Below are 57,671 nucleotides of genomic sequence, written 5' to 3'. Positions count from 1 at the left end.
TTCGCTTCCGATCCAATAAAGTGAGCTAAATTGTTTTCCATAAACTCATGAGCTAATTTATACACTTTTTTCCCGTGTTCTCCCGTTATGCTTTGAGCAGATAATTGGACTAAAGCACCTTGTCTTACTAATTCATATAATTGATTTGGTTCTGACATCATTTGTTGGTTTCGTTCTGGATGAACGATAATTGGTTTATATCCTTGTATTTGCATATCAAAGATTAACTGTCTCGTATAATGAGGAATATCATTGGGTGGTAATTCTAATAACAAGTAACTGCTTATTTCATTTATAAACAGAACATTCTCGTTTATGTTGGTAAGTAACTCTTCATCTATAGGAGCGATTTGTCCAGGTAAAACCGTTAACGGAATGTTTTCCTCACTCAGACGTTGATTAATTATATTCACCTGATTAACTGTTTCCAATTTAAAACGATGGAAATCACCACTTGTATGGGTAGGTGTTGCAATAATTGTATCAACCCCTTGTTTGACCGCTTCTCTTGCTATCGCAATGCTTTCTTCACTGTGTTTCGCACCATTATCAAAACCGTGTAATATCTGACAATTGATATCGATCATTTCATCCCTCCTCCATCTTTTTTAGTTAAATGATTACTCCACCTACAAGAATTCATAATTATCAAATTTTTCCGTTTTTTTCCTTATTCTTATTTATAGCAAAATTAAAGAACAATTAACATACAACAAAAGTAACAGTAAGCGCTTTATTACATATTTTTTACAATAAATTAAAATTTTAACCCGTTTTAACGGGTGACTCCTATATATTGTCGTTTACTAAAAGCAGTTTATGACTGCTAGAGGTGTATTTATTATGAGAGCAACACGAAAATAGCTTTTTCATAAATTTTTGTTCTAATATGATATCAAGTATAAAAAGATATACTTTATCCAATTAGCTACTCTTGTGCTTTACGTACATAACTAACTCTGAATACAAAAAAACGCTCAGGTAGTTTTAGTCACCAGGCGTTTGACCTCATATATAGGGAGTTTTAAAGATTATAAGGTTAAATCAAACCTAATATCTTCTTTTTCTTAATTCTAGTTGGTTGATCTGCTATTACTGTCTCACCTTTTATCAGCAATAGAGCGTTTTCCGTAAACAAATAGACTGTACCATTTCCATATTTCTTTCTAACTTCCCTTACAGCTTGTTGGAACGAATAATTGTTATGGTCATGTGCTTCGGAACCAAGAAAATGCGCTAGATTAGCATTGATTAGTTGATGAACAAATTTTTGCACCTTTTTGCCATTTTTGCCTATGATACTACCAGCTCCAATTTGAACGAGTGCACCATTTTTCACTAACTCATATAATGGATTCGGGTCATCGATAAATTGTTCGTGTAATTCAGGATGAACAATAATAGGTCTATACCCTTGAATTTGCAAATCAAAGATTAACTGATTTGTATATTGCGGGATATGGTTGATAGGCAATTCTATCATTAGATAGCCACTATTTTCATTTAATTCTAGTAAATGATCTTGCTTAAAGCTATCTAGTAGTTCACCATAGATCCGGATGTTCTGACCCGGCAATACGGTTAACGGAATTCCTTCTGATTGCAATCGATCATTAAGATCTTTTACATATTTTAATATTTCATGTTTGAAATTATGATATTTTCCATCCATATGATGAGGAGTAGCAATCACTGTATCGATTCCTTGATTGATAGCTTCTTTTGCCATTGCCACACTTTCTTCCATATGTCTCGAACCATCATCAGCACCAGGTAAAATGTTACAGTGTACATCAATCAAATTACTCACTCCAATTATACATTATCCCAATTAAGTTAGGACTTTTAGTATTTTTTTATCCTATATATAGGATATCATGTATGAATTGTTGAATGATAAGAACCTTTGTCGATTTTCGTTAAATCGAACACTTTTTTAGTTAAATCGTACGACACCGAAGTTCGACACTGGGTCATATTGCAGGGGCGGGGTATAGTTCATATGTTTAGCGTGGGCATATTGGGTGGGGACACGGGTATAAATGTTGAGTGAAAGTTAGTATGGATTGGATTAGTGGTTATATAGATGAGTTAAATGTAGATATGCTTGGGTTGAGTGGGCATATAAGATATTTGGACGGGCAAAAGGACTGTGGGAAATTAGATATGACTTGGGCGACGGGCATAAGGACAGTGGGAATGTAGATATACTTTAGTTGGGTCGGCATATATCAAGGGAGATTACTTTTAAGTGTCATCGCTGTGCTCTGACGGCAACTAGTTGTGGATTGGGCTGTAATATGCTGGTGGCTGCGTGGGCATATAGGTGAGCTGAATGTAGATATGTTTGGATTGAGAGAGCATATAAGTTATTTGAACAGGCATAAGAACTGTGGGAAAGTAGATATACTTTGGTTGGATGGGCATATCGTGGAGTGTTACTAATTAACAGGCATTCAAAAAGACCTTACATCCTCCAATGAGGATGTAAGGTCTTTTTATTTTATGAGCCGTAGTAATAATAACTACCTTTTTTGTCTTCTTTGTCGTTGAGTACAACGCCTAGTAGTTTTGCTTTGGCTGGTTTTAATAGATCACGCGCTTTTTGTGCTGATTCGTATTCTGTTTGTTTACTACGAACTACCATCATCGCACCATCACAAATGTTTGCTAATATTTGTGCGTCTGTAACAGCTAGTACTGGTGGTGTATCAAAGATAATTAAATCGTAATAAGCTGATGCGTCACTGATTAGTTTTTCCATTGATTTTGAACCTAATAGTTCCGATGGATTCGGTGGGATTGGTCCACAAGATAACAAGTCCAAATCCTTTACATCACTTTTCACTACCGATTCATCAAGGATTGTTTCACCAACAAGGACACTACTTAGTCCTCTGCGGTTATCCATTCTAAACGTATAATGAAGTGTTGGCTTTCTCATATCCGCATCAATAAGTAAAACTTTCTTACCTGTTTGAGCAAAAACAATCGCTAAGTTCGCTACTGTTGATGATTTCCCCTCTGATGGTCCCGAAGAGGTAACAAGCATTGTTTTTAATTCGCCGTCTACAGAAGAGAATTGCAAGTTCGTTCGAATTGTACGGTATTGCTCAGAAATAGGAGAACGAGGATTAAGCTTTGTAATCAAGTGCCTCATGGTATTATTTCTAGCTTGTTTTCTTCTTTTCGCCAATGAACTCGCCCCTTTCTCTTCGGTTGGTAGTTGTATTAAAACGACTCGTTGCAATCTCGTCATCACTTATGTGTGAGATAACTCCAATTACAGGCAACTCTAGTTTATTTTCAATATCGGTTTCTGTTTTAATCGTGTTGTCCATGTATTCCAGTAAGAATGCTAAACCAACACCAACCATTCCACCGAGTACAACTGCAATTGCGATGTTAAGTAGTGGCTTCGGGTTAACCGGTTGTGGATTTTCTGATACTTGTGCTTCTGAAAGGATATTAACATTATTAACATTCATTAAATCAGGTACTTCTTCCTGGAACACTCTTACAGTCGTATTGGCAATATCCACTGCCATGGTTGGGTCTGTATCTGTTGCTGTTATTGTAACAACTTGTGAATTCTGTGCACTCGCTACCGATATTCTTCCACTTAAAGCTCCAGCAGACATTGGTAAATCTAATTCTTCAATTACACCGTCTAAGATTCTTGGACTTGTGATAATTTGATTATACGTATTAATGATTTCAACGTTTGATCGGATTTGATTAATATCAACGTTTTCCAATTCACTTGCATTTTGACTAACGATGAATTGTGAACTAGATTGATAGGTTGGTGTTAATACAAAGTAACTAATGATTGCACTTATTCCTGCAGCTCCAATAATTAGTAGGATAATAAGTAGGATTCGCTTTTTTAAGACCTCAAATATTTCTTTCAAGGATATCGTTTCTTCCATCATCTTCCCTCCGATAGTTTATCTTTATTTCTCATGCCACATTACATAGCAATAGTATTTAACTTTAGTTTTCTATTAAATTTTGTTTCATAAGTAGAATATGAAGACGTTACTCGCACATCATAATCGAAATTATATCACAATTATATAGCATGTGGGACAAGAATAGAGGAGTTTTTATTGGGAATAGTTGTTATTTTTTACTGATACCGCTTTCATTGTTGAGAAGTTAGGTTCTTAATAAAGAATTATTTTTCTATTAAGATACTTTACAGGTTTAATTTTAGGTTTTTGGAAGTGAATATCATAGATTTGAATGGGCATATATCTCACTATAGAACAAACAAGAGCCAGCATCTTGCTGACTCTGAATGAATATTATTATTCTTCCCATTCTATTTCTACTGCCCATTTGGCGGCTAGTTTATCAATCTCTTCTTCGTATTGTGATGTAAGCTGTTCAGATTCTGTGAATAGTGCATCTACTTCTTCTAGATTTCCTTCTAGCCAAGCATATTGCGCAGCTATATATTTTTCGATTGATTTAACATCAAGATCATGTAGTTCTTTCAGTTCTGTTTCTTTAATTTTTTCTCCATAGGCTTTTGACTCAGAGTGGATTTTTTCTAGTTCAGGAATTAATGTTTCTTGTGTAAATAGTATTAATTCCTCTTCTGTACCGCTTTCTGTTAGTGCAGCCTCTTGATTCACTATCTCGTTATATCTTATGCCATAATCATAGGTTTCATCTAAATAAGTCAGCATGGCATCAGAATTACCAGATAAATTTTGGAACAAAAAGTACCCACCAATTAATAAAGGGATAATGCCAAGCAATGAATATAAAAGTTTCTTCGTCATCTTCTTCCTCGTCTCTTATAAAATACAAATCTGTTTTTTATTATAAGTTACGGAGAGAGTTTTGACTATCCTTTTTATTGTAAAACAAAAGACGCCTAGATGGCGTCTTCAAGCATATCTTTTATTCCATTTCTTCTGCATAGCGTTCTGCTAAAAACTCGCTGCCTTCTTCGGTTAATTGCCCCTCATTCGATATATACTGCGCGAAGTTACTTTGGTCCCACTGCCCGGTTACATCGATATAATTGGCCATCTCGATTTGATCAGTAACAGCTTTTATATTAGCGTTTAATCGGAATAATGCATTGTCATTATATGATGGGGTTGCTATTGCTCCGCTCACATAGATTGGTACATCTGGCAGTTCGGTGTTTATTTCATTGAGAAACTGATAGAGGTCATCAAAATAGGTTGAGTAAGACATTGTTCCGTCCGTTAATGCAGGCATAGCGTTTTGACCATAAACCACAAATATTTGTGTTGGGTTTTCTTCGACTACATCTTCTTGCAATCTAGCTAGTCCACTATTTCCTGCATTCTCTGGCTGATTGACGTTAACATCGGTACCAGCAACACCTTGATTAATAGCAGTGATGTTTAATTTTTCTTCTAATAAAGTAACGAATGAATTTGTACTTGCTCCATAGTTATGACCAATGACAACTAACTTTTCGTCGGATGCTTCTGTTTCAGGTTGTTTGATTTCCGCATCCCCACTCAAGTATAGACTCGTTAGTTCGGACTCTCCGGAATATACGAGTTCAATCTCATGCCAGCCTTCGCTATCAGTGAAGATTTCGATTTCACTTTTTGTTCCATCATTTCTAAGTTCTTTTGAGGTTACTAGTTCTTGATCAACATAAATTGAAACTGTTCCTTCTATATTTCGTTGTTTAAGTGTCGCATAACTGCTGTTTGTTGAAATCTTGGCGGTTCTGCCGTATGCTGGTTCGCCTGTACTTTGGAGGGTACCTTGCATGACTGTTCCCCAGTCTTCCACCTCCACTTGATCCCAGTTGCCATGGCTTAATAACCAGGCATCATCTGTAGCGGTAACTTCCATTTCAGCAGATGTCTGGCCGTTTGATGAAGTGTCAGTTGTCGAGTCATTCTGTTCAGCCGATGTTGCTGTGCTGCTAGTGTCAGGGGTTTGATTTTCCCAATGGATTTCACCAAGAATAATAATAGCGATCAATGTTATAAGAGATAAAAGTAAAATAATAGCTTGCTTCATATGTATCACCATTCGTTTTTTATTTAATTAACAATAATATGGTATCACAATTTGACGCGTAATGTGACAATAAACTATTTTTATTAGTTAAATAGGATGTGAAGGGGCATATATTGTACTTGGGCGAGCATTTCCGATGGTGGGGTGTAGATATAGTAGGTTGGTGTGGGCATTTCTGCTGAAGGGAAGTAGATATTTGTTTGATGTATGGGCATAACATAGGATTGGTTAATGGTCAGTCACTGTGGCTCCTGACGGCAACTAGTTAGGGACAGGTCGGCTGGGTTGAGCGGGCATTTAATTAGGCTGGATGAGCATAAGGTGAGGGTAAACGGGCATATCCGGTGATGCGGTGTAGATATGTTTGGTTGCTATGGGCATATCCTTGGACTGAAAGCAGATATACACTTGATGAATGAGCATATCAAGTAAAAGAGCAGACTGCCAAGGGCAATCTGCTCTTTGTTATTATAGGTTTTTATTTAATGTTGATTCTAGTTCTTTAAGGTTGTTTAATACGTCTGTGTTACTGTCTAGGCAATTGTCTAGGGTTGCGGTTACTTGTTGGATGGATGCACTTGATTCTTCGCTGAATGCTGCTAGTTCTTCGGTTGATTCACTGATTGTTTTCACAGACTGGTTGATGGACTGTGTTAATTGATCGCTAGCAACGGATAGGTCGTTTAGTTTAATAATTGCTGTGTTAATTTGCTTGAATGAATTGTTTGTCTCTTCAGTCATTTCGTAGCTTTCGGCCATGCGTTCTGCTACTTGTATCATTTTATTTCTTGTTTGATCTGATTGTTTTGAGAAGGCATTCAATTGTTCGGAAATTTTCTCTGCTGAATCGGTTGATAATTCTGCTAGTTTACGAATTTCATCGGCTACTACAGCGAATCCTTTACCGTGTTCGCCAGCTCTTGCCGCTTCGATACTAGCATTCAAAGATAGCAAGCTTGTTTGATTGGCAATCTCTTTAATTGTATTACTGAATTGATGTGTTTCATTTAAGTTTTCAATTAACTGGCTTATCTCTTGAGACATGCCGTCAATTTCACCTTTAAAGTCTTCAATCGTATGTGTTAGGGACGAGATTTGTTGTTGGCCAGTTTCAGATAGTTCTTTTGAATTAACTGATTCTTCTGTTAGGCTCTTCATGGTAGTTCCCATTTCATCCAGTTTAGAACTCATGACCGAGACAGATTCGTTAATGTTTTGTGTTGAATTACTTTGAGAACTTGATCCGGTAGCAATTTCTTGGAATGCTGCATTCATTTCTTTAAATGCAATATTACTTTGTTCACTATTACTAGTGATGTGTTGTGTCTTTTCACTAACTGTTGCAATTAAATCTTGTAATTCTTTTTGTTGCTTTTCTTGATCAATAGCTAATTGTTCTGCCTCTTCTCGTGAGGTGTTAATTTGCTTTATCATGTTGCTGGATATCTTAAGTAAAGCAAAAGCAACAATCGATATAAGTGCATAATAAATAATGTACGTTACTCCAGATCCTTCTTCTAAACCTAATATACTGGCTTGGAAAGAGACCATGTAACAAACTAACAAGAAACCATAAAGATTAACAAATATAGATAATTTCATATCCATGTAGATAAGCGCCAAGATAACTAAGTAGATAATGGAAATAAAATTTGTTGTAGCAGGCGACGTAAAAACCGAATAGCTTGTAGATAATGCAGATCCAATTATCGCTATGTATTTTATATAAAAAATCCATTTCCTAGTTAAGTGAAGAATTATAAATGGTAACCAAATAGCTAATGTAATACTTAATATAATCAATGAAGGCAAAGTGAAAGCGGCAGCTGCAGTAATAATGGTAATTATTAACAAGGAAACAATTGTTAGAGCAAGGTTAACTGCACTGTTTCTTTTAACCATATCTAATTCTTGAAAATTTAATTGTGCGTCTATCTCTTTTCTTCTGTTAAACATGTTTTTCATCTCCTGTCTGAGTCTTAAATAATATATATTAAAAATACTACATTATTCGACAAAAAGATATAAAATTTTTACAATATATTGAATATTTATACCTAAAGTATGGTTGTTTCGTTATCACTTTTAGGTCTATGTGCTTAGGTTGGTGTGTTTTGTTGTACTGTGGGGTTATGATTAGTTAATATTCAGTCGCTGTTGCTCCTGATGGCAACTAGGTTGGGAGTGTTCGACTATGGAGTGAGCATATTTTGAGGTTGGGAGGGCATATAGAGCTAGGGAACGGGCATATCCGCTGATTGGGTGTAAATATCCTGGTTTGATGTGGGAATATTTTTGGTACGGATGTAGATATATGCTTGGTGAGTGGGCGTTTCTTGCAGTTTGTTAATGGTCTGTCGCCGGCTTCTGACGGCAACTAGTTAAAGACCGGCCGACTGTGGTGTGAGCATATATTAAGGTTGAGCGGGCATATTTTTGAGATGAGCGGGCAAATCCTCATGCTGAAAGTAGATATCCTCATTTGGAGTGAGCATATCGACTGGACGGAAGTAGATTTATTCAATACGAATGGGCATATCCGTTTCTAGCAGTGATATAAAAATTCAGGGGACGCGAATACTAAAACAATTTATAGAAGGAACTAAGAACAAAATGTCGAATAATAACTTCAGAAAGGAGTAGATAAATGATAATAAAACAGCGCACGAAACCGGTAATGATTGATGTGGATGAGGGATTATTAAGGCGTTTGCCTCTTAATCACCGCAAAAGGAAGAAAGTTGCAGATGACCTTGCTATTCGGCAGGTTGGCTTTCAGGGGGAGGAAGCGATCGATTATTATTTAGATAAGTTACCCAAGCAGCATCTTCATATTTTTAACGACATTCGCATTAAAAACCGCAAATACCACTTTCAAATGGATACCCTCTTGTTAACTCCATCCTTCGCTCTCATCATTGAAATCAAAAGCCTTGTTGGAACACTTATTTTTGATACAAACACGAAGCAGTTCATTCGTGTGTATCATGGTGTAGAGGAAGGATTTCAAGATCCGATTATGCAGGTAGAAGAGCAACGCGAACAGCTGATTGATTGGTTATGTAATTATCAACTTGATTCATTGCCTATCGAGTATGTGGTTGGCATTAGTAATCCGGCCACAATTATCAAAGCAAATCCTGGCAGTGAGCACATTTACGATTTTGTTCTACATTTCGATTATTTGAAACAGAAATATCTAGAGTTAAAAAAGAAATACCCCGAACCTCAGTTAGATAATCAACAAATAAAACTCCTCGGTCAACAACTGATTCAATCACATACTCCATTGATTGAAGATATCCATACGTTGTACGGAATTAGTGAACACGACATACAACGAGGCGTATTCTGTCCGGTTTGCAAAAACCGTGCAATGAATAAGATCTACCGGAAGTGGCGTTGTCCAAGTTGTCGCTTTGAATCTACCACTGCCTACCAGCAGGCAATTATTGATTATCTTCTGTTAATAAGCCCTACCATTACAAACCAACAGTGCAGAGAATTCCTATTATTAAATGACCGGCGCGCGGCAACACGTTTGTTAACTTCATCGGGTTTACCTTTTACCGGGGCGAACAAGGGTAGAGTTTATTATCGGAAGGATTGAAAGTAGATATATTTTGGTGGAATGAGCATAACAGAGGCTAGGGAGTAGATATCATAGGGTTGAGTGAGCATATCAATCGAGAGAAAGTAGATAATCCCACCTCGAACGGGCATATCCTGACCTGACACCAAGACAGTAAAGCAGATCGGCATCGCGATCTGCTTATTCATTCGTTTTTCTTCTATTAAATAAGTATAATCCTGTTCCAGTAATGACAATGAGTAAACCTATGAGAAGGAAGCTATACATGTTGGTTGCGGTTGATGGGAGGATGTCACCATCACCTAATGTATCTGTCGGGTCAATTGGTGTTTGCGGTGTTGTTACTTCCTCTGAATCAACAACTATCTCTTCTGCTACAAACTTAATTTCTACTTGGAACGCTAGGCCTTGGTATTCGTTGCCTAGTTCCTCAGGGAATTTTACGACAAATTCTAGCTCCTCTTCGTGGTTGACCTCAAGTGCGCGCTTATCAAATCCAGTAAATTCACTTAGTTTTCCATCAAATAGTAATCCTTTTGAATCTCTAACTTCCAATAAAAATGCATTAAATAGTATCTTAGACCCATCTGTAAAATCCACGATTGCATTATAAGTAAAGTCTGATGTTCCTCTATTCTGAATCGTTAATACCCTTTTTATCCCATCTCCGGGTTTCATGTTCTCGGCGTCGAATAAAACTTTATCTGGAAACGTGCCAATATCTATCGGATTTGTACTAGCAAAAGATATCACAGCTCCAGAAGATATGGATAGAAGCGTAAAGGTTATCAAGCTAGCAATTATTTTCCTCACCATGATTATCACCTTCATTGGACGATTTCCATCACCCATTGGATTTGGTTGAACTCAGTTTTTCGTCTAAAGGTTCTTTCGCTCCATCTTTTTCATCAATTTGTGAAATAGCTCTCCAAATCGTGAATCCGGCATATAACAATAGTAAGACCCCGGGTAGTATGAGCAAAAGTGCACTTCCCTGTTTTGATTGAGCAAAATTCACTACATATCCCGCATAAGGAATTGTAAATCCTGTATATTCTGCTACGACATTATCTGCAAGGACTGGATTAACATCAGGTGTATTGTTATTGTCACCTTTTGTTTGATACATGATATGGTCACCACTATTGGTAACATCAACTACTCTGTGTGTCACTAACTTTTCTTCTTCGTCTATGAAAGTAATCACATCATCTTTTTCAAACCTAGTCATGTCACCACCCGGTTTAACTGCTATAATTGACCCAGTTTTAACACCTGGCTCCATTGACCCTGATAATACAGTCTTTAATTGATAACCTAATACTTCTGGTTCTCCACCGGAAGCTTTTGAGGAAATAACAATAAAGACCATACAAATTAGTGTTACAAATAGCGTGAAGGTAATAAAGTGACTAGCCCATTTTCTTATTTTTTTCAATTTCATTGACCTTCACCATCCCCTGTTTCATTTGAGTCCTCGTTTAATGGTGTTTCTACTGCTTTCTTTTGAACTTCTTCTTCCTTAGTCTGATTATCTGTTAAATCAGGTTGTTCCACATTTTCTTTTTGTGTTTCCTCTATTTTTGGTTCATCTTGTTTATTTTCAGGTTCTTCATTGTTTTGTTCTGGCGTTTTTTCCGGCTCCACTACAGAATCTTCTTTTTTGTCTGGTACGCTGTCTTCTTTTGTTTCTTTTGGTTCAGGTGTCGTTACACTTTCTTTTATTTCAGCTGGTTTTTCAGGTTGTTTTTTTTCTTTTTCTTTAGTTTCTACCTTCAAGCATTTCACCATGACCTTTTCGCTCCAGATTTCTTGTCTTGATTCATAATCATCGTTATATCCAGGTACTTGATAAGCTTTAAACATGTAAGACCCTTCTTTATCTGCATCATAAGTTAATGAAGTAACTTCTCCTGCCTTGATAAGGACAAGGCTTCCTTCTGCAATTTTCACTCCATTTTGTTTTGGATTGCCGTTTTCCACATAATAGATTTCATAGTCGGTAGAGTCGATCATCGTAAACCCATTATTTTTCAGTTCTACACTTATTTCTGTTTGCGGACATGATTTCACATTTTGGGTAGGTATTCCAGTAAATTCTAAATCACTTCCATCCCACCATGTTCCAACCTGTACAGTCGTACCTACTTTATTTGTTTCATTAAAATATGCTCCAGTGCTTGAAGTTAGTACAGCTGCAGAGACTAAGGTTATATACCAAATAGCAACAATTTGAGCTACAATAATTAGATTCTTATACTTTTTTCTATACCTCATTAATCGCGAACTTCTCATACCAATTCCCCCTGCTTAGGTACTTATATTAATTATGTTCGTGAAAATATAACTAGATTTATATCCCCACGAAAATAATTAATGATGGAAAGGTGAGACGCGCTCACCTTTCCTGTTATCAAATGGTTATCTCCATTCTCCTTCTTCTTGTTCACCTGTAAATTCCCAAGTAAGTTCTAAAGAATCACCTTGGAAAATGTTTTGATCTTGACCATTATCTACAAATTCAATTACCACATCTAAGTAATCTACTCCACCAACAGGAATACCATCTTGCTCATAATCCCAAACCAAGAAATCTTCTAGTTCTACTGCAAGATTATCTGGAGTCATGTTTGAAAGTTCAGCTAATGTTTTTTGATAAACTACTGTATATTCATCATTATCAAAAATATGTTCTGGATGACCTTCATTTTTAATGAATTTTACGACAATATGTTCACCAAAGTCTTCACCAGCATTGTCACCTTGTGCATCAGTAACAGTATATGACGTATCAAGAAGTACACTTGCAATATCTAATGAACCATTGTTTTGCAGTTCGAATTCACGATGCATTTTATCTCCCGGCTTTAAGTTATCAACATTAAAAATTTCTACTGGGTCTAATCCTAAATCCAATGTACCCGCTGCAAATGTATTTGTTGACGCCTCTGTATCACTAAAATATGCAAACGTTCCTCCCCCGACTAGAGATAATCCTAGCGCTGCTGATGCGATTCCTAAACCTAGCTTCTTTTTAATTCCCATCCTATTTCCTCCTCTAATATATAAAACTTTTTATATTTTGAAATCCTCTAACGAGGGATTTGCAAACGATTTAATAGTGGTTAGTTCTTTTAACAATCGTTCGTTTTAACGAACTCACAACTGGAGTATAAGATATTTTAAATCAATTGAAAAACCGCAAATTCGTCCGTTTATTCTTAATAAAGAACAATTATTGTTCGTTTTTACGTTTTTCCTTCGATTTTCTTTGAATATCGTTTTTTATAAAATTCATCAAGTTCTATATAATGAACAAATAGAACGTTTTTAAAAAGGAGAATGAAGATGCTGGGAGAACGTTTGAAAAATGAACGTAAACGGAAAGGTTTGTCATTAACGAAGCTTGCTAGTATGTCTGGAATTTCAAAGTCTTACTTGAGTTATATTGAACGTGGTTTACAGAAAAACCCTTCTTTAGATGTACTTGCAAAAATTGCTGTTAGCCTTGACACAACCATTGAGTATTTACTTGATGGTCAGGTTGGTGGGGTGTCCACACAAAAAGCAGCCTTGATTGATGATGAATGGGTAGCATTGTTAACACGGGCAATCAATGAAGGGATGAGTAAAAAAGACTTTTCACAAATCAGAGACTACATTCTATTTAACAATTGGAATAATAAAGGACTGGGGAGATAAACATGGCATATTCAAAATTTACTGATCCAGAATGGATATTACTTTTACTTAAAGCAAAAGAAATGGGGATTCCTATAGAGGAAGTGCGTGAATTTTTACAAGCAAATTGTTGTGGGTCTTAAGTGGACAGGCATTTAACGCGCATATTTTTTTGGTGAATGAGCATATCGTATGAGCGAACGGGCATATCTTACGAACAAATGAGCATATCGCATGAGCGAACGGGAATATGCCTAATTTGAACAGGCATTCCTAATGTATGAAAAAGCATATATACAGATCGAACGGGCATATCCAACTACATAAAAAAAAGCAGACCACTAAGGTGATCTGCTTTTTGCCATTAACTAAACTTGCCTTCGTAGATAGATTCTTTTAAAGGTCTGCGCTCAGATGGTTGTTCGCGCTTTTGGATATCTTCTGGTAGTGTCTCTTTTTCGCCTTGATATCCAATTGCAATTACTGCGTGTAAGGCATATTCTTCTGGAATGTTTAGTGCCTCGCGTGCTTTATCTTTATGAAATCCACCCATTGCGTGTGTGATTAATCCATTTTGTGCTGCTTGAAGGGAAAGGTAACCCCAAGCTGTTCCTGTATCAAAAGCGTGTGGACCTTTTGCTTCTGAAATAAGCAGGATATACGCTGGTGCTGTTTCGCACCATGTCCGATTACCATCCATGATAAACGAATGGAACCTTTCGCGATCCTCTTTCGTGCGCGCTATCACAAATCTCCATGGCTGAACATTCATTGACGATGGTGCCCAACGTGCCGCTTCTAGTGTACTAAAAAGAAGTTCCTCAGACACTTCTTTATCCAAAAAGGACCTAGGGGACCAGCGATTAATAAAGATGGGATCAATATCATAATCGGCTTTACGAAACTTTTCTACGCTCTGACTCACTTCTTTTGAACTCAAATGTATTCCTCCTATTTCGTTAACTTAAGTACGTATTATTATCTTATTCCCACCACAAAAATTCAAAAAATCTGCCTGCTTCGTGATGCGTAGTAACACATGATAGATACCTGTCATAAACTTTGGTGAGGTGTTCTTTATGCTAAAAAGTCTAGCTTTTATGATTCAATTCTTTTTTATCTTCCTAATCGGATTTATCACTTTTACTATTTTCTTAGTCTTTGTCGCCCCACTCCTTTCCATGACGGGTTTTTTACTTATATTAGCAGGACTCTTGATTGGTTTTATTGTCGAAGCAATAATTAAATCAAAATAATACATTAATTTACAAAAAATTCGACATTTATTAAGTGAAATCATGCTATAATATAGGAAAATTTATCTAATTTATTATAAAAAAGGGGATTCGGAATGAAAAAAAGGCTAATGACACTTACTGCAAGTGCACTACTTGTTTCCGCTTATGCGGCAACTCCAGCAGATGCCGCTACATATAAGGTGCAAAAAGGCGATTCACTTTGGAAAATTGCACAAAAGTACGATACAAGTGTTGATCAGTTAAGAAGTATTAATAAGCTTTCTAACGCTTATATTTTTCCAAATCAAATATTAAAAGTCGATCAGGTTTCTACTGCTCCGACCGTGAAACCAGCGCAAGTAACGCAGACCACAACTGCGAAGACATACAAAGTGAAGTCTGGAGACTCTTTAAGTAAAATTGCAGCGAATCATAAAATCTCGCTAACCAACTTAATGGAGTGGAACAAGCTATCAACAACACTCATTTATCCAGGTGATGTACTGACTGTTACTAAAGCTGCTGCAAGCACAACGACGAAGCGACCGACAGCAGCGACAACCAAGCCGGCCGTAACAGCTAAACCGGCCACGAACAAAACGGAAGCAGCACCAACAACAACTTCTAGCTATAAAGTAAAAAATGGTGATTCCCTTTGGAAAATTAGTTCGAACTTAGGTGTTTCCATTACCGATTTAAAAAAGTGGAATAGTTTATCATCCGATTTGATTCAAATTGGACAAGTTCTTCAGGTGAAAGCATCTGTAACAGAGAAACCCGTTGAAAACGTAACAGATGATATAACGAAACTAGTAAATGAAGCTACTAAACTACTAGGTACTCCCTATTTATTTGGCGGTTCATCAATTGATACTGGATTTGATTGTAGTGGGTTTGTTCATTACGTGTTTAATAAAGCAGGTAAAAGCATTGGAAGATATTCAAGCGATGGATACTATAACCGGTCCTTTTATGTAACCAATCCGGAAGTTGGTGATCTCGTATTCTTCGAGAACACGTACCGTAAAGGTATTTCTCACTTGGGTATTTTCATCGGAAATAATAGCTTCATTCATGCAGCTAACGGGGGCGTACAAATAACAAGCCTTGATAATTCGTATTGGAAAAAGCACTTTGAAGGATTTAAACGATTTTATTAATAAATAATGGCGCATTGATTTTTTCACAAAAGTCACTGCGTTTTTTTATATCTAGCTAGTATTCTCTGAAAAGAAGTTAGTTTGGATTCTGAGCAATCAGTTTCTTAATTTTAAAGAATTGCTTCCTACTTCGTTAAATAAAAAATCAGTATTATTTTCTACTACACCTAATCTTATCTCTATTTTGTCAAGCCTAGTTTCTATTCGATCGAGCCGAGTTTCTACTTGTTCGAAGCGTCGATCTACCTGCTCGAATCGGCGTTCTACCTGGTCGAAACCTGCTTTCATCGTATCACTTAACTCTTTAATAGCTTGCATTACTTGGTTTGTATCCATTATTGTCACCTCCTTTGTCGTATTATAACATTTTCCATCCGACATTTGTGACAAAAAAATACCTGTGACTCTTTTGTCGAGTAACAGGTATCCTTATGACTTTTATACATAAAACCATTTGTTTCTAAGTGCCGTTAGTACAACATTGGTACGATCACGGACTTCGAGCTTCTTTAGTATGGAACTAATATAGTTTTTGACTGTTTTATCTGTAATAAATAAGTGATTACCTATCTTCTCATTACTATACCCTTCCATAAGAAGCTCCATCACTTCCCACTCCCGGTTAGTAAAGACACCCACTGGGCGATTAGGCTCTTTCTCATTCATTTTCACGTAATCACCAAGTAGTACTGGCGACAATTCATCATTTATATAAATTTTGTCACTTAATATTGTCTTTACTGCTGCGATTAGTTCATCTTTTTCCATTCCATTAAAGAAATATCCGTGTAACCCTTGCTTAAATAGATCAACTAAACTCGGGTTATTTAAACTAGAAGTCCAGACAACAACTTTTTTATTATGTCTTTTATAATAATCAATTGTAGCCTGGCGATCTATCTTGGTATCAAGGTCAATAATTGCTAAGTCTGCAATTTTTCCATCATTAAAAATAGCCTTTTCTTCATTCGGCCCAAAAGTTTTAATTTCAAAGTCTGCTAATTCCTGCTGCATTACTCCGACAATTCCATCTCTTAACAATGAAGGTGCTTTAATAAATACGATTTTTTTCATCATGCACATCCCCACTTCCATATAAAATATTTCATATAATTTTTCCTGTTTATATAACTACATTGTGATTTACTCGTCGTTTATACAGTTTCAAATTTCGACAAAAAACGACTATTCTTTCAATCAAAGAATAGCCGCAAAATATTTTTCGCCGGGAAAAAAATATATGATGGTAACCAGGCTATCTTAGTTCTAAAGAACCTTAGACCCTAGGGCTTTGCGTCCTACTCTTTCGTAGTAGTTTGCCTTTTTCAATTGTAATTTCTTATATATAGATAATAACATCTAGTGATTATAAATCAAGGGATTTTAGTCAATTTAACTACATTTACCAATAATCGCCGCTATTATGTCAGTTCTATTAAGAAGCATTACAAGTCGATAACAACTGCTATATTTCGACATAAGCATGCTATACTCGTTGCAGATAGAGAAATTACCATCAAGAAAAAAACAACGAGGAGAGTGAGCGAATTGAATAAAATGAATAAAACTTTATTAACTGTAGTAGCTACTCTAGCCATTTCAACCGGATTTTCAAATAAAGCGGCAGCAGCATCTCATACTGTACAATCAGGTGATTCCCTTTGGGCAATCTCCCAAAAATACAATACAACTGTTGCAAACTTAAAGTCTATTAACAACCTTTCATCCAACACGGTTTATATCAATCAAGTATTAGAAACTAGTAGAAATGAATCTTCTTCTAGTTCCACTTATACAGTAAAATCTGGTGATTCATTGTGGGCAATTGCTACAAAACACGGTATAACGGTTGATACTTTGAAAAGTTTAAACAGTAAATCTAGCAACACAATCTATGTAGGAGAAAAACTAGTCGTTTCAGGTTCAGAATCTAATTCTAGTAGTAAACCAGAAAATACTACTTCCTACAAAGTTAGTTCAGGTGATACATTATCTCATATTGCAAAAAGATATGGTGTTTCCATATCAAATATAAAATCGTGGAATAATCTATCCTCTGATGTGATTTATGTTGGACAAACGATTAAACTAACAGCACCAACAAAAACTGCTGAGCCTGAAAAAGTAGAACAAACAGAGAGTTTAGCAGATAAAGTAGTAGCGGAAGCAAAAAAACACGTTGGTACACCATACAAATGGGCGGGTACAGCACCAGGTGGATTTGATTGTAGTGGATTCATTTATTATGTACACAAAACAGCTGGCATGGATATTAGTAGAACAAGTACAGATGGCTATTATAGCCAATCTACACAAGTATCAAGCCCTAAAGTCGGCGATCTCGTATTCTTTAGCGGAACGTATAAAGCCGGTATCTCCCACATGGGAATCTATATCGGAGACAATAAATTCGTCCATGCAAGCTCAAGTGGCGTACAAATCACAAGCATGAGCAACAGCTATTGGAGCAGCCACTTCACAAACTACCGCACATGGAAATAATATAATGAAACCCAGACTGCTTTTGGCAGTCTGGGTTTTTAGTGTTTATAGATTGTCAGATATGCCCGTTGCGGTGGGGTTTATCTACTTTCGGGCGTGGGTTACGCTCGTTCAATCGAGGGTTATCTACTTCCAGAGTGCGGTTATCTACTTTCCCTGAGCTTATATGCCCGCTTAATTCTAATATATGCCCACTCACCCCCATCAACCCGGTCCTAACTAGTTGCCTGCAGGAGCGTTAGCGAACTGCTCATTAACTAGATTACCAACTTCTCATTCCTTCTTTGGTCTATGCAATGACCATCTTATTTAATTCCTAGTATTTCTTTAGCCTTAGCTACGTCCCCATCTATATGGTAACTTGCACGTTCTTTAATATCTTCATCTACTGATTTATGTCTAATCTCTACTCCTTTTTGTAAGACAAACGTATGTAATTTATATAGCGAGGGTATATCATCCCATAGATTTACTGAAGAGCCATCATTAAAAAAGATTCGATATTCAAATTTGGCTACAGCATATCTCTTTCTTCTTACTTCTAGTTCATCTTCTAAATAAGCTTTTGTTGAAATGTATGTAACCTGATCCCAGGTCTTTACATCCCTTTTCCAAATTCTTTGTTGCACGATATGTTCTTCATCAGCCGCATTAAAATAAACACTAGTAAACAAAAAACCAAACATAAGAGTTACTATTAGAATAGGCAAGACTTTCTTACCAAAAGAAGTAAGTTTCCAAAATATAAGAATTAATATAAATAAAATAGTGCCAACTCCAAAATACTTTGTATAGGATACTAGTTCACTAGAAAATGTAAGATAAGATTGTGATTGAAAAACTACCATATATAATCCTTTTACAATTGGTACAAAAGTAAAAAACAAGATGAATAATAGTATAAAAATAAATGCGATTTTCTTCATAATATTTGCTCCTCCATATGTATTTAATCAATTTCATAATACCAATTTTGCAGATGACTGACTAAGGTAATTATGAAGTTGACTATTGAATGAATTTAAGGAGACCGTCATAAGACAGTCTCCTTTTTCTTAACTTTGTGGAGGAAAATAGCTTGAATTATTCCAACCAGAAATATAATCCATTTGGTTGATAGGAACTATTTGACCATTTCGTATTTCAAAAACTCTCCACACATTTCCTTCTTTGTTTATTGGAACGTTGTAAGTAGTTAGCAGTGTATTTCCACTATAAACTCGGACTGTTGCCTCCGAGTTAGAGAGGTTGTAATTATCACTTAATTCATGTCGATCCGAATAATTGTGTACACCATATGTGTACGTTCCATTATTAATTCGCTTTACAACTGTCACTGTTTCTGGTCCGTATGATGATGTATCATCAATATCTAAGTTTACATCATTTTCCGAATCTTTGAATATTTTATCGCTATAGTAAACATGGAAACGACTACCATCAGCTGTTGGACCAGTAAGATGAGAGTCAATATCCCTTGGGCTTTCTCCCCAACTTAACACAACGCGAATTTCATCTCCGATTATACCTTCTGGAGAAACAGCTGCATCCTGATGGCCACGGGTTTGGTCTCCTATTGATAAAATATTAGTAGAAGTTGTAATATAACCTTCTCCACTTATTTCTATTGTATAATTCCCACCGGGAAGTTCAACAGAATATTCACCTTGTTCATTTGTTGTTAAATCTTTCAGAATTTCACCTGATGTATTATTTCTACCTTCACGAACTGCAAGCGTAATTCCTGTTATTGGTTCACCCGTTAATGCGTTGGAAATAGTACCTGAAGCAGTACCTATACCTGCATATTCATCACCAACTAGTTGTAATTTCGAATCATATGTTGTCGTATTCGTGGCCGTTACAGTTACATTTGAAGTATCTGTAATGTAACCTGGATTTGTCACCTTTATTTTATAGGTATCTGGGACTAAACTTGTCTCATAAGTACCATCTTCTTGTGTCTTAATGTCTGATACTAAACGACTTCCATTATAGACTTTTACTGAAGCCCCTTGTATCGATTCCGTACTTACAGCATCAATTACCTTTCCGACTAGCGTACCTTTCTCTCTGTTATCGACAATATTTACAGTAATTGTATCCTTAACTACTTTATCATGAACATTATAACTAATTGTTATTGTTTCTCTATCCCCGTCTTGAGCACTTTCAGCTGCAACAACATATACTTGCCCACTGTCCTCGTCCTTTTCTACTTTAATAATATTGGAATCGGAGATACTATATAAAGTATTACCTTTATTCTCCACATTTTCAACATTATTAAGTCCATCTTTAGACGTGACAGTAAATGATTTCGCTTCTCCTGGAGCTAATTCTAGATTAGAAGGATTAGCGCTAATAGAACGAACGCAATTACCAAACTCACCTTTACCTAGATTAACCTCATAGATTAAATCGTTTGATTTCCAATCTATAATAGGAGCTTCTAACAGAAACTTTGAATAGAAATCCGTTTGAATCGTTGAACATTGAAACATTCCTGAAGGTCCTGCAACAGAGGTCTTCGCATCTGCAGAAATACCACCTTCACCTGAGACACCTGCAAGGTCAATGCCAGCTTCTTCAGCCAAAACAGACAGCTTTACGCCTAATGAAGCTTTACCACTACCCGTTAGATCTGATACATTAAAAATCGGCTGAATTTTATCGGCAGGGTAAGTGTTTACTCCATCACCATCAGCATACTTAATACCTATATCCTGTCTCATACCAGCCATTACTTCTACTGAAACTTTTCCTTCTAACCTTGGTACTAAATCTATAGGTAAGTGAACCATCAAGCCTGGAACTTGTGTCGGTATCCGAAAACTACCTATTCTTTTTGGTTTAAACATATTCAAGTTATCAGAATTCCATTCACCTGCGAACTCACCTTTTAATGTTTGGCTCCCATCAAAATGAAAATCCCAAGAATCAACTAAATCTATTTCAGCAGCCCAATCAATCTCACCGCTAAAGTTACCTGTTAGTTCTAGTGAACCCTTAAAGTTAACCGGAGAATCGTCTGGAAATAGACCTCCTAAATTAACTTTTACCACGTCTTCCACTGATTGGATGCTAGAGAGACTCGATATCCGCATCATAGGTTCAACTATTTCCTCACTCGACTCTACTGTGACACCATCTGCTGGGACAAAGTATTCAGGAGTTAGTTTCACTGTTGTATCGCCTATTATGGCACTGAACACCTCTTCTAGCTTCGGTTCCTTTGTTATGACAACAGTGTTCCCGCCTTCTTCAGTTACACTAACCACTTTTAAAGAAAGACCAGTTGGATACTCTTCTATTTCCGAAAGTAAGAATATATCATCCTTTTTTAAAGGAATCTCACCTGAAAAAGTCAACATAGACATATCATCAGCAACTTCATCCAATTGCCCAGCTACTTCTTCAGTTAAATGAATTGTACTTGGCTGAAGAATTGCTTTATTATCACCGTTGATAAGTGTTTTTCCTAAACTTATTTGTCCTACGCTATTTGTTAGTTGAATATCATTAACATCTACCGCAATTAGTTCAGATGATAAGCCGTTTCCTGTAACGATATATTCTTCACCCTGTTTTAGTCTTACAACAAAATAACCTTCACTATCTGTTTCCACTTCTTGTACATCGTTTAGACTATTTGTAATCCTCAATGTCTCGTTAGTTAAAAGGTTATGATCATCATCATAAACAACACCAGTAACAGGAATTTCTTCCTCTTGATCCGGTTCGTCTATAGGCGTATCCTCAGCAATAGCTATTTCCGCTTCCACAGTAGTAGACAGAAGATACTCTTTATTATTAATTTCCAACCTATGTGTTTCAGTTATACTTTCTTTAATTGTTTCCTTATTCTCTTCAGCATTCACAACCGAAAAAGCAGGTAACAACAGAGATAAAAGTAATAAAACAACTACTTCTTTAGTCATGCGTTTTTTTCTGAGCATCTTTACTACAACAAATAAAGTAAGTGTTGAAACGAGTAACAGAACAATATACCCTAATATTTTTGTACTATCTCCCGTTTTTGGAGTCTCACTAGTTTCACTTACTGTATCATCTACATTACTTGATCCACCTGAACTAGCATCTTCTTCCACTTTAGCTTCCACAACTGGGGTTACAGCAGTTTCTTTTTCAACTTTTGCAGTAAACTCCAAATTCACTTGCTTGGCTTTTTCCATATTTTCAACATGCCAGGACACTTTATTACCATTGATATTTGCATCTTCACTGGTAACTTCTAAACCCTCAGGTATTGTGCTTGTTACAATGACATTATTTGCCTCATTTTCTGACGTATTTGAAATTGTAAGTGTGTACGTTATTTCGTCCTGTTCTTTATACTCTTGTTTGTCCGTTGTAATATCTACTTTTAAGTGTGATTCTTCATTCGCAAATACTACGTCATTTGATTGTAAAAAAACTCCGAAAATTAAAATAAATAGAACTACTAGTCTACTAGTTTTCATTTACATATTTTTCCCCTTTGGTAATCAATCTTGCATGAACAACAATTCGTTCATCAATATCCCTATTTGTACATGTTGCTAATGTTAGAAAGCGGTCCTCTTCACTAACCTCTGTTTGATTGGATATAATTGATTTATTTTTTATATCATTTAGATATTCTGCAAAACTATTAGTCTTTTCTAAATCAGTTTTCAACCAATCTCCATCTCTTGAGGTGTAAACAGAGAATATTTCCCATTCATATGTATCTGTCGGATTGTCAAAACTAATTAATGTGTGGTCTTGATAGTATTCTTGCTCCAGATATTTCTCCAAGTCACCGAACATACTATTATCTTTCATATTGTGTCCGTACACGATGGTGTGTTTATCTAATCCATCATTTGTATTTTGAGAATCCATAAAAATTGAACCTGCAAAATCTTGTTCCCTTGAAAAATTATGCGTCAGATAGAATTCGTTATCTTCACCTTTTACAACCGGATAACTAACTTTGGTATTATTGATGCGGAGCCACCCAACATAATCTTCATTAATCTGAGTCAAGTTCTTATGATTTCGATTAACTTCGCTAACACTAGATGTTTGATAAATTTCTTTCAATTCATCATATTTATTCTGCGATTGTTGATATTGATTTATTTGGACATAAATAGAATATCCAGAGTACACCACACCAGTAACACTAAATATCAAAACGATAATTAGAATACACTTCTTTATAAACCCATCTCCTCTCTTAATATTAGAAACAAAAAATACAACATATGTAATAAAAACGACGGACATAAAAATAAAATATGTACGAAGACATGGATTTTATAATCTTACTACTATTTACAACTTTTGGAAATAGGTATAACTGGTTAAATTTGTATAGGAAATATATGGTATTAAAGTTCTACATATGTAAAAAAATGGTTCATTATAACTGTATAACCATAAACTTTAAGTCTATGAATCATCCATATTCAAATGAAATTTTAGCGCTTGAAAGCTTACAACATATGCCCTCCCGGACCGAGTATATCTACCCCCAGCCACAACTTATGCTCCTTCATTCCAGGGATATCTACTTCCATGGCGTGGTTATCTACTTTCGCTCACCTCAAATGCCTGCACCACCCCAATATATGCCCACTCACCCCCATCAACCCGGTCCTAACTAGTTGCATGCAGGAGCGACAGCGTACTGCACATTAACTACGAACTAAAAGCAAGATATGCCCACCCGAACCGAATAAATCTACTTCCCACCACGGGTTATGCTCGCTCATTCCAGGGATATCTACTTCCGCTCACCCTATATGCCCGCACTACCCCAATATATGCCCACTCGCCCCATCAACCCGCTCCTAACAATTGCCTGCAGTGAGAGACAGCGTACTGCACATTAACTACCAGCACACAAAAACAGTCAAAGCCCCGATCTACTGGGGCTTTGACTGTTTATCATTACTCTGCTTCTTCTAGCAGTTCTTCTTCTGGCTTGATTCTATTTCTTCTTTTTCTTACCACGACTGTACTTGCAGCAGCTAGAGCCGCTAGGACACCTACAATCGTTCCTGCGAATAGTGGTTTGTTTTCATATAGTTTAACAAGTCCACTCTTCTCTGCAATTTCAAACGGAAGTGCTTTTTTCACTTCATTTCCTGCCTCATCATAGGCAGTCACTTCTACCTGATAACTATCCACATCAGATAAGTTTAGCTTTATGACTTGTTCGCCATCTTCCTCAACAATTTCTCCTTCGAACTCTTCGCCATTGACAGTAATCGTTTGGATTTTATCATCTAGATTAGATAAGCGAATCAGTAACTCAATTGGATCAAAGTATTCCCCATTCTCCTCGGCACCTTCAAAAACTATTTCAGGTGGCGTTTTGTCGATAATAAACTCGACGGTTAATTGCTGAATATTTCCTGCTTTATCTTTCACTTCAAAAAATAGTACATGCTTTCCTTCTTCTTCAATCGGATCTCCTAAATTATATGCTTCGCCATTTAAGGTTAATGCAATGATGTCATATGCTGACATATCCTCAATGAAAAGTTCAGGAATGATTGTTTCATTCAAGTATTTATCTGAAATAGCTTCTTTAAATTGAATAACTGGTGCTGTTTTGTCGACTGTGAATACAATCGTTCGCTCACTGACATTACTTGCTAAGTCTGTAATGACAGCTTTTAATACGTAAGACTGTTCCCTGTCAAGCTCCATTCCATTTTCGAATGGCTTGCCATTTAATGTTACAGACGTTTTGTCTTTGTCTAAATACTTATCTGAATACGTAACAGAAGGTTTAATATTTTCGTTAAAAAATCCTTCTAGCACTCCAGAAATACTTAGTTTAGGTTTTGTTGTATCAAGTGTGAAACCAACCTCTAACGTTGTTTGGTTACCCGCTTTATCTGTTGCTAATACCTTATAGTTATACACCATTTCTTTTGATGCCATCGGAACATTACCAGCAAGATTGGATCCGCCATTTAAATATACCGATTCAATCGTATCCTCATCCGGCTTATCTAAACGGAATTGCGGTGTGAACACATGGTTGATATAGGCACCGTCTGTTAAAGGACTATTTTCTCCACCAATCATAGGTGTTATCACAGGTGCAGTTTTATCAATCGTGAAGCCAATTTGTTGTTGGAAGCTGTTGCCTGCTTTATCGACTGCTTCCACAACTATTTCATAGTCACCCTCTTGACTAAAGTTGTGGCGAAGTGATGCGATTGAATTTTGATAACGATTCGTTGTAACTGAGAATCCACCAACATTGTAGCTAGCACCATCTTTGGTTACACGTATCGTGTTCACATCGAAATTAACATCTTTAATCGTAACTGTGACCGGTTTATCCACATTATAATAGGCATCATTGTCGACACCACTTATATCAATCGTTGGATTTACTGTGTCAATTACAAAAGTTTTCTGCTGAGACTTACTCACATTGCCAGCTGCATCCTTTGCACTCATTTTCGCAGTGTAGGACCCGTCTTGATTAAAGTTGTACCGAAGATTGGAAACCTTAGCAGCGTATCTCCAGTTCGAGCTTTTGCTTCCTTCGACAACATCGGTAAAACTTTGGCCATCTTTTGTGACACTGAATTGCGCACTATTTTCTTGATAATTTAGTTCATCAATGCCAAAGTTAACTTGCTTACTTGCTGGATAAAAAGCGCCATCATCCACATTATCAATGCTTAGAACTGGAGCTGTTTTATCAATCGTAAACGTGACAGCAATCGACTCTGCTTTGTTTCCTGCTTTATCTGTAGCGTCGAGTTGGATTCGGTATGTTCCTTCTCTAGCCTTATCAAACGTGTTCACGAGCGATGCTTTCGTTGCGCTGAAATCTAGTTGTTTCGCTAACTTGTACGTTTCCATTTTACCTGTAGCGTGATTTAGCTTTGTCACGCGTAATGTTGTCCGATTTTTATCAATGTTTTGATCCGTTACTGTGATCGATGCGTTTTTGCTTGTGTTGTAATGTTCTCCATCTGATACACCGGTTATAGACAATCCTGGCTTAATCGTATCAATGGTGAAAATGTCTGTTTTCGTTGTCGCTTTATTCCCAGCAGCATCTTCTGCATTCACAACGACTTTATACTTTCCATCTGTCGCAAATGGGAAATCTAGCGATGATACGCTTGATTCATTTTTCCACTTTTTAAAGGCATCATTGTTATAAGAAACAAATTCACCTTTTGTATTTTCTTTATAGACGTTAATCGTTACATTATTGTTGCTGTAATTGTGTTCCGTTACTTTTACCGTCTCTGTTTCTGCTTGTTTGTTGTAATCATCAATATCTGTCAGATTTATTTCCGGCTTGATGTTATCTACAGTAAAAGATAATGTGTCTTTATCCGTTCTACCAGATTGATCAACAGCCGTTACTTCTAAACTGTAGTCGCCATCTTTAGCAAAAAATCCGTCCTTGATAACAAATTTGTACGTATCCTCCGTCTCTTGCTTCCACGATCCAATATCACTTTCTTTAAACTTAGTTTCTTTTCCATCAAGATTTGTACGTGTAACAGAAACGCTTTTATCTTTTGCATTCAGTTCTTTTAGTGAAATTGGAATAAGTTTTTCTACACCTTGCTTATCGATAAATTCACTTGTCACAAATGATGCTATTTTCTTACTCACTTCCACATTTGGATTTGTTTTATCAATCGTAAACGTCATCTCATCTTTTGTATCATTACCTGCTTTATCTATAGAGTTAACGGTTATATGATAATCACCTTGTTCTTCAAATGTATGGCGCAGTGATGCTTTACCGTTTTCAGTGGCCAATTCACCAACCTGATAACTCTCACCATTTTTAGTAACTTCTACAGTATTGTTCGCAAAATTCACGTCCTCAATTTCTATCGCAACCGTTTTGCTATCATCGTAATGAATACCGTCTTCCACGCCCGTGATAGCTATACTAGGTTGTGTTGTATCAATCGTAAATTGTCTTTCTGTGACAGCTGCCTTGTTTCCTGCTGCATCTTCGGCTAGAAGACGAATCGTGTACAAGCCATCATTATCAAAATCATAGGTAAGGGTCGCTTGATTATTCGCATTTTTCCAAGTCTTACCGACCTTCTCTTCGACTTCATCCGTATAATCATTGCCGTTCTTCGTCACATTAAATGTAACATTATTTTCTGTGAAGTTGGTTTCATCAACAGATACGGTTACTTCTTTACTGACCGGGTTAAATGACTGATCATCGACACCCGAAATATCCAACACTGGTGTTGTTTTATCAATGGTAAACGCCACTACTTTGTTTTGAGCATTGTTGCTAGCCATATCGGTTGCGCTCAATTCTACTTTAAACGTTCCTTCTTCCGCGAACGAATGGCTCCATGTTGCTTGCTCATCTACAACTTCGAACTGAGTTTCGATATCGTATGGCTCATATTGATTTGTTTCATGATTGTATTTATCCACTTTTACAACGGTACTATTTTTATCTATATTCTTATCGTTTACCTTTATTTCAGCTTGTTTCGTTTGGTTATAGTGTTCGTTGTTTGTAACACCGTCTATGCTAAGCTGAGGCTTAACTTTATCAATCGTGAATATATCCGATTTTTGTTCTGCTAGATTACCAGCTTTGTCAATGGCATCTACAACTATCTTGTATTTTCCATCTTCTTCAAACGGAAAATCTAATTTAGAAATTTCCTGTTTATTTTCCCATTCCTTAAACGCATCACTCTCATATACGACAAACTTTCCGTCATCATCTTGCTTTAGTACATTAATCGTTACCTTGTTAGAAGCAAAATTGCTTTCCTCAACCTCAACAGTCTCGACTAATGCTTCGTTATTAAAGGAATCAATATCCGATAGGCGAATAATTGGTTTAATATTATCAACAATAAACGTTACGGATTTTGAACTAGTTCTTCCTGATTCATCTTCTGCTTCCACGTTAATTGTATATTCACCATTCTCTTCAAACAGGTTTTCTTTAATAGAAAATTTCCGCGTGTTGTCTTTGCCTTCCACTTGCGACCAGGTACCTACTTGTTCACCTGTAAGGGTAATCTCATCGCCCTCACTATTAACGTGGGTTACTGTTACAGATTCAGACGCCAAATTGCGTTCGTTAACAGTAATTGGAAATAGCACTGCTGCTGTTTGTTCGTTGATATACTTGCTTGTCAAATGATCATTTGCTGCAACCTTGCTATCAAAATTTATTGTAGGATCGGTTGAATCGACAACAAACGTTTTGGTAACTGTTTTGGCGTCATCCGAGTAACCAAACGTGTTTATGGTTGCGACATACTTTCCTTCGCCAAACGTATGTGTCAATTTATTGAATAAGAAATCTCTGTTTATATCATCATTTGTTAAATAAGCTTCCATCTCACCTGTATCTTCATTTAATTTTTTTACAGAGAAGGTAGAGTCTTGGCTAATGAATTTAAAATTCCAATATTCAAAGTAAATTTTCACATCATGATTGTAATAGTCGCTCACTTCAGCACCATTAGTCAGGTCTATCATATTGATCAGTAAGCTATCATGAAACATGGTAACTTCCTTTGTCAGCTCCGCACTATTACTTAATGTATCTTTCCCCTGTAACTTGATCGTATAAATTCCGTCTGTATCTAAAGAAACATTAGCCGTTGCGACGCCATCTTCAAAATCAAGATCTACATCGACTTCCTTTGTTCCTTCAAAATCTTCTCGTGTAATTTCTAGTGTTGTATCTTGGTCGTCTAGTTTACTATCCTCCGCTTTAATAACAATATCAATTGGTTGATCATATTTTTCCTTTAGTTGATTTCCATCTTTATCGGTGATTGTTAATTCCGGTGCTGTACGGTCAATTGAAAACGTGAACGTCTCTAGCTGGTGCGTTTCTCCACCATGTGCATCAGTCAGCGAAACGGTTACTTGATACGTACCATCTTGTGAAAATGTATGGTTTAATTTCGCTTGATTTCCTTCGACTTGTAATTCACCTATATTTTCGTAGTCTGAACCGTCTTTCGTTACTTCTATTTGTGCACGTTCAATTGGTACTGTGTTATTTAGTTCAAAAAGGAATGCATTTGTATTTACACTTTTGTTGTTTTCAACCTGCTTACCATCCGATGAAACCGTTAATTCGGGTTCTTCGTTATGCACATAAAATGTAATATCCTTTGCAGCCTGATTGCCTGCGATATCACCCGCTGAAACGTTAACCTGGTATGCTCCATCATCTGTGAATGTGTAATCGGTCGTATAACTATTCCCGTTTTTATCCCAATCCGTCGGAGGGTCAACAGGCTCTCCGTTTTTCGTTATTACAATATTTTTTTCGATTAATTTTTTGTCAACAACTTCGATATTCATTGTTGGATTACTTGGCTTCCCGCCGGAATTAGCATGATACATCACACCATCTTCCACCCCGGAAATCGTCACACTTGGTGAAACGGTATCCTTAATAATTTCAAATTCAATTGGATTTTGTTGTGTAGAAATGCCCCACTCATTTGTTTCCAATATAGACAAATCAATCGCTAAAGTTCCGTCATTTTCTAAGTTGTTAACTACAACTTGATAACTACCAGAAAATGTACCGTCCTCTGCTTTGATGGGAGTTATGTTGGCAGCTACACTTTTCTGTTCTTCTCCAAACTTCGCTTCTATCTCAAATGGTTGACTAGGAATTGGCTCTGGTTGTGGATCCTCTCGGGGTGGGTCTGGTTGTGTTGGTGTTTCTTCCGAATTTTCAGCTAGCGTCTCCGTTGGCTCTGGATCTGGTTCTGGTTCAACCTCTTCTTGTGGCGGTTCTTGTGCCATCTCTTTATAATACGTGCTAAGATCTACGGTTAGTGTCACTTGCTCCTCTGTTGTTACCCATTCTTTATCAAATGGGTACGCTTTACTTAAATCCCATGTGTCTTCGTTGTATTTGATCTTCATGTCGATTTCACTTGATGAAAATACATGATTAGTGAAAATTATTGCAAATAAAAGCGTCAGTACAAATACAGGAAGCCACAAAAACTTTTTCTTTTCTTTATACATTTGTATCAATCGTTTCTCCTCCTGAGTCAATTTCATAATTACCTTATAGCCATCTACATCGGTGTGAATGGCATTAAAATAGTATTATGAAATTGATAATTCTATTAAATTTTTCGGTCAGAATGAACAATCATGATATCTTCTTCAATCATAAATGCCAGTTCTGACTCTGTGAGTAACGTTGTTTCATCATCACTTGATAGCAATGTTGTTTCTTCTAACTCCTGTTCATTCGTAAGCAAACTCGTTTCTTCAAGCAATTCCGTCTCATGAGAGCTCGCAATTTCTGGATGGGCATTTTCTTTTTTAAGTCTTATTTCACTTGTTGTTCGCTTACCGGTTCTAGCTGTTCGTCCATTAAATGGGTAGTTTTGCTTTTTCGCTCGGTGAAGTCGTATGCCAGTTAAATCCTCAACAACTTGAATGATTTCTAATTTTAAAAATAACCAAATTACGATAGGAAGGGTAATAAACACACCAGCCAAGCCACCATAAAACATGATTTGATATCCCATTTACATACCCCTCTATTTTAAATAATCGATAAGTCCTCTAAACGTCTCGTGAATTTAGTAAATCCTGCATCTTCTGTTGCACCTTCAACTGCTTTTACTTGATCGTAAATCTGTTTCGCTTTTTGATAATTACGCTGTGCTTCTTGTTTGTTCTGTTCTATGTCTAACAAAAGGTTACCCAGCTTAACATAAGCCTCGATACTCTTTGGATATTCTTCCATCGTAAGAGAATACTGTTCTATCGCTTGTTGTGTGTCCCCCATCTCTCCATAAATCGTTCCAATTGTAACCATCACATCTTTTTCCTCTGCAACATCTGCATCAAGCAAATTACGATAATGTACAATGGCCTGATCAAAGTCATCTCTAGCTGTCAATTCATCCTTAGAATTAATACCGCGACTATAATAGGCTTGTGCCATTTTTCGTTCGAAATTGAGCGCATAACGCAATTGCAATGCCTCGTCATCCAAAATCGTTATTAATTCATTGGCTTTCTCAATCAAGGCAATAGCCCTTGTGTTTGCATCTTGAATTTGACTTTTATAAGACAAATAGATATTGGCTAAGGAATTATAGTTATCCACTTTCTTAACGTCGTTGGCTAACCCATCATTGTATTCCTCAAATTCTAGTAAATTTTCTGCAAATTCACTGTAGTTGATATTCAAACTACTCATTGTTGTAGCCAGTGACTTATAATAGCGTGCATCTGGCATTTCCTCTTCATCAATTTTTCTAAAATAAGTCAATGCAGCATTATAATCTTTTTTTATATCAAAATAAGTCATCGCTACCTTAAATAACACTTGATCGTTGCTATCAATGTTGCCGTATCCATCATTCAAGTAATTTTCTACTTTTGCTAAACCAATATCGGTTTCGTCTCTATTTATGTATAAATCTAGTAAGTTAATATAGGCATCTGCGCGCTTACTATCTACTTCCATCGCGCGTTCTAATAACTCGATTGTTTCGGTTTCATCGCCATCAATAAGCGCACTGCTTGCTTGGTTAATTAAACGCATATAATCTTCAAATTGCTCTGTTTTCATCCCGTTATAACCCATGACAGAAGTGGTCGTAAAACAAATAAATAAAATGGCTGGTACCAGAAATAAGCTAAAGCGTTTTAGTAAATGTTTTTTATAACCCTGCGTCAACTTCTCGACATTCTCCAAATCATAGGAGAGCTCTTCGCAACTTTGATAGCGGTTATCCGGTTCAATCTGTGTGCATAGGTTAATGATGTGTTCTAACCCTTCAGGCAAGGAAGCATCCCAATAGCGAATCGGCTTAATTTCAAAAGGGGGCTCACTTAAGCTCTTTCCAGTAACAAGGTGATACAACGTCACACCTAAACTATAAATATCTGTTCGTGCATCTGTTTGTTTTCCTGCGATTTGCTCCGGGGCTGCATAGGTTTTTGTACCAAGGTTAGTCGTGTCAGTCGAATGATCTATTTTAAATTCTCGGGAAGTTCCAAAGTCTATCAATTTAATCTTGCCATCTGGCGTCAGCATAATATTGTCCGGCTTCATATCTCGGTATATGATTGGATGTGGCTCGCGCCCGTGTAAATAGTCCAATACATCGCTTAATTGCTTCGCCCATTCAATGACTTGTTTTGCTGGTACTCTTGTTTCTCTACTTAACTTTTCCTTTAATGATTCCCCTTCGATATAATCCATGACAACATAGATATCGCCTTCTGATTCGATAATGTCATAAATCTTAGGTAACGCCCCGTGATCTAGTTTTTTAAGCATATTCGCTTCGACTACTAAACTATTAATAAGCAGTTCATTGTCACTGTTATCCCGCTTGCGAATATCTTTAATGACTAACGACTTATTTAATCTATTATCCATTGCTAGATAGACGATACTCATTCCGCCACGGCCAATTTCTTTTAGTACTTCATACCTTCCATCAATCACAGCACCATTATTCAACACGACAAAAACCTCCTTTCTACACCACCTTAGTTAAAATAACGGAAATATCGTCTAACTCGTCTCGTTGTTTGGCGAGATCAACTAATTGCGTCACATGTTCTTTCATTAATCTATTGTTAGAGTAAACGTCGGGTTTTATTATTCGGATAATCTCTTCTTCCGTAACTTCGTGATAAAAACCATCCGTACATAGTAAAAAGGAGGTACCACGCTTTACCTGTCCTTTCGTAATAACCACATCGATTGTATCAACAGCACCAATACACTGAAGTAGGACATGACGTTTGGGATGATGTCTTGCTTGTTCAACGGTAATCGTGCCACGTGCAACTTCTCTAGCAACTAATGACTGATCCTTCGTTATCTGCTGTATGTTATCTCCAATTGCGTAAGCTCGACTATCGCCGATTTGCACAACATAGTATTCTAATTCTAAAAGCAGCAATGCTGTAATCGTTGTGCCTAATTTAGCCTGAGCTTCTTTCCCGTAGCTGATGATTTTTTGATTCAAAAAACGTACGTGATCTTCAAGTTTTCTTTCCAATTCATCTTCCACTTCATCTGCATCCATTATTTCAGGCAAGTCTTGCTCAAACCAATCCGACATCCCCCTAATAACAGTTGCGCTCGCTAATTCTCCTTGTGCTAACCCACCCATGCCATCGCACACAACAAACAATCCAATCTTGCCTTTTTTAGTGTTTGCCGTTTTTATCATCAACGCATCTTGATTGGTATTTTTATTAACGCCAGTGCTCGTATGATATGTCGTTATAAAGTCCATCATCACCCCTCCTTTCACTAAAGCTCGGCTTAGTACGGCATACCGGGCCGATACTCAATCTAAAGTCATACTAGAACTAACTCTTAAATAGCTCTACTATTCTTCCTTTCCAACTAGTCTCAAATTCTTCCGGCAATGCTTTAACTAGTGTTACCGTTATGTTGTCTGTTGCGCCGGATTCATTTGCTATATTGACTAATTGCTCCGAAAATAACTGCAAATTTTGCTTACTTCCTTCTGAAAGCATAGCTAACGAAAGAATTGTTCTATCTAAAAGCAGTTCATAGAATCCATCACTACACAAAATAAATAAATTATTCGCGTGATAGGAGCCTTCTTTTACAAATGGAGTAATTGGATTTTCAATTCCGATACATTGCATTAGTATGTTTCTTTTTGGATGGTTTCTGGCCTCTTCTCGAGATAACACCCCTTGCTTTACTTTCATTTCAATCCACGTGTGATCTTCTGTTAATTGGGAAAGAATCAATTCACCTTCTAAGTTAACTGTTTCATCCTGGTCATAGAGCAATTTTCCTGTATATTCAGTGGTTGTTGCCCCCAAACGTTCCAATTGATAAATCCTGCAGTCACCAACATGGACAATCAAAAATCTGCCCTTATATAAAAATAAAATGGAAACAGTTGTACCAAGCTTTTTTCCATATTGCTTACCATAATTAATTAACTTTTGATTCGTCTCATGTAATAAACGCTCCATGGCCTCCGCTATGAATAAAAATGGCTGGTTTGATGTAAGAAAAAACGAATGATTTTCCACAACCCACCGGTCGATTGCATTAATAACCGTTTTACTTGCCACGTCGCCACCCTGATACCCACCCATGCCGTCAGCTACAATCGCTAGGATAAATTCGTTACCTAAAGGGTCAACGAGTATTTTCAGAAAAGAGTTATCTTCATTACACTGTTTTACTGAACCAATATGTGTAGATAAACCATACTCCCACGTTAGTCGTGTTTGTTTCATATGCACTACCCTTTGTTGAACGTATATTCCGTTTTACTTATTTTGATTACATCCTGGTCTTCGAGATCATAGAGCTTATAAGCAACCATTGCTTTCCCATTAAGCTTACTGCCATTTTTTGATCCTAGGTCCTTGATTGTAAATCTGCCATTCGTTTGGTTAATCTCTAGATGGGTTCGAGATACGCCTACCGTTTCCTCGACATACTGGACTGCAGATGGATTACGTCCGATAACAAATGGAAATTGGGTTAAATACTTTTTTTCTTCGCTTCCATTACGGCTAATTTCTATATAAGCATCGTTCATACTTGGTTCGTTTTCTTCACCTAGTAAAACCGTTGCATCTGGCTGACTAAATAACGACGTCTGATTTCGTAGATTCTCAAAATAGTTTTTGCTATCAACTGTGGCTGACACTTGTTGGTGCGCATTAACCTGCTGATGTTCATCTACATGCTTTGGCGTTATCCCTCCGTGAACTGGTTTAGGTTGTTGTTTTTTCCGTTTCACTGGTTGCTTGTTTGCCTTTACTTTTGAACCTGCGGATCGTTGCACTTTGTTTGGTACTTTCTTATAAACAAATGCGAAGTAAGAAGAAACTGTTAAACTAAGCAGTGAAATCCCAATCGATAGATACAACATTGTTTGACTCGGAATCAGGATATAGAGCACCCAAACAACTGATATGATAAGTAAAGCAACACATAAGACAACGACCTTAAAACTACCGAATGTTTTTCTATTATGTGTTTGTTTTGTCGGCTTGCGTGGTGTCGATAGTCTCTTATCATATGTATTTTTTTGCTGCTCGATTTTACCGGGACCTCTTCCCACAGGTTTTTGCACTGGTTTACTTTTTGGTTTATCTTCAACAACAGGCTTACTAATAGGAATAATTTGCTTCGAATTTGAGACAGCTTGTTCCGTTCCTTTATTTGTCTGATCTTGAAGAGCTCGCAACTTTTTCTTCATATCTGCCAGGTTAAAGCTAGGATCATTCAAATACTTAGTTAGCTGTTGCACCCCGTCACCAGTTAACTCCTCTACATATCCTACTAACTTAAACAATAAATCTCTTAGCTCCACTTTTAAGTCATGTTTTTGTGGAATTTTTGCTAGAGGTAAATAGGTTAAATGTATATCTTGAAAGTTATTTCCGATAAAAATAAACTCTTCATGTAAGAGAAAATGATGTTCATGTAACATGTATTCTTTACTTGCTTCCATTGCTGAAACTATTTGATAAAGGAGTTGATAGAATTGCTTTATAGAAAGTTCCTTCTCTTTTAGTGCTTGGGACAGCATTTTTTTAGAGGTTATTTCATAATAAAACTTTACATTAAAATCAATTTCCTCAACTACGATTGGTAATAGTTTGTCAACCTCATTTGATTTCACCATATTCACTTGTAGTTTGGCTAAATCATCGCTATGTAACCCTGTATCGCCAATCCCACTAATGATCATGAAGGTACCATTTTGTTGTTCATAATCGTAGTTCAAATCATAGATATTCGTGCTCATGAAATGTCCCCCTCTCTTCATTGTTCTTTTTCGAATATAACCAAACCAAATATGAATTTCCTCCACGGTAAAATTGTCAACGATTATTGATCGGAGAGGTGTTGATATAACTTGCCGATATACTCATTAAATACGGAAATTGAAGTAATCTCACTCCCAGATAAAACCTCTTTCCATTGCGGAACTAGAGGTAGAAAAGCATCGATTTTTAGCCCGAAATTGGCTAGTTTAACATCTAATTTCCCTGTATATCGATTGAGTACAAAAGAAACCCTATTGCTAAACCTTCCATCGTTAAGGATTCCGTGCAGTTCTTCTAACAAATACCTCGTTTTGTGAAAGCTTTGTATGTCATTATTTAGTAGCCAAACGATGTAATCACTTTTCTTAAGTGCTGTTATCACTGAACTGTTTACCGTGCTATCTAAATCAATAATGATATAATTGTAGTTTCCAGAGTTTACTAATTTTTTAATTAATAAGTCTATCTCATCTTCTGTTAAATCAGCCATTTCTTGCCCACTCAGTAATACATTGAAAAAGTCGATGTTTGTACTTCTATCTGTAGCTTTCATTTCATTTAATTTAGAAGTAAGTTGTTCTGATTTATTCTTCAAGAGATTTAATAACGGGGACGATGGTAATTCTTGCTCCATATTGAACAATAAAGGCGTAGAATTTATCAACTCTAAATTCAAGTAGAAAACACGTTTGTTTTGTGCAGCAATCTGTTTTGCTAGGTTAATAGCAACAGTCGTTTTACCAGCACCACCTGATGCTGAATAAATAGAGATAAGCTGTGTATTGCCCTTTTTAACCACCTTTTCAAACGTTTGATCACTTTGTTCATAATGGATACTTAGCACCTGTGAAAGTAAGCTACTAATGGGCTGATATTTAAAAAGGTCTTGCTTTGTATATTCATCATCTTTGTTTTCTTTTAATGTAATTACCGAATCAGCCGGAAAACGATCAACATTTTCTGGTAGTAATTTCGTATTGGTTAGCAATACATCGATATGTTTTTCTCCTGATAAAAACTGTTCAAGACGATCTTTATGTGAAAATAATTTAACATCAAACTTTGAAATAAACTCGGAATTTCTTATGTAGTGTGCAAGAGATTCAATATAACTCGTGTCAGGATCGGCAATTATTAAACTAACCTTTTTCATAGGAACCTCCCAGAAAGTTTTAAAACTTATATACATAAACAATTTCATAATACCAATTTTGTCGTCACCTACAACAATATATAGTTGGATAAAACCATTTCCAAACTATATATTTCGCAGATGACTGAAGAAAGTAATTATGAAATTGACTCACATAAACAATTTTTTTGAATGTGTAAAAAAACGGACACAAAAATTAGTTCGTTTCGTATACATGGCTATCATAAAGTTACCTCTTTTTACAGTCTTTGGAAATAGGCACAAATGGTTAAATATGTATATATCTTAGTGGGTTAATAGTTCTATAATGAGAACAAAATGGTACTTTATAACCGGTATTCGCAAGCTGCTTCTTTGTATCTTTTACCCAAGTAAATTTGTCTATCCTCCTGAAACCCTACATTTTCCAGTGAAAACCCGGGTTTGTAGTATTTAATTTCATCTAGGTTATATTAACTATTTTTTACCATAATTAGAATTAAATTGCTTGAGATTAAAATGTGTTTTTATTTTATACACTATTGTAGATTATTAAGCCAAATCGGTAGCTGCATGATGACATGAAAAAAAGCAGGTTAGCGATTGAGTTCCGCCCCCCGAAAGTTAGTTTTCTACTCTAACTTTCGAGAGGCGGAACCTTGCTAGCCTGCTTTTTATATGAAAATTCTGAGATATGCTCTTATACAACGGATATATCTACTTTCAACCAAGATTTATGCTCTTTTAGTCGGGGGATATCTACTTTCATTAAGCGGTTATCTACTTCCAGACACCATATATGCCCACTCAAGCACGATATTTGCTTTTCCCCCATGAACCCGGTCTTAACTAGTTGCCAACAGGAGCGACAGCGAACTGCTTTTCACCCTATGAACTCAATGCACATGCTCGACTTCATATCCTTCTTCTTCTAAGATCGACCTAATATGTGGCTCTTGTGTTAAATGTAAGCTACCTACGATCACAAAAAATGTCCGGTCATCTTCTTCCAAAAAGTCTACAACTTTATCTGCCATCTTATAATTTCGGTTATCATTAAGTTCTTCCATATAGACTTTAGCTTCTGGACTCTCTTCCGGTGCACCTTCTTCTTCCATGAGTACCTCCACTAATTTATCCGGATCTCCTTGTTTATAAATCGAAATTAGCTCGCCAATATCTTCACCAAACTCTTCTGTTTCTACAAGTGACTCTTGCAAAAGTTCCGCTTGAAATGCCGGAGACCTATCCGCCATAATTCGTAATTGGTCTTCGACAGTCTCTAGCCCAATCACTTCTTTACCATCCTCAGCCGCTCGGTTTAAAAAATATTGGTCAACGCCCTCTATATAGCCGAGTTGCTGTATCATTAATTGTTGTATCGTTGAAGATAGAATCCACGGTTTATACGTTTCCACCATCTCAATTGGAACTTCAAATTCCTCTAAGGTAGCTGTTAAATCTGTATATAATTCCTCTGAAACGTGGTCCTCGATTGTCGATCCATCTAGATATGTACCTAATTCCATATTTAACTTTTGCATCTCCATCTGATCAACATTATTTAAATCTATTTCTGGTACAACTACATCTGATTCAGCATATGCCTGCTCAATTTTCTCATGGAGTGGATAAAACTCTTCTGTCCCAATATGAATCGTTCCCTGTAAATAAATAGTGGTATCCTCATCGGCTACTTTCCAGAGAAATCCGCCTGGTCCATCTTTACTTCCAACCGCAGCGACTTCCCTTGTTTGGATTACTTCAATTCCTTGTTCAGATAAACTTTCTAATAAAGCAACCTGTTCGTCATCTTGTTGGAAGGCATTACCCGACACATTAATCTCTTGAATGCTATCGAGATCTTCAAGCACTGTAAAATCAGATATTTTATTATCCTGGAGGGAAAGCACTTCTAATTCATCCATAGTCCCAAGTCCATCTAGTTCTTTAATTCCTAACCTCGATAAATTCAACTCGGTAATCCCATCAAGATCCTCCTGCGTAATATCACCTTCCGCTTGATCCAGCTCAGCTCTGATAGCCGCTTCTAGATTTGGATCAGAAAAAGTTACTGGTTCCCCTGATTGGCATGCAACCATAATAAATGTACTAACAATTAACATCATACTTACTTTTAATCGATTCATTACTTTGACTCCTTCAAAGATTAATTCATATATTAAATTTTTCCAATTACAGTATAAATATACCATATGAAAGACCATAAGCACGACCGATAGTTTGGTTTGATTATATAAAAACTTAGAAAAAATTCCGATAATTACTCATATACCACTACTAATGTGCATACCTTTAAAACATTGAAATTTGTTAATAGCTAGACAATCAATCCACAGCATAGGTTAAAAATCCACCCGTAAAACGGATATTTTACGGGTGGATTGCCTGTTGCAAGAGTCGATATCTACTTTCAATAACTGCTTATGCTATTTATTTCTATGATATCTACTTTGGTCTACTCTATATGCTTATTAAACCTTTTTATATGACCGTTCAGCTGAATTTATCCTCTTAGATCAATTTTTTCCAATAAATAGTATATTATTTTCTTAGAGTCAGTAACGATGTGAGCATCGGTTGTCATCCCTACTTTTATATTAGCTTCTTCTCCTTTATGACTAAACAGCTTTTTTTGGTCCATTGTGGCTTCAACCAAATAATAACTCCTACCTGATTCTGGATCTATCGTTGCGTCGGAACTGATTTTTGTGATTTCTCCCTTAACAAGTCCATACTCTTGGTAAGGCAATGAGTTAATTCTAAAATTAACTATATCACCCACTCTTGTATTTGCTATATCCCGGTTTAAAACAGATAACTGAACTTTAAACGTTGACGCACTACTATCTGGAACAATGGTTAATACTTCTGTACCAGCTTCTAAAAAATCACCCGCTGACACGTTCGTTCGTACATGAACCACACCGTCCACGGGCGCTACCATTATACTATCTTGTATTTGTTCCTCTAAAACGGTAAGTTTCTGATTTAGCTTGTCAACTCTTTGATCGAGGCCATCGATATCATTACTAACTTGAACTAACATGTCTGATTTAAAATTTTCCAATGTTGCCGAGTAATTCTCTTCTTGGCTATCCATCATTTCCGAGTAATCGGATGTTCCATCAAGCGCTGTTGTGATTTCATTTAATTTTTCCTTTTCCTGTTCTATTTCATTATTTACTTTTAGTATTTCTTGATTTATATATTGTTCTAGTTCATATTCCGCTTGTTCATACAACCGCTTTGATTCCTCTATTTGTTCTTGTTTAATGACAGAATTACTGCTTTCCGTATCGATTGTCTGTTCTACTTCTTGCTCTGTTTCCTGATTTATTCCCTGTTCTAGACTTTCGTCTAATTCGGGTTCCTTAGCAACAGGCAATTCTTCTTCTTTTTCTTCTTCTATTTGCTTTTGCTCCTTTAATGAATTGTATGCTTTTTCACTCTGCTCGACATCTTCTTCCATCTGTTCTATTGTTAATTCAATAGTAGCAAACCGGCTAAAATAAGGATTTCCCTTGTTATCAAATAGATTCTCCTTGTTCTCTATCGCTCTTTTAAGTCTATCTAACTGTTCTAATTTATTTTCTGAGTTTTCTTTTTTAGACTGGAAATTCTTCCGTTGGTTACTTTGTTCTTCTATATTTTGATTTATTTCTATAGTTGAGTCTTCAAATTCTTGTTGGTATAAAGAGAGGCTAGTTTGATAGGATACATATCGTTCATACACCTCATTATCATCCTGTACTTGCTCGTCAAAAAGACTTTCACCGGATTCGATGCTTTGTTTCAGTGTATTTAATTGACTTTTTTTATTTTTCACTTGTGTCAATTCTTCTTCAAGTAGTTGCTTTTGTAGTTCTTGGTCACTTTGATCTAATGTAAAAAGAATATCGTCTTTATTAACTTGTTGGCCCTCAGTAAATTCAATACTTTCCACCTTGCTTGGTACTTCTGTACGAATCGAACTAATCGTCTCATTTGTCCTCACTACACCATTCGCTTTAACTACCTCATCCATTTCGCCAAAGTATGTCCATACGATTGAGATAACAACAACTATTATTAGTAGATAAATAAATAAGGGCATAATTGGATTTGGCTTTGCTTCTAATAGTTCCCTACTATCACTCATATCCTTTAAATTTTTTAATTCTTCCCTCATTGGTCATCACCACTATTTTCATTAGGTGGAAGTTGATCCTTCCACAGATTATAGTATTTACCTTTTTGACGCATTAGCTCATCATGGGATCCTGTCTCTACTATTCCACCGTTTTCCATTACTAATATCGTGTCACATTTCATGATTGTGCTCAGTCGATGAGCAATTACAAACGTAGTAATATCACCGCTTATTTCTTGGATAGTTTCTGAAATAGCCTTTTCTGTAGATGAGTCCAAATTACTCGTTGCTTCATCCATAATCAGAATATCAGGATCTTTTAAAATTGCGCGAGCAATGGCTAACCGTTGACGTTGACCGCCTGATAAGTTCGAAGCATCTTCTTCTAGTAACGTTTCATATCGTAATGGAAGCTGATTAATGAATGTATGCGCTCGTGCATGCTGACACGCATGTACAATTTCTTCAAATTCTATGTTGTCTTCTACACCTAATGTTAAATTCTCACGAATCGTCCCACTGAAGAAGAACGTATCCTGAGGTATATAGGCAATCTTTTCTCGTAATACAGCTCTATTAATATCCTGAATATTATAATCCTTAATAAGAATTTCACCCTTTTCCAACGGATAAAAATTCATGAGCAACTTAGATAATGTTGTTTTACCGGAACCACTTTCACCAACGAGCGCTACTTTCTCACCTTGCTTAATTTTCAAGTTAATATCTCTTAATACCCAATCTCTAGTTCCATAACGAAAATCAAGATCCTTGACCACTATATTTCCTCTTAATGATTCAGGGTTAATTTTACTATCTTCTCTTGGGTCTTTTTCAGGGTCTAAATCTAAAATATCACCTAAACGGTCTGCAGCAACGACAGCCGTTAACATGGTTGGTTGTAGATTAATCAAGTTGCGAATTGGATCAAGGAAGTAAGCGAGTAGCGCGTTATATGTAATTAATTGACCAACTGACATATTTCCTTTTAAAACTTCTGTTGCTCCAATCCAAAGGATAACGACTCCACCGATTAGCTCAACAAAGGTTTTAATCGAACCTTGGACGTTACTCATTGTCCCATGTTTAAATACGGTTTTAACAAACTTTATAAAACGCATTTCTGTTTCTATGTTTGTTTTTCTCTCGGCATTATAGGCTTTTACTGTTTCAATTCCATTTATCGATTCAACCAAATAAGATGTAAGCTGCGCATTTTCTTCCATTTCGGTCCTGTTAATTCGGTCATAAGGTTTTTGATAGAGCCAAACAATTAGAGCATAAATTGGAACCAAGATAACAGTAATACCAAATAAATAGGCATTCTGTGCGTAAAGAATAGCTCCTCCAACAAAAACCATTAAAACATCAATTAATACGGTTAAAGTTGCACTTGAAATTGCTTCCCTGACTTTCGAAGCATCTCCAAACCTTGCAACAATTTCTCCCACCTTTCTCGTTCCAAAGAAATGCATAGGTAAGGACAAAACATGATGATAGTAACCAAGCATAAGACTTATATCAAGCTTTTGACCTAAGTAAAGCAATAATTGTGACCTGAACATATTAAGTATTACTTGAAATGTATATAGAATGATAATGCCAATTGAGATTATATGTAGGGTTTTGTTTAAACTGTGGGGTAAAATATCATCTAATAAAAATTGGAAGTAAAAAGCCCCTAATATCCCAAATAGTGTATATAAAAGTGAAGCAAGAAATATGTGGATAATCAGTTTTTTTTGTGGTTTTAACAAGCCAAAGAAACGTTGAAATAGCCCTTTTGTTTCATCACCCTTTTCAAACTGTGGTGTTGGGACCATTAACACTAATACACCTGTCCAAATGTCAAAAAAATCTTCCGGAGTATATTTCACTAACCCTTCAGCCGGGTCCGCAATGACTATTTCATCTTTTCGAACCCTGTGAATGACCACGTAATGTAGTAACGATCCTTCCACAATAACATGAGCAATCGCAGGTAGTGGAAATTCTTCAAAAAAGGCTTGTTTGTCTCCTTTAACTCCTTTGGCAGTGAATCCCAGCTTTTCCGCTGCTTTAATAAGTCCATACACATTTGTTCCCTGTTTATCGGTTCCTGCGACCTCACGTACTTTTGATATAGGTATTTTTAGCCCATGCTGCTTTGAAATCGTTGCTAGACAAGCTGCGCCACAATCCTTTATGTCATGTTGTTTAATACAATAATAGCGTTTAAAAACACTCGATAATTTTGATATCATTATGTACACTTCCGATAATCATATTATTGTCTATCTTTTTGTTTTAGTGAGACAAGGTCACAGTTCCTTTGCCTCTTCTATTCTATTTATTCTATTTTCTAATGACGGGTGGGTTCCTAGGAGCTCATCTAGATTATTTACGGATTTTACGGAATCATTTAGTTCCGTTACTTTAATTAACGCCGCAAGATACACATCCTTATCTACCCCAATGTCTAGTGCATACTTATCCGCTTGATATTCTTGTATTTTAGATAACTTTAAAAATATAAAACCTAAATAAGCAATCAAACTACCTAACATTCCGATTACACCCACTGGTATTGGGATCTTAAATCCAAATAAAGCTTCCATTTCATCCAAAATATAACCAATTCCTGTAAATAAGGGGATGGCAAAAAAAAGTAATATTGCCTTTATTAATAAGTGTTTTTTCTTAAGGTGACCTAATTCATGTGCTAGAATTGAGCATGTTTCTTCCGTAGAGAGATTTTCTAATAAATAATCAGATATGAAAATCCTTTTTGTAAAAACACCTATAATCATCGCATTTGCAAACTTGCTGCGCTTGGAAGAAAATTGATACACTTTAACATTTCTGATATTCTGCTTGTTTATAAAAGCTACAATTGCTTTCTTCTTCTCCTCAGATTCTATCTGTTTAGCTCTCAGGGAGAAATGCATTAAATAGGGGTATGTAATTAGTAACAGCACGATTACTAAAACAAGTAATGTATATAATACAAATTCATTTGATTCCATATTCGTAATGTAATATGTTCTGAGAACAATTATTAAAATACTAGGAATCATCATAACTATAAGCATTTTCATAAAGAATAATATATCTTCCATTAGAGATGTTTCTGTTTTTCTAATAGCTTGGTAGACCTTATGATAAAATGCTTGAGTAGTAATTAAAACAACGACAACATAAACAAACGGAATGGTTGCTAGAAAATAAATAGAAATTTCCCCAACCTTTATTGCTATAAAAGAAATGATTGCAGAAGAAATTACTGTAAATATATAATGGCCATATTTAAGTTTGTGAAAACGATAGAGAGATTTTTCAACACTTAAACCTCTGTTATGTTTTTTTAATGTATACATTCTTAACATTGCAGCTGTTCCTAAGTTTATTAAAAAAATTACAAGGATAATAAAAATTAAATTATTGTTCGACATCGGTGCACCTCATTTGAATTTCAAGCGATTATAATCAATGCTTTTCAAAAACTCAAAGTGATAACCAAGAGTTATCTCTGGTTATCACTTTGAATCAGTATCTTAAGTATCTTACCACCAACCAACAGCTAAATAAGTGGCTGCTCCACCAGCTGCGCCAGCTAACGCTCCTATTCCTGCACCAGGCAATGCTCCTACTCCACCAGCAAATGAACCAGTTACGGCTCCACCGGCTGCTCCACCAACGGCACCACCAGCAGTTGACTTACCAAAATCAGCCCAACTCCAAGCACCCCCATCAATTAATAGCAGCTCAGTTGCAGATAACGTCTGAAATTGCGGACTTTCTACAGCAGATAGCAATTTAAAATTCCTCCTCTTTTTTTATTCTTTAGTTAAAATCTATATAAATAGGTAACTAAAGCAAGGTTACTAAGTCGTAGATGACTGAATAAGGTGATTATGAAATTCTCTCATTTAGAATTATTCTTTTTCTTGAGAAACATAACTACAAAACCGGCTACAATAGCGCCTGTAAAAAAAGAAATAATAATAACATCTGTCATGCCATCCACCTCTTTTTATATTGATAAACTATCATAATCTATTAGGACTAATTCCAATATATACATCAATAACAGGTCCTTGACTAGAACTCTCTTCCACATCATTTACATTTACGTTATATGGTGCAGTGATTTGTAATAAATCATTTTGTTGAATATATGTATTAAGTTCATTGTACGTAGATTCAAGCATTTCAGGTGAATCTGTATGTCTTTTAAAAATAGCATTTACTAAACGAAACTCTTGTTTAAACGTATAGTCCTCTGGAAGATCTAACTCCCTATCGACAGCAACTAGAAATTCCATATCAAAAATTTGCTTGTTCTGTTGCGTTTCAATTCCGAATGTAGCTGAGATTAGCGGTCCAAGCTTACGTACGCCTTGTGCGTCCAAGTACTGTGACATCTTATAGACTTCCTGTTGAATCTCTTTTTGCTCCATTTTCTTTCTTAGAGATACCAACTTATTAAATGTTAAACTTTTTTCAATTTCAACACTCATATCACTCATCCCCTAAAGAAAGCTCGTTTTTTTATATTGGCTTCGTCTGTACTGTCACTTTACTATAGAAAAATACATGTTTCACCGTATATTACTTGCGGATAACCGCAATATAATGAACACTTCCGACGTCTTCCTATGTGGCTCCAATCACTTCATGAATGGGGAACTTCTGAATAAGTCAGCTCCCCATTTTTACTGCATTCACATGCAAAGGTGGGTTTTTAAGTTCAAAATGCACCAGAACCGCCACCGCCACCACTATTTCCGCCAAATATACTGATTAGCCAATCCCACATAAACCACCGCTCCTTATTATATTTCTTCTTCTTCATCCTATAACAAGCCAAAAAGATTGTAACCGAACATTTATTGCGGAATTGCACCAATAGCAAATTACATTTGTCACTAGAGGAACTCTAACTGCACATAAACAACTATTCAGTTAACTTTTATACAACTATTTCTGGTAATAATCCTAACTCCTTTCCTTTTATCATTGCTTCAGACCTAGAGTTCACCTGCAACTTTTTGAATATTTTAGTCAAATGTCGCTCTACATTTCTACGGCTCATGTAAAGTTCATCGGCAATCTCGTCATTACTATTCGACTTAGCAACACGAATTAAGATAGCCTCTTCTGTCTGCGACAATGAAACGCTATTTCCATTACGCAATTTCACTTGATTTTCTGTCCTCCGCAGTTGATATAGTAGCTCTACCGGAACTACAGCCTGTCCATCAATTGCACACCATATCGCTCGAATTAGTTGTTTCTTTGAGCATTCTTTACTAATAAAACCCGAAACTCCAATTTCAACTAAATGATTAAAATGTGATGATATATCATGCCCCGTAAAAATTATCACTTTAGCATCCTCATCAATAGATAGTAAATGATCTGTTAGTTCGACTCCATTTTTCCCCGGCATATTTAAGTCAAATATGTATACATCATACTTATTCTTTTTAATTAACTCATTTGCTTCCTTACTACACACAATAAAATCGACCCTAAACTCTTCGACAGACGATAGTAAACTTTTTGTTCCTTCTCCCACAACTTCATGGTCATCTACAATTAATATTTTAATCATAGGCAACTACCTTCCTGTCTTTAACTACCGGAATATTTATGTTCACTTCCAACCCCTTGTTCGGTTCAGATACCAATTCAACTTCCCCCTCCAAACTATATACTCTTCCTTTTATACCAACTAGTCCCATTGTATCACTTGTCTTATTTTCTAATTTCATTCCTATACCATTATCTTTATATATTAACTCTATTTGATGGTTAGGATAGGTGAGCACCATGGTAACCCGTGTTGCTTGTGAGTGTTTGTTTGCATTCGTTAGTAATTCTTGAGTAATTCTATATAATGCTAGTTTGATATCTTTATCCATTTCCTCTGAATTAAGTCGTTTATCTATATTAAAATCAATTCTCATATTCGAGCTTAAATGAATTTTGTTTATCAAATCTATTATGGCTCGATTTAATTTCATTTCCATCAAAAATGGCGGAAATAATTTATAGCTTGTTTCTCTGATTAGATAGTTGATGTCTAAAATATCCTCTTCCAATTCTATTAACCCCGCTTCTATCTTACTCCTATCATCTAGTAAACGTACCTCTCCTATTTTTCGTTTTAACATGACGATATCCTGTAGGTATGTATCATGAATATCACTTGCTAATTTCCGTCTCTCCTGTTCAGACCAACTATATAATAATCGAGGTAACCAACGAGCTGGTTTATTTGATTTGATATTTTTTAATTCTTCAAGTAGATCTTCAACCTTTAGAATGTTTTCAATTGAAATACTTGAGTAATAAGCAATCGCTGTTAACCAATCTGAAATTTCTCTGTTTAATGAAAAGTGCTTTTCCTTATTAGCGATTAACACTAGAAAGTACTGTGACTTTTCGCCAATCACAATAGTAAAGCAATGTTCGTATTGATAAATTTTTCCAATAGTCATAGATTGATTAGTAATTATTGCACACATATCGTGGTATCTATCACCTTCTTGTTTAGGATCCAAACAGACTATATGATTTTTTTTAGAAACTTTGACCGGAATCACATTCCTTATATGTAGCATCTCTTCTAACTCTCTTGTTAATGCTTTAACAATTCCATCCGTACTTTTTTGCTCTTTTATTGATTTACTAAATCTATATAAACTTTCCTGGTAATAAATCTTTTCCACGAACAAGTTAGCCTTTAAAGCACTATCCAAAAAATCTTTTATATAAAGAAATAGAACACAAACAAATAATATAAAAGAAAAAAATTCAATTATGGAGATGACCGTCGCTTCTGATGTGTACAAAAGATGCACTGTTGTCACCATCGCAGCTGGCAACAAAGCTATGGTTAGATAATAGGAAAGTTGTTGAATATATAGCTTCATTTCAAATAGTTTATCTGTTATTAATACATACACTAGAACGGTTGGTATAAAAAATATAAAAAGTATAGCTATTTCTGGACGGAGAAGCCTTTGGCCCATGATTAACACTGGGATGCTATAAAAAAGAATAATTGGCGCTATAGAAATTATAAATGTATAAAACATCCATTTAAACGTTCTAACTAATACGTCTCGTTTTAAAAAAACAAAGCCTTTTACTAATAAAACGAGTATTGAAATTACAACAAGCGTAAATGTGCCTAATAAAACCCTTAATTGGTCGATAGGCACATTAATAAACGAATGTACGCAAATGAATAAAAACACTAAAAAACAGATACAATATAAGGTTATTATTGTATTTTTTGAAAACCAATTTTTATTATTTTCCTTTAAAAAACTATACATAAAGTGCAAAAATAACACCGGTGTTATTAATAAAGTGTAATTAAATACTATTTCACCTATACTATGTAGTTTTGTTGCTAAGATCGCACTTATGTAACATATACTTAGAGACATCATTAAGCAGATTAGAATCAAAGAACTTCGATTACTGCTTCGCCTTTTCCATAATAGAAAACTTAACAAAAAATTCATTAAAAAATACACAATAGGAAAAATTAAAAAAAATACGTATTGGATTGTTAATTCTGAGGTGTATTCGACCCGGTTAGTTTGGTACTCACCGTTTTTAACTATCGTAATCGTTTCAGCATTTTCAACTCTGTTATCGTCTGAAACTGTGGGGTGTTGTTCTGGAGGTGTTTGATTGATTAAAACAATTTGATCATTTATTTTTATTTCACTTTCCGCCCCCCATCCCAATTGATCTTGGTCCGAAACATAATAATTACCTTGACTGCTTTCATTTAGATAAATACCAATGTACGGATGAATATTTTGATGGATTAAATAAATGGAAAAGATGAAGATGGCTATAATTACTAATAAACTTTTTTTATTATAAATCCTCATAATCCCTCCTTATTAATTAGAAATTATGCTTTATTGTCATATATATCAGTTTTTTTGAAAAACAATGCTAAGACTATAACCGTGATTGGTAATAACTACTGGCAGCCACTATAAAAAGTGATTCTATAATCCGTCTATCCAGAGCCCTACTATTCTTATCGATTAAAACCACTTATTACTTCTCTAGTATAGTAGTTATAGACCCATTTCAACTACATTTACGACAAAATTTATCAAATTACTACAATAAATTCTATTACTCATTCCTATAATCCTTTCTCTTTTTCCTACAACTACCACTAACACATAAGCATGATTTTAAGTTAATTCGGCATAACTAACCGTATAGGAGGTGTACACGCATGGCTCAAGACGTATTATGTGAAGTTAGTAACTGTAAGTACTGGGCAAATGGAAACAAATGTAAAGCGGACGCGATTTATGTTGTTAGCCATCACGGCAAAAAAGCCAGAAGCCAGGAAGAAACAGACTGCCAAACATTCGAGTCAAAGATCTAAGCATGTACCTTCTTTAATGAGTCTGGCCCTCACCATAGGGGTCAGGCTTAATCTATTGTCTTTTTCACTCCGGTTTGAGCCCAAGCAAACCCTCAGTACTCAGCAAAACTTTTTCTTACTAAGTGTTAACTTTGTCACAGTTTTCTCTATTATTCCTATGCTAAAATGAACAAAAATCACAATATATTGATAAATTCAATAAAAAATATTCAATATATTGATTTTTAGATAATTTTAAGTAGGAGTGATTTACATGAATAAAAGCACACTGGCAACGCCTGAACAGGACATACTGTTAGCTTCATTAACAGAAATTGTTGAATCTAGTAATCAAGATTTAATTCAGGAAAATGCCAATGTCGATGGCCAGTCACCAATGGGACAAATGTCCAAATTTGGTTCCGAGGCTGCTAAATATTATGCTAAACAGAAAATGCTAAGTAAGGAAGTAACACAGGCCATAAATGAGAATTATATCCACCCCCACGACCTAGACTACATGCCAACAGGAACAACCACCTGTTGTCAAATACCTTTAGGCAAGCTATTAAAAGGCGGGTTTAATACGGGGCATGGTTACATGAGAGAGCCCAATGATATTTTAAGTGCAATGGCCCTTGCTTCTATTATTTTTCAATCCAATCAAAACATGCAACATGGTGGCCAAAGCTATCCGATGTTTGACTATGATTTGGCACCTTATGTACAAAAGACATATAACAAGCACCATAAGCGTCTGATGAGTTATCCACTCTCGTTGACAGAAAACGAAATAGAACAACTAGCGTGGAAAGAGACTGACCGTGATGTATATCAGGCTTGTGAAGCATTTATACATAATTGTAATTCGATGCACTCGCGTGGTGGGGCACAGGTGCCATTTGTGTCGATCAACTATGGTACCGATGTATCAAAAGAAGGTAAACTAATCACAAAAAATATATTACTTGCTACAAAGGCAGGGCTTGGAAATGGAGAAACTCCTATTTTTCCAATTCAAGTATTTAAAGTGAAAAAGGGAATCAATGTTCAACCGGAAGAGGAAAATTATGATTTATACGAGTTAGCACTAGAAACAACAGCAAAAAGACTTTTTCCGAATTTCAGCTTTATAGATGCACCATTTAATAAGCAGTATTATGACGGAAGACCTGAATCGGAAGTTGCTTATATGGGTTGTCGGACAAGAGTCATGGGAAATATACACGGCGAGGAAAATAGTATAAGCCGAGGCAATTTATCTTTCACTTCAATTAATTTAGTTAAAATCGGACTAACAACCAACACGTTTCATGCATTTTTAAACAAGCTAGATGTATATCTAGAGCTTGTTATTAAACAACTGTTGGAGCGCTACCAGTTCCAACAAACGAAACAAGCACAACACTTTTCTTTTTTATATGGACAACATGTTTGGAAAGGTAGCGAGTCGTTGGAACCCGATGATATGCTCGATTCTGTCCTAAAACAAGGTACACTAAGCATTGGGTTTATCGGATTAGCAGAAGCATTAGTTGCACTAATTGGACAACACCATGGCGAATCAGAATCGGCTTACAAACAAGGATACGAAATCGTGCAGTTCATGCGTGAAAGAGCAGACCAAGCGAGCGTTCGGTATAACTTAAACTTTTCCTTAATCGCCACACCAGCTGAAGGGTTATCAGGAAGATTCACCAAACACGACAAAAAGGAATTCGGTGCAATCCCTGGTGTAACAGATCGTAGTTTTTATACAAATTCCTTTCATATACCTGTCTATTACTCTATTAAGGCAATTGAGAAAATCCGCAAAGAAGGCGCGTTCCATTCTTTATGTAATGGCGGCCACATCTCTTACATTGAATGTGACGGCGATGTTACCAAAAATATAGCCGCAATTGATACATTAGTGAAAGCTATGGCCGCAAGTGATTTTGGCTATGGTTCGATTAACCATCCTGTTGACCGCTGCACATGCTGTGGTTATACCGGTATCATCAATAACCAATGCCCTAGCTGCGACAATGACTCCGAGGAAAAGATTGAGCGGATAAGAAGAATTACCGGATATTTGGTTGGTGACATGGGGAAATGGAATTCCGCTAAACGTGCAGAAGGACAAGAACGTGTGAAACACCAATGAAAGTAATGAATATTATCCATGATTCCGTTGTAGATGGTGTGGGACTTCGTACAGTAGTCTTTTTTGCTGGTTGTCCTCACTTCTGTAAAGGATGCCATAATCCAAAAAGCTGGAACATAAAAAATGGAATAGAGATGACAGTCGATGAAGTTGTTGATGAGATTGCTAGTAATCCACTAACAGATGTAACCTTTTCAGGTGGAGAGCCATTTTTTCAAGCAGCAGAGGTTTGTAAGATTGCAGAAAAAGTAAAAACATTAGGTAGAAACATCTGGACATACAGCGGCTATACACTCGAGCAATTAATCAACTCAAATGACTATTACCAAAGAAAATTACTCACTTATTGTGATGTGCTTGTTGACGGTCCCTTCTTAATAGAAGAAAGAGATTTAACTTTAACGTATTGCGGAAGTAGAAATCAGCGGGTTATTGATTTATCCACTATTACAATAACTTAATAGATAATCAGATGGGTACAATCGTACCTATCTGATTTATTTCACACTAAATAAGAGCTCTTTTTATACGGACATATATTTATATAGAGAAAGGTATAGTTATGTGTACTAGTTCCGTAAATTTCAGAAAATCTATTAAATCGACTATTTTTTAAAAAATAAGTCTTTTTACCTCTACAAAAAAAAGCGAGAAATTTGACTAAACATCCCCCTCTACTTTTACCTTATATACACTTAGTTTGTCGATTCAAGATGAATTTTTATAGCAAAATGACAAAAAACAACTTTGAGTAACAAAAGCTGAATTTTCACGTCGAATATAATGGTTATAATCTACCAATTGTTATGAATAAGTGATATTGACATACTAATTTCTTCTGTGTAGTCTATAGATATCAAACGAAAGCAGGTCCTAATTTTTCAAAAAAGGGAGAGGTGACAATTGAAAAGAAGTACTCAAAGAATCGAATTTACAAATCCTCCATTAGCAGATACAACAATCATGTTGGTAGAGGAAAAAGACGAAGTGCAAATAACAAAAATATTATCTAAAATTAAATTTGTCGATTTAAGTGTAACAGGCTTATGCTTTTCTTCGGAGTTAGATTTATATAAAGGTCAAAAAATTATTATTCGAGCCAAGTTGTTTTCCCCAACTAATCATATATTTGGAGAAATAAAATGGAAAGAACAAAACAGCCATGAAATGACATATGGATTAGAAATTATTTCTGCAGACTTTAACTATTTCCAATACATGAATTCTTATGAGAACTATATCCAAAATAAAAACAATGAATTGCTAGTTGGTGGGCGACAATAATGTCGTCTTTTTTTTACTTATTATTAGCTACCTTTACCAAAACTGATTAGAGTGTAAACATTAAATTTGTAATTTTTTTGAAAAAGTTTTAATTTCACCTGTCTTACTTGTAACCTTAGTCCGATTTGTTTTAAACTTCTTTCTAGAAGGAGTTTTGATATGATACATATAATGGCTATAACTGATGACAATCAAATCCATACATTAAAAACAATCGATGAGATAAATAGTATTGACTATCAATGGTACTGGATTGATTTTGATCAACCTACTGATGCAGAGGTGCAGCAACTGGATACTAAACTACACTTTCACCCACTTGCCATAGAGGATTGTATTCATGAATTACAAAGACCAAAACTAGATTATTATGATGACTTTAATTTTTTCATTACACATGCGATTAACCCTAAAAACTTAACGAAACAAGAGCATGATTTCTTTCTTGGTGAAAAGTTCATTGTATCTTTCCACCATCATGACTCAAAAGAAACAAATCAAGTTTGGAGTAAGCTATCCAAGACCACTAATGCAGATCAGTGGGATATATACAGGGTATTTTATGAAGTGATCGATAACATCGTAGATAATTACTTCCCAATTATCTATGAAATTGAAGATGAGTTAAATGATATTGAGAATAATAAAGACGCGGAAACGATGGACGTATTATTAGACAATTTATTTGACATCCGCCATGAACTTTTAAAGCTACGTCACACGATTAATCCGGTTCGGGACTTATTCTACCGGATATTAAACTCGAATCATCTGGATGGCATTCGGAATCGTAAAGAGTACTTTGCTGATATTTATGATCATCTTCTAAAATTAGCTGAAATGGTCGCATCCAATCGTGAAATAACGAATGACATTCGCGACAACTATTTGTCACTAAATTCACACCAGACAAACCAAGTGATGAAGGTATTAACGATTATCACCTCGATTTTCGCACCGCTTACGTTTATTGCTGGTATTTACGGAATGAACTTCGCCAATATGCCTGAACTCACGTGGGAATATGGCTATTTTACCGTTCTAATCGTAATGGCCGTCATGTCGGTTGCTATGTTCATTTGGTTTAAACGCAAAGGATGGTTCTCTTAAAAAGCTGTAGCATACTCGTTACAGCTTTTTTTAATGAAAAATACATACTTACTTCATTCCTGGTTAACATAAGCGTGATATATTTACGTTACCTAGGAGTGATAGCAGTGATTGAGAGAGTCCTTCGTTTCATTAGTCGTTTCCCTCAACTTGATGATGAATTTATCAAAGAAGTAAATGAAGAATATGATGTATTTGAGGCCGATGATTTTCTAGTTGATTCTAATGAAGGTGAATTTAAGTGATTACCTGTTAGATTAATCTATTGTCAATCCATTTCAACACTTTCTTATATGGATAATATGTTTTTCCATTCAGTTCAAACCTGGGTATATCTGGATAATTCTGTACAAACGCTTCAACATCCTCTTTATCTATACCTAAATAATGATTAAGCTCTTTTTCTTTAATCAACAAAGGTTTATCTTCTTCATCATCTAACAACGAATTCAACGAATTACTACTATTAGGATTACCAAAGTTCTTTAAACCCTCCCCTACGAAATAGCCACAAGCAGCCAAACCTATAGCAATCCAAAAGAAACTAATACTCATTTTTTCCACTCCTTACTTACCATTATTACATATGATAAAGCATAATTTCACGTTTCACAAGTCAAAATAAAGGGACAAACACAGGTCTAGTTTAGATTTGTGCTTGTCCCATTTTTATTTTTATACACTAACTTCTTTTTGCATAATTTTAGGCAACTCTGTTTTTAACTCAAGCATTATATCTTGAACAGTTGCACCATTATAGCCTTTTTGATAGACACTGGACATTAGTTTCTTTAATAGCTCTTTTTCATCTTGATTTTCTTTCAAACTCATATACATTCTTCCTCCATTACTTATGTTCTTTCTTTTCTGCGAGCTCACTTCTTCGTTCCTTTATGGACTTTATTAAAATATTTTCTATGTCATCTAATTTCTCTAAGTTGGCATCCTGAAGAATATACCGAACGGTCTTCTTTACTGTTTTAGGCAATTTATTAAATTGTTTCAAGTAAACACCTCGATGAGATATTGCATTTCTACAATTATTAATACTATTCGGTGAGTATAGTTATTTTCTGACTAATACTTAAATATATTATCACAGTAGTACTATTAATCCCATCGTTTTTAAAAATTTAATTGTAATAAAAATTCATACTTTTGTATATTATTTCGCTATTTTTCTGTCTTTTCCAAAGCTTTTGCAATATGTTCTTTTAAAGCCGGCGCCATAGTCTTAGAGTATAATGTGTTTAGGTGATGTTGGTCACGGTAAACAACTACATTTCCAATGACTGGATAACAGGAATTGTCATCACACAAATAATCTGATAGATCAGCAAACGTTACATTACTTGGTATATTATCTGTGTTTTCCCATGGCGGAGTGTCTGATATGGCTTCATCTCTTGGGACAGAACACTCTTCTTCGCTTTTAGTTTCTAGACATAGTGGAATCTTTTCTTTCATCCTCGGATTATCGCGAATTGCAAATATTTCTGTAATACCTTCAAATTCTCTCCACATTTCTAAATAACCCTCAGGTATTTTAGAATCTTTATTAACATTTGCCGTAGTGAATAGCAGATCGGGTGGATTTTCTTTTAATGGTTCAATCACCTTTTCATTCCACTCCATACACGAATCAGACATTGCACCATCAAAATCATTTGCAGTAAATCGGCACCCATCTTTATTATATACATCAATCTGCAACTCGAGTTCCTCTGACATTTCCATTAAAGCTGGGAACCAATGGCCCGAATGAGAACCTCCAACGAGTGCAATCGTATGCTCTGGATCGTCTGTTTCTCCGTAGGAACATAAGCTTACTACATTTCCTTTTAAATCAGAGTAACAATCTTTTTCTAAATAGAAAGCAGGTAATGAACTTGTGGCACCAGGTTCTTCAGAGATAGGTTCTACATCTGGTATATTATTTATATTTTCATAAATAGCTCGAGCGCCAGGATAATTATCTTCTTCATAATCATAGACCGGGCTAAATACATCTTCTGTCTGATTAGAGTACAATCCCCAAGAACCGTTAACTATGACTACTGAAAGCATAAAAGCAATAAGGATAGTTATAAGTTTTAACTTTGATTGTTTAAGGTTTATCTTTCTTATTGGTGATTCTACTAGTCTAACAGATATAAGTGATAATATGAATGCTATTACTATAATAACAACCCCAGCTAGAGTTGATGCTGAGTCGTTACCTGAATAATTATAATATAGAATTAGTAGCGGCCAGTGCCACAAATAAAAAGCGTAAGAAATTCCACCAAAGTACAAAAATGGTTTTGATCCTAATAATTTGTCTACACTAAATCGACTGCCATTTTCTGCTGCAATTAGCACTAAAATAACACCGCTTGTAGGTAATAATGCAGCATATCCAGGGAACACATTAGATACAGGCAATAATATACCAGTAAATGCTACAATAGATAGCCCAAGCCAACCAATTATAAGACTGATAGCCTTATTAAACTTTAGGTACGGAGTTAAAAGAGCAAAAATTCCTCCTAAGCTAAACTCCCAGGCACGAGCAAAAGTATCGAAATATGCCCATGGCTGATTTTCAGCAGTAATATAAATCGAATAACTAATTGATGTAATAAAAATAAAGCTTAGTACACCTAAAAGAGTTTTACGAGCAGGAGTTTTCAATACTTTCTTTGCAATTAAAAATGCAATAAAAACAACTAAGGGCCACGTAACATAAAACTGACCTTGAAGTGATAATGCCCAAAAATGTTGAAGTGGGCTAGCTTCATTATTTTGAGCTAAATAGTCTACTGCATTATTAGCTAACTGCCAGTTTTGAAAATAAAATGTTGACGAAAAAATCTCAGTAACGATCTGTCTTGCCAGTGTTCGAGGCATGATCAAAATAGATAAAAGTGTTGTAACTAATAAAACCAGGAATGCTATAGGGAATAATCGCCTTGCTAACCCTAATACATATTCACCATAGTTTATTCTTCCATGTTTCTCCATTTTTGATAGTAGCGAAACTGTTATTAAATATCCTGAGACTATAAAAAAGACATCTACTCCACCTGAAACTGATCCTAACCATATATGGTAGATTGCAACTAAAAAAGCTGCAACAGCTCTAATACCTTCGATTTCAGGTCGAAATCTCTTTTCTGGTATTCTTAAATCTGACATTTTCAACCTCCATAATATAAATTATTGAAAAATTTTATAATGATTTTAGTGCTTCATTTATACTAACACTAGGTAATAAGACTGTCACTTTTAGTATTATTATAAAACAAAAAAGGTTATAGTGAGAGTAACCACCAATTATTCCTTAATGATTATATCATGTTATTCTAGAACTGTGATCGTTCAAAATCATGGAAATTACTAGTTGATATTGGGCTTTGCCTTTAATTATATTTTCT

General features: G+C 35.8%; 49 protein-coding genes and 1 riboswitch (1 of these 50 only partly in view). Of the genes, 13 read left to right on the top strand and 36 right to left on the bottom strand.

The window, feature by feature from the left end; genetic code table 11:
• A protein-coding gene (locus QQS35_RS00475) for a tyrosine-protein phosphatase (RefSeq protein WP_285929715.1) crosses the window boundary here: on the bottom strand, positions 1-587 show its 5' portion. It extends 172 nt beyond the left edge of the window; only the first 587 of its 759 coding nucleotides appear in the window; it begins with the start codon at positions 585-587; the stop codon falls past the left edge of the window.
• A 452-nt stretch (positions 588-1,039) separates the two neighbouring features.
• Positions 1,040-1,810: a tyrosine-protein phosphatase gene (locus QQS35_RS00470; RefSeq protein ID WP_331490589.1), complete on the bottom strand. Its 771-nt coding sequence runs from the start codon at positions 1,808-1,810 to the stop codon at positions 1,040-1,042.
• A 251-nt stretch (positions 1,811-2,061) separates the two neighbouring features.
• On the opposite strand from QQS35_RS00470, the gene QQS35_RS00465 reads away from it, so the two are divergent.
• Positions 2,062-2,205, top strand: a complete 144-nt coding sequence (locus QQS35_RS00465) for a hypothetical protein (protein ID WP_285929713.1) — start codon at positions 2,062-2,064, stop codon at positions 2,203-2,205.
• Between the two features lie 298 nt (positions 2,206-2,503).
• Here QQS35_RS00465 and QQS35_RS00460 read toward each other — a convergent pair whose 3' ends face one another.
• From QQS35_RS00460 to QQS35_RS00440, 5 genes are all read right to left on the bottom strand, one after another.
• The gene (locus QQS35_RS00460; protein WP_285929712.1) at positions 2,504-3,196 is read right to left on the bottom strand and encodes a CpsD/CapB family tyrosine-protein kinase; all 693 of its coding nucleotides are present in this window, start codon (positions 3,194-3,196) and stop codon (positions 2,504-2,506) included.
• On the bottom strand, positions 3,171-3,932 hold the full coding sequence (locus QQS35_RS00455) for a YveK family protein (protein WP_285929710.1): 762 nt from the start codon (positions 3,930-3,932) through the stop codon (positions 3,171-3,173). The genes QQS35_RS00460 and QQS35_RS00455 overlap by 26 nt, the downstream gene beginning before the upstream one ends.
• Before the next feature lie 381 nt (positions 3,933-4,313).
• Positions 4,314-4,793, bottom strand: a complete 480-nt coding sequence (locus tag QQS35_RS00450) for a hypothetical protein (RefSeq protein ID WP_285929709.1) — start codon at positions 4,791-4,793, stop codon at positions 4,314-4,316.
• A gap of 121 nt (positions 4,794-4,914) precedes the next feature.
• Positions 4,915-6,027, bottom strand: a complete 1,113-nt coding sequence (locus QQS35_RS00445; protein WP_285929707.1) for an SGNH/GDSL hydrolase family protein — start codon at positions 6,025-6,027, stop codon at positions 4,915-4,917.
• 468 nt (positions 6,028-6,495) lie between these two features.
• Positions 6,496-7,983, bottom strand: a complete 1,488-nt coding sequence (locus tag QQS35_RS00440) for a methyl-accepting chemotaxis protein (protein WP_285929705.1) — start codon at positions 7,981-7,983, stop codon at positions 6,496-6,498.
• Positions 7,984-8,674: 691 nt separating this feature from the next.
• Between QQS35_RS00440 and QQS35_RS00435 the strand changes: the two genes are divergently transcribed.
• Positions 8,675-9,637, top strand: a complete 963-nt coding sequence (locus tag QQS35_RS00435; protein WP_285929704.1) for a nuclease-related domain-containing protein — start codon at positions 8,675-8,677, stop codon at positions 9,635-9,637.
• Positions 9,638-9,799: 162 nt separating this feature from the next.
• Here the strand turns inward: QQS35_RS00435 and QQS35_RS00430 are convergent, their stop codons facing one another.
• The 4 genes from QQS35_RS00430 to QQS35_RS00415 all read right to left on the bottom strand — a co-directional run bounded on the left by QQS35_RS00430 (position 9,800) and on the right by QQS35_RS00415 (position 12,664).
• On the bottom strand, positions 9,800-10,432 hold the full coding sequence (locus tag QQS35_RS00430) for an LPXTG cell wall anchor domain-containing protein (RefSeq protein ID WP_285929703.1): 633 nt from the start codon (positions 10,430-10,432) through the stop codon (positions 9,800-9,802).
• 31 nt (positions 10,433-10,463) lie between these two features.
• Complete coding sequence (gene sipW, locus QQS35_RS00425) at positions 10,464-11,063, bottom strand: signal peptidase I SipW (RefSeq protein WP_285929702.1); 600 nt, start codon at positions 11,061-11,063, stop codon at positions 10,464-10,466.
• A complete protein-coding gene (gene tapA, locus QQS35_RS00420) occupies positions 11,060-11,914 on the bottom strand; it encodes an amyloid fiber anchoring/assembly protein TapA (RefSeq protein ID WP_285929701.1) in 855 nt (284 codons plus the stop codon). Before tapA ends, sipW begins: the two co-directional genes overlap by 4 nt.
• Positions 11,915-12,040: 126 nt before the next feature.
• Positions 12,041-12,664 carry a CalY family protein gene (locus tag QQS35_RS00415; protein ID WP_285929700.1) on the bottom strand — a complete coding sequence of 208 codons (624 nt, stop codon included), beginning with the start codon at positions 12,662-12,664 and terminating at the stop codon, positions 12,041-12,043.
• A gap of 303 nt (positions 12,665-12,967) precedes the next feature.
• On the opposite strand from QQS35_RS00415, the gene QQS35_RS00410 reads away from it, so the two are divergent.
• Together QQS35_RS00410 and QQS35_RS00405 are read left to right on the top strand one after the other, a co-directional pair.
• Complete coding sequence (locus tag QQS35_RS00410; RefSeq protein WP_285929699.1) at positions 12,968-13,321, top strand: helix-turn-helix domain-containing protein; 354 nt, start codon at positions 12,968-12,970, stop codon at positions 13,319-13,321.
• Between the two features lie 2 nt (positions 13,322-13,323).
• Positions 13,324-13,443, top strand: coding sequence for an anti-repressor SinI family protein (locus tag QQS35_RS00405; protein ID WP_285929698.1), 120 nt, complete (start codon positions 13,324-13,326; stop codon positions 13,441-13,443).
• 221 nt (positions 13,444-13,664) lie between these two features.
• Here the strand turns inward: QQS35_RS00405 and QQS35_RS00400 are convergent, their stop codons facing one another.
• Positions 13,665-14,240 (bottom strand): nitroreductase family protein, encoded by a 576-nt coding sequence (locus tag QQS35_RS00400; RefSeq protein WP_285929697.1) that lies wholly within the window; start codon positions 14,238-14,240, stop codon positions 13,665-13,667.
• 139 nt (positions 14,241-14,379) lie between these two features.
• On the opposite strand from QQS35_RS00400, the gene QQS35_RS00395 reads away from it, so the two are divergent.
• Entirely contained in the window at positions 14,380-14,556 is a 177-nt protein-coding gene (locus QQS35_RS00395) for a hypothetical protein (protein WP_285929696.1), read from the top strand.
• 95 nt (positions 14,557-14,651) lie between these two features.
• Complete coding sequence (locus QQS35_RS00390) at positions 14,652-15,698, top strand: C40 family peptidase (protein WP_285929695.1); 1,047 nt, start codon at positions 14,652-14,654, stop codon at positions 15,696-15,698.
• 96 nt (positions 15,699-15,794) lie between these two features.
• On the opposite strand, the gene QQS35_RS00385 is transcribed toward QQS35_RS00390, so the two are convergent.
• Entirely contained in the window at positions 15,795-16,034 is a 240-nt protein-coding gene (locus QQS35_RS00385; protein WP_285929694.1) for a hypothetical protein, read from the bottom strand.
• 102 nt (positions 16,035-16,136) lie between these two features.
• Complete coding sequence (locus tag QQS35_RS00380) at positions 16,137-16,772, bottom strand: response regulator transcription factor (protein WP_285929692.1); 636 nt, start codon at positions 16,770-16,772, stop codon at positions 16,137-16,139.
• Between the two features lie 168 nt (positions 16,773-16,940).
• A riboswitch (cyclic di-GMP riboswitch) is annotated at positions 16,941-17,029 on the bottom strand.
• Positions 17,030-17,255: 226 nt separating this feature from the next.
• Between QQS35_RS00380 and QQS35_RS00375 the strand changes: the two genes are divergently transcribed.
• Positions 17,256-18,200: a C40 family peptidase gene (locus QQS35_RS00375; protein ID WP_285929759.1), complete on the top strand. Its 945-nt coding sequence runs from the start codon at positions 17,256-17,258 to the stop codon at positions 18,198-18,200.
• 305 nt (positions 18,201-18,505) lie between these two features.
• On the opposite strand, the gene QQS35_RS00370 is transcribed toward QQS35_RS00375, so the two are convergent.
• From QQS35_RS00370 to QQS35_RS00285, 18 genes are all read right to left on the bottom strand, one after another.
• Positions 18,506-19,126, bottom strand: coding sequence for a hypothetical protein (locus QQS35_RS00370; RefSeq protein WP_285929691.1), 621 nt, complete (start codon positions 19,124-19,126; stop codon positions 18,506-18,508).
• Positions 19,127-19,255: 129 nt separating this feature from the next.
• A complete protein-coding gene (locus QQS35_RS00365) occupies positions 19,256-22,684 on the bottom strand; it encodes a carboxypeptidase regulatory-like domain-containing protein (protein WP_285929690.1) in 3,429 nt (1,142 codons plus the stop codon).
• Positions 22,674-23,474 carry a class B sortase gene (gene srtB / locus QQS35_RS00360; RefSeq protein WP_285929689.1) on the bottom strand — a complete coding sequence of 267 codons (801 nt, stop codon included), beginning with the start codon at positions 23,472-23,474 and terminating at the stop codon, positions 22,674-22,676. The genes QQS35_RS00365 and srtB overlap by 11 nt, the downstream gene beginning before the upstream one ends.
• 666 nt (positions 23,475-24,140) lie before the next feature.
• Positions 24,141-30,239, bottom strand: coding sequence for an Ig-like domain-containing protein (locus QQS35_RS00355; protein ID WP_285929758.1), 6,099 nt, complete (start codon positions 30,237-30,239; stop codon positions 24,141-24,143).
• A 104-nt stretch (positions 30,240-30,343) separates the two neighbouring features.
• Positions 30,344-30,754, bottom strand: a complete 411-nt coding sequence (locus QQS35_RS00350) for a hypothetical protein (RefSeq protein ID WP_285929688.1) — start codon at positions 30,752-30,754, stop codon at positions 30,344-30,346.
• A gap of 17 nt (positions 30,755-30,771) precedes the next feature.
• Complete coding sequence (locus tag QQS35_RS00345; protein ID WP_285929687.1) at positions 30,772-32,712, bottom strand: serine/threonine-protein kinase; 1,941 nt, start codon at positions 32,710-32,712, stop codon at positions 30,772-30,774.
• A 16-nt stretch (positions 32,713-32,728) separates the two neighbouring features.
• Positions 32,729-33,496: a PP2C family protein-serine/threonine phosphatase gene (locus QQS35_RS00340; protein ID WP_285929686.1), complete on the bottom strand. Its 768-nt coding sequence runs from the start codon at positions 33,494-33,496 to the stop codon at positions 32,729-32,731.
• Between the two features lie 76 nt (positions 33,497-33,572).
• Positions 33,573-34,487: a PP2C family protein-serine/threonine phosphatase gene (locus QQS35_RS00335; protein WP_285929685.1), complete on the bottom strand. Its 915-nt coding sequence runs from the start codon at positions 34,485-34,487 to the stop codon at positions 33,573-33,575.
• A 5-nt stretch (positions 34,488-34,492) separates the two neighbouring features.
• Complete coding sequence (locus QQS35_RS00330; RefSeq protein ID WP_285929684.1) at positions 34,493-36,013, bottom strand: DUF6382 domain-containing protein; 1,521 nt, start codon at positions 36,011-36,013, stop codon at positions 34,493-34,495.
• An 83-nt stretch (positions 36,014-36,096) separates the two neighbouring features.
• A complete protein-coding gene (locus QQS35_RS00325) occupies positions 36,097-37,188 on the bottom strand; it encodes an AAA family ATPase (RefSeq protein ID WP_285929683.1) in 1,092 nt (363 codons plus the stop codon).
• An 875-nt stretch (positions 37,189-38,063) separates the two neighbouring features.
• A complete protein-coding gene (locus QQS35_RS00320) occupies positions 38,064-39,317 on the bottom strand; it encodes a TraB/GumN family protein (protein ID WP_285929682.1) in 1,254 nt (417 codons plus the stop codon).
• Between the two features lie 377 nt (positions 39,318-39,694).
• Positions 39,695-41,359, bottom strand: a complete 1,665-nt coding sequence (locus QQS35_RS00315) for an HlyD family efflux transporter periplasmic adaptor subunit (RefSeq protein ID WP_285929681.1) — start codon at positions 41,357-41,359, stop codon at positions 39,695-39,697.
• On the bottom strand, positions 41,356-43,563 hold the full coding sequence (locus QQS35_RS00310) for a peptidase domain-containing ABC transporter (protein WP_285929680.1): 2,208 nt from the start codon (positions 43,561-43,563) through the stop codon (positions 41,356-41,358). Before QQS35_RS00310 ends, QQS35_RS00315 begins: the two co-directional genes overlap by 4 nt.
• 57 nt (positions 43,564-43,620) lie before the next feature.
• Entirely contained in the window at positions 43,621-44,751 is a 1,131-nt protein-coding gene (locus tag QQS35_RS00305; protein WP_285929679.1) for a M48 family metalloprotease, read from the bottom strand.
• Positions 44,752-44,862: 111 nt separating this feature from the next.
• Entirely contained in the window at positions 44,863-45,114 is a 252-nt protein-coding gene (locus QQS35_RS00300; protein ID WP_285929678.1) for a Blp family class II bacteriocin, read from the bottom strand.
• A gap of 234 nt (positions 45,115-45,348) precedes the next feature.
• Positions 45,349-45,819, bottom strand: a complete 471-nt coding sequence (locus QQS35_RS00295; RefSeq protein WP_285929677.1) for a GyrI-like domain-containing protein — start codon at positions 45,817-45,819, stop codon at positions 45,349-45,351.
• Between the two features lie 452 nt (positions 45,820-46,271).
• A complete protein-coding gene (locus tag QQS35_RS00290; RefSeq protein WP_285929676.1) occupies positions 46,272-46,916 on the bottom strand; it encodes a response regulator transcription factor in 645 nt (214 codons plus the stop codon).
• Positions 46,909-49,218, bottom strand: coding sequence for a sensor histidine kinase (locus tag QQS35_RS00285; RefSeq protein WP_285929675.1), 2,310 nt, complete (start codon positions 49,216-49,218; stop codon positions 46,909-46,911). The genes QQS35_RS00290 and QQS35_RS00285 overlap by 8 nt, the downstream gene beginning before the upstream one ends.
• 362 nt (positions 49,219-49,580) lie before the next feature.
• Between QQS35_RS00285 and QQS35_RS00280 the strand changes: the two genes are divergently transcribed.
• From QQS35_RS00280 to QQS35_RS00255, 6 genes are all read left to right on the top strand, one after another.
• On the top strand, positions 49,581-49,736 hold the full coding sequence (locus QQS35_RS00280; protein WP_285929674.1) for a DUF1540 domain-containing protein: 156 nt from the start codon (positions 49,581-49,583) through the stop codon (positions 49,734-49,736).
• Between the two features lie 253 nt (positions 49,737-49,989).
• A complete protein-coding gene (locus QQS35_RS00275; RefSeq protein WP_285929673.1) occupies positions 49,990-51,861 on the top strand; it encodes an anaerobic ribonucleoside triphosphate reductase in 1,872 nt (623 codons plus the stop codon).
• Positions 51,858-52,322 (top strand): anaerobic ribonucleoside-triphosphate reductase activating protein, encoded by a 465-nt coding sequence (gene nrdG / locus QQS35_RS00270; RefSeq protein WP_285929672.1) that lies wholly within the window; start codon positions 51,858-51,860, stop codon positions 52,320-52,322. The genes QQS35_RS00275 and nrdG overlap by 4 nt, the downstream gene beginning before the upstream one ends.
• A 442-nt stretch (positions 52,323-52,764) precedes the next feature.
• Positions 52,765-53,145 carry a PilZ domain-containing protein gene (locus QQS35_RS00265; RefSeq protein WP_285929671.1) on the top strand — a complete coding sequence of 127 codons (381 nt, stop codon included), beginning with the start codon at positions 52,765-52,767 and terminating at the stop codon, positions 53,143-53,145.
• A gap of 159 nt (positions 53,146-53,304) precedes the next feature.
• Positions 53,305-54,255, top strand: a complete 951-nt coding sequence (corA, locus tag QQS35_RS00260; RefSeq protein WP_285929670.1) for a magnesium/cobalt transporter CorA — start codon at positions 53,305-53,307, stop codon at positions 54,253-54,255.
• 107 nt (positions 54,256-54,362) lie between these two features.
• On the top strand, positions 54,363-54,500 hold the full coding sequence (locus QQS35_RS00255) for a hypothetical protein (RefSeq protein ID WP_285929669.1): 138 nt from the start codon (positions 54,363-54,365) through the stop codon (positions 54,498-54,500).
• A 7-nt stretch (positions 54,501-54,507) separates the two neighbouring features.
• Here the strand turns inward: QQS35_RS00255 and QQS35_RS00250 are convergent, their stop codons facing one another.
• The 4 genes from QQS35_RS00250 to QQS35_RS00235 form a co-directional block, all read right to left on the bottom strand.
• The gene (locus QQS35_RS00250) at positions 54,508-54,810 is read right to left on the bottom strand and encodes a DNA-binding protein (RefSeq protein WP_285929668.1); all 303 of its coding nucleotides are present in this window, start codon (positions 54,808-54,810) and stop codon (positions 54,508-54,510) included.
• Between the two features lie 120 nt (positions 54,811-54,930).
• Positions 54,931-55,086: a hypothetical protein gene (locus QQS35_RS00245; RefSeq protein ID WP_285929667.1), complete on the bottom strand. Its 156-nt coding sequence runs from the start codon at positions 55,084-55,086 to the stop codon at positions 54,931-54,933.
• Positions 55,087-55,102: 16 nt separating this feature from the next.
• Positions 55,103-55,261, bottom strand: coding sequence for a hypothetical protein (locus QQS35_RS00240; RefSeq protein WP_285929666.1), 159 nt, complete (start codon positions 55,259-55,261; stop codon positions 55,103-55,105).
• A 167-nt stretch (positions 55,262-55,428) separates the two neighbouring features.
• Complete coding sequence (locus QQS35_RS00235) at positions 55,429-57,432, bottom strand: acyltransferase family protein (protein ID WP_285929665.1); 2,004 nt, start codon at positions 57,430-57,432, stop codon at positions 55,429-55,431.
• Positions 57,433-57,671 lie beyond the last annotated feature (239 nt).

The sequence above is a fragment of the Aquibacillus rhizosphaerae genome, from assembly GCF_030282825.1.
Lineage (GTDB): Bacteria > Bacillota > Bacilli > Bacillales > Amphibacillaceae > Aquibacillus_C > Aquibacillus_C rhizosphaerae.
Note: the sequence above shows the minus strand (reverse complement) of the source record. Positions and strands in the feature narration are given on the sequence as shown.

Excerpts from the sequence above, each read along its gene's own strand:
- QQS35_RS00465 (WP_285929713.1), top strand. The coding sequence starts at position 2,062 with ATGGATTGGATTAGTGGTTATATAGATGAGTTAAATGTAGATATGCTT.
- QQS35_RS00455 (WP_285929710.1), bottom strand. The coding sequence starts at position 3,932 with ATGGAAGAAACGATATCCTTGAAAGAAATATTTGAGGTCTTAAAAAAG.
- QQS35_RS00450 (WP_285929709.1), bottom strand. The coding sequence starts at position 4,793 with ATGACGAAGAAACTTTTATATTCATTGCTTGGCATTATCCCTTTATTA.
- QQS35_RS00445 (WP_285929707.1), bottom strand. The coding sequence starts at position 6,027 with ATGAAGCAAGCTATTATTTTACTTTTATCTCTTATAACATTGATCGCT.
- QQS35_RS00440 (WP_285929705.1), bottom strand. The coding sequence starts at position 7,983 with ATGTTTAACAGAAGAAAAGAGATAGACGCACAATTAAATTTTCAAGAA.
- QQS35_RS00435 (WP_285929704.1), top strand. The coding sequence starts at position 8,675 with ATGATAATAAAACAGCGCACGAAACCGGTAATGATTGATGTGGATGAG.
- sipW (WP_285929702.1), bottom strand. The coding sequence starts at position 11,063 with ATGAAATTGAAAAAAATAAGAAAATGGGCTAGTCACTTTATTACCTTC.
- tapA (WP_285929701.1), bottom strand. The coding sequence starts at position 11,914 with ATGAGAAGTTCGCGATTAATGAGGTATAGAAAAAAGTATAAGAATCTA.
- QQS35_RS00415 (WP_285929700.1), bottom strand. The coding sequence starts at position 12,664 with ATGGGAATTAAAAAGAAGCTAGGTTTAGGAATCGCATCAGCAGCGCTA.
- QQS35_RS00410 (WP_285929699.1), top strand. The coding sequence starts at position 12,968 with ATGCTGGGAGAACGTTTGAAAAATGAACGTAAACGGAAAGGTTTGTCA.
- QQS35_RS00405 (WP_285929698.1), top strand. The coding sequence starts at position 13,324 with ATGGCATATTCAAAATTTACTGATCCAGAATGGATATTACTTTTACTT.
- QQS35_RS00395 (WP_285929696.1), top strand. The coding sequence starts at position 14,380 with ATGCTAAAAAGTCTAGCTTTTATGATTCAATTCTTTTTTATCTTCCTA.
- QQS35_RS00390 (WP_285929695.1), top strand. The coding sequence starts at position 14,652 with ATGAAAAAAAGGCTAATGACACTTACTGCAAGTGCACTACTTGTTTCC.
- QQS35_RS00385 (WP_285929694.1), bottom strand. The coding sequence starts at position 16,034 with ATGGATACAAACCAAGTAATGCAAGCTATTAAAGAGTTAAGTGATACG.
- QQS35_RS00380 (WP_285929692.1), bottom strand. The coding sequence starts at position 16,772 with ATGAAAAAAATCGTATTTATTAAAGCACCTTCATTGTTAAGAGATGGA.
- QQS35_RS00375 (WP_285929759.1), top strand. The coding sequence starts at position 17,256 with ATGAATAAAACTTTATTAACTGTAGTAGCTACTCTAGCCATTTCAACC.
- QQS35_RS00370 (WP_285929691.1), bottom strand. The coding sequence starts at position 19,126 with ATGAAGAAAATCGCATTTATTTTTATACTATTATTCATCTTGTTTTTT.
- QQS35_RS00365 (WP_285929690.1), bottom strand. The coding sequence starts at position 22,684 with ATGAAAACTAGTAGACTAGTAGTTCTATTTATTTTAATTTTCGGAGTT.
- srtB (WP_285929689.1), bottom strand. The coding sequence starts at position 23,474 with ATGTCCGTCGTTTTTATTACATATGTTGTATTTTTTGTTTCTAATATT.
- QQS35_RS00355 (WP_285929758.1), bottom strand. The coding sequence starts at position 30,239 with ATGTATAAAGAAAAGAAAAAGTTTTTGTGGCTTCCTGTATTTGTACTG.
- QQS35_RS00350 (WP_285929688.1), bottom strand. The coding sequence starts at position 30,754 with ATGGGATATCAAATCATGTTTTATGGTGGCTTGGCTGGTGTGTTTATT.
- QQS35_RS00340 (WP_285929686.1), bottom strand. The coding sequence starts at position 33,496 with ATGGACTTTATAACGACATATCATACGAGCACTGGCGTTAATAAAAAT.
- QQS35_RS00335 (WP_285929685.1), bottom strand. The coding sequence starts at position 34,487 with ATGAAACAAACACGACTAACGTGGGAGTATGGTTTATCTACACATATT.
- QQS35_RS00330 (WP_285929684.1), bottom strand. The coding sequence starts at position 36,013 with ATGAGCACGAATATCTATGATTTGAACTACGATTATGAACAACAAAAT.
- QQS35_RS00325 (WP_285929683.1), bottom strand. The coding sequence starts at position 37,188 with ATGAAAAAGGTTAGTTTAATAATTGCCGATCCTGACACGAGTTATATT.
- QQS35_RS00320 (WP_285929682.1), bottom strand. The coding sequence starts at position 39,317 with ATGAATCGATTAAAAGTAAGTATGATGTTAATTGTTAGTACATTTATT.
- QQS35_RS00315 (WP_285929681.1), bottom strand. The coding sequence starts at position 41,359 with ATGAGGGAAGAATTAAAAAATTTAAAGGATATGAGTGATAGTAGGGAA.
- QQS35_RS00310 (WP_285929680.1), bottom strand. The coding sequence starts at position 43,563 with ATGATATCAAAATTATCGAGTGTTTTTAAACGCTATTATTGTATTAAA.
- QQS35_RS00305 (WP_285929679.1), bottom strand. The coding sequence starts at position 44,751 with ATGTCGAACAATAATTTAATTTTTATTATCCTTGTAATTTTTTTAATA.
- QQS35_RS00295 (WP_285929677.1), bottom strand. The coding sequence starts at position 45,819 with ATGAGTGTTGAAATTGAAAAAAGTTTAACATTTAATAAGTTGGTATCT.
- QQS35_RS00290 (WP_285929676.1), bottom strand. The coding sequence starts at position 46,916 with ATGATTAAAATATTAATTGTAGATGACCATGAAGTTGTGGGAGAAGGA.
- QQS35_RS00285 (WP_285929675.1), bottom strand. The coding sequence starts at position 49,218 with ATGAGGATTTATAATAAAAAAAGTTTATTAGTAATTATAGCCATCTTC.
- QQS35_RS00280 (WP_285929674.1), top strand. The coding sequence starts at position 49,581 with ATGGCTCAAGACGTATTATGTGAAGTTAGTAACTGTAAGTACTGGGCA.
- QQS35_RS00275 (WP_285929673.1), top strand. The coding sequence starts at position 49,990 with ATGAATAAAAGCACACTGGCAACGCCTGAACAGGACATACTGTTAGCT.
- nrdG (WP_285929672.1), top strand. The coding sequence starts at position 51,858 with ATGAAAGTAATGAATATTATCCATGATTCCGTTGTAGATGGTGTGGGA.
- corA (WP_285929670.1), top strand. The coding sequence starts at position 53,305 with ATGATACATATAATGGCTATAACTGATGACAATCAAATCCATACATTA.
- QQS35_RS00250 (WP_285929668.1), bottom strand. The coding sequence starts at position 54,810 with ATGAGTATTAGTTTCTTTTGGATTGCTATAGGTTTGGCTGCTTGTGGC.
- QQS35_RS00245 (WP_285929667.1), bottom strand. The coding sequence starts at position 55,086 with ATGAGTTTGAAAGAAAATCAAGATGAAAAAGAGCTATTAAAGAAACTA.
- QQS35_RS00235 (WP_285929665.1), bottom strand. The coding sequence starts at position 57,432 with ATGTCAGATTTAAGAATACCAGAAAAGAGATTTCGACCTGAAATCGAA.